The sequence below is a fragment of the Agrococcus sediminis genome, assembly GCF_007923295.1.
Taxonomy (GTDB): domain Bacteria; phylum Actinomycetota; class Actinomycetes; order Actinomycetales; family Microbacteriaceae; genus Agrococcus; species Agrococcus sediminis.
The window spans coordinates 262,091-316,729 of record NZ_VOIR01000014.1 but is presented as its reverse complement, the minus strand read 5'-3'; the positions used below and the strand labels follow the sequence as shown (position 1 = coordinate 316,729).

General features: G+C 74.1%; 54 protein-coding genes and 3 pseudogenes (2 of these 57 only partly in view). 19 read left to right on the top strand and 38 right to left on the bottom strand.

Annotation, left to right across the window (positions count from 1 at the left end; all coding sequences use genetic code 11):
• Positions 1–1,697, bottom strand: partial view of a hypothetical protein gene (locus FQ330_RS09095; RefSeq protein ID WP_146356899.1) — the 5' portion only. Its footprint begins 229 nt before the window's first position; only the first 1,697 of its 1,926 coding nucleotides appear in the window; the start codon lies at positions 1,695–1,697; the stop codon falls past the left edge of the window.
• Positions 1,698–1,884: 187 nt separating this feature from the next.
• Here FQ330_RS09095 and FQ330_RS09090 point away from each other — a divergent pair, with 187 nt between their 5' ends.
• Positions 1,885–2,952: an AI-2E family transporter gene (locus FQ330_RS09090; protein WP_146356897.1), complete on the top strand. Its 1,068-nt coding sequence runs from the start codon at positions 1,885–1,887 to the stop codon at positions 2,950–2,952.
• Between the two features lie 16 nt (positions 2,953–2,968).
• Here FQ330_RS09090 and FQ330_RS09085 read toward each other — a convergent pair whose 3' ends face one another.
• The 8 genes from FQ330_RS09085 to rpsB form a co-directional block, all read right to left on the bottom strand.
• Positions 2,969–3,253, bottom strand: a complete 285-nt coding sequence (locus tag FQ330_RS09085; protein ID WP_128188703.1) for a hypothetical protein — start codon at positions 3,251–3,253, stop codon at positions 2,969–2,971.
• Positions 3,253–3,906: an aggregation-promoting factor C-terminal-like domain-containing protein gene (locus FQ330_RS09080; RefSeq protein WP_225792782.1), complete on the bottom strand. Its 654-nt coding sequence runs from the start codon at positions 3,904–3,906 to the stop codon at positions 3,253–3,255. Before FQ330_RS09080 ends, FQ330_RS09085 begins: the two co-directional genes overlap by 1 nt.
• A 48-nt stretch (positions 3,907–3,954) precedes the next feature.
• The gene (locus tag FQ330_RS09075) at positions 3,955–4,503 is read right to left on the bottom strand and encodes a DivIVA domain-containing protein (RefSeq protein ID WP_128188705.1); all 549 of its coding nucleotides are present in this window, start codon (positions 4,501–4,503) and stop codon (positions 3,955–3,957) included.
• 31 nt (positions 4,504–4,534) lie between these two features.
• Complete coding sequence (locus tag FQ330_RS09070; RefSeq protein WP_225792781.1) at positions 4,535–5,464, bottom strand: phosphatidate cytidylyltransferase; 930 nt, start codon at positions 5,462–5,464, stop codon at positions 4,535–4,537.
• Positions 5,465–5,486: 22 nt separating this feature from the next.
• On the bottom strand, positions 5,487–6,041 hold the full coding sequence (gene frr, locus FQ330_RS09065) for a ribosome recycling factor (RefSeq protein ID WP_128188706.1): 555 nt from the start codon (positions 6,039–6,041) through the stop codon (positions 5,487–5,489).
• A 42-nt stretch (positions 6,042–6,083) separates the two neighbouring features.
• Positions 6,084–6,797 carry a UMP kinase gene (gene pyrH, locus FQ330_RS09060; RefSeq protein WP_128188707.1) on the bottom strand — a complete coding sequence of 238 codons (714 nt, stop codon included), beginning with the start codon at positions 6,795–6,797 and terminating at the stop codon, positions 6,084–6,086.
• A gap of 122 nt (positions 6,798–6,919) precedes the next feature.
• Complete coding sequence (gene tsf / locus FQ330_RS09055; protein WP_146356893.1) at positions 6,920–7,747, bottom strand: translation elongation factor Ts; 828 nt, start codon at positions 7,745–7,747, stop codon at positions 6,920–6,922.
• 10 nt (positions 7,748–7,757) lie between these two features.
• A complete protein-coding gene (rpsB, locus tag FQ330_RS09050) occupies positions 7,758–8,687 on the bottom strand; it encodes a 30S ribosomal protein S2 (protein WP_146356891.1) in 930 nt (309 codons plus the stop codon).
• Between the two features lie 157 nt (positions 8,688–8,844).
• Between rpsB and FQ330_RS09045 the strand changes: the two are divergent.
• Positions 8,845–9,282, top strand: a pseudogene (locus FQ330_RS09045) (peptidoglycan DD-metalloendopeptidase family protein); the annotation flags it as partial.
• Between the two features lie 145 nt (positions 9,283–9,427).
• Here FQ330_RS09045 and FQ330_RS09040 read toward each other — a convergent pair.
• From FQ330_RS09040 to FQ330_RS09015, 6 genes are all read right to left on the bottom strand, one after another.
• A complete protein-coding gene (locus FQ330_RS09040) occupies positions 9,428–10,330 on the bottom strand; it encodes a tyrosine recombinase XerC (protein ID WP_146356889.1) in 903 nt (300 codons plus the stop codon).
• Positions 10,331–11,224: a metallophosphoesterase gene (locus tag FQ330_RS09035; RefSeq protein ID WP_225792780.1), complete on the bottom strand. Its 894-nt coding sequence runs from the start codon at positions 11,222–11,224 to the stop codon at positions 10,331–10,333. It lies immediately after the preceding gene.
• 68 nt (positions 11,225–11,292) lie between these two features.
• The gene (gene dprA, locus FQ330_RS09030; RefSeq protein WP_146356885.1) at positions 11,293–12,513 is read right to left on the bottom strand and encodes a DNA-processing protein DprA; all 1,221 of its coding nucleotides are present in this window, start codon (positions 12,511–12,513) and stop codon (positions 11,293–11,295) included.
• Positions 12,510–14,021 (bottom strand): YifB family Mg chelatase-like AAA ATPase, encoded by a 1,512-nt coding sequence (locus tag FQ330_RS09025; RefSeq protein ID WP_146356883.1) that lies wholly within the window; start codon positions 14,019–14,021, stop codon positions 12,510–12,512. The genes dprA and FQ330_RS09025 overlap by 4 nt, the downstream gene beginning before the upstream one ends.
• Positions 14,018–14,371: a YraN family protein gene (locus tag FQ330_RS09020; protein ID WP_146356881.1), complete on the bottom strand. Its 354-nt coding sequence runs from the start codon at positions 14,369–14,371 to the stop codon at positions 14,018–14,020. Before FQ330_RS09020 ends, FQ330_RS09025 begins: the two co-directional genes overlap by 4 nt.
• Before the next feature lie 91 nt (positions 14,372–14,462).
• Positions 14,463–14,786, bottom strand: a complete 324-nt coding sequence (locus FQ330_RS09015) for a DUF2469 domain-containing protein (RefSeq protein WP_123698192.1) — start codon at positions 14,784–14,786, stop codon at positions 14,463–14,465.
• A 125-nt stretch (positions 14,787–14,911) separates the two neighbouring features.
• On the opposite strand from FQ330_RS09015, the gene FQ330_RS09010 reads away from it, so the two are divergent.
• Positions 14,912–16,735 carry a vWA domain-containing protein gene (locus tag FQ330_RS09010; protein WP_146356879.1) on the top strand — a complete coding sequence of 608 codons (1,824 nt, stop codon included), beginning with the start codon at positions 14,912–14,914 and terminating at the stop codon, positions 16,733–16,735.
• 51 nt (positions 16,736–16,786) lie between these two features.
• Here the strand turns inward: FQ330_RS09010 and FQ330_RS09005 are convergent, their stop codons facing one another.
• The 8 genes from FQ330_RS09005 to rpsP all read right to left on the bottom strand — a co-directional run bounded on the left by FQ330_RS09005 (position 16,787) and on the right by rpsP (position 21,676).
• The gene (locus FQ330_RS09005; RefSeq protein ID WP_192575893.1) at positions 16,787–17,413 is read right to left on the bottom strand and encodes a ribonuclease HII; all 627 of its coding nucleotides are present in this window, start codon (positions 17,411–17,413) and stop codon (positions 16,787–16,789) included.
• Positions 17,413–18,186, bottom strand: a complete 774-nt coding sequence (gene lepB, locus FQ330_RS09000) for a signal peptidase I (RefSeq protein ID WP_146356877.1) — start codon at positions 18,184–18,186, stop codon at positions 17,413–17,415. The genes FQ330_RS09005 and lepB overlap by 1 nt, the downstream gene beginning before the upstream one ends.
• A 134-nt stretch (positions 18,187–18,320) precedes the next feature.
• Positions 18,321–18,671: a 50S ribosomal protein L19 gene (gene rplS / locus FQ330_RS08995; RefSeq protein ID WP_128188717.1), complete on the bottom strand. Its 351-nt coding sequence runs from the start codon at positions 18,669–18,671 to the stop codon at positions 18,321–18,323.
• A gap of 169 nt (positions 18,672–18,840) precedes the next feature.
• Positions 18,841–19,482 (bottom strand): hypothetical protein, encoded by a 642-nt coding sequence (locus FQ330_RS08990; RefSeq protein ID WP_128188718.1) that lies wholly within the window; start codon positions 19,480–19,482, stop codon positions 18,841–18,843.
• Between the two features lie 10 nt (positions 19,483–19,492).
• Positions 19,493–20,257 (bottom strand): tRNA (guanosine(37)-N1)-methyltransferase TrmD, encoded by a 765-nt coding sequence (trmD, locus tag FQ330_RS08985; RefSeq protein ID WP_146356875.1) that lies wholly within the window; start codon positions 20,255–20,257, stop codon positions 19,493–19,495.
• A gap of 3 nt (positions 20,258–20,260) precedes the next feature.
• On the bottom strand, positions 20,261–20,983 hold the full coding sequence (rimM, locus tag FQ330_RS08980; protein WP_225792779.1) for a ribosome maturation factor RimM: 723 nt from the start codon (positions 20,981–20,983) through the stop codon (positions 20,261–20,263).
• Between the two features lie 7 nt (positions 20,984–20,990).
• Positions 20,991–21,227 carry an RNA-binding protein gene (locus tag FQ330_RS08975; RefSeq protein WP_128188720.1) on the bottom strand — a complete coding sequence of 79 codons (237 nt, stop codon included), beginning with the start codon at positions 21,225–21,227 and terminating at the stop codon, positions 20,991–20,993.
• 2 nt (positions 21,228–21,229) lie between these two features.
• Entirely contained in the window at positions 21,230–21,676 is a 447-nt protein-coding gene (gene rpsP, locus FQ330_RS08970) for a 30S ribosomal protein S16 (protein WP_128188721.1), read from the bottom strand.
• Positions 21,677–21,861: 185 nt separating this feature from the next.
• Here rpsP and FQ330_RS08965 point away from each other — a divergent pair, with 185 nt between their 5' ends.
• Positions 21,862–22,956 (top strand): glutamate--cysteine ligase 2, encoded by a 1,095-nt coding sequence (locus tag FQ330_RS08965; protein ID WP_164877046.1) that lies wholly within the window; start codon positions 21,862–21,864, stop codon positions 22,954–22,956.
• Here FQ330_RS08965 and FQ330_RS08960 read toward each other — a convergent pair.
• Entirely contained in the window at positions 22,953–23,762 is an 810-nt protein-coding gene (locus FQ330_RS08960) for an LLM class F420-dependent oxidoreductase (RefSeq protein WP_146356871.1), read from the bottom strand. The two genes, FQ330_RS08965 and FQ330_RS08960, sit on opposite strands and share 4 nt — an antisense overlap.
• Before the next feature lie 38 nt (positions 23,763–23,800).
• Between FQ330_RS08960 and FQ330_RS08955 the strand changes: the two genes are divergently transcribed.
• Entirely contained in the window at positions 23,801–24,904 is a 1,104-nt protein-coding gene (locus tag FQ330_RS08955) for a GNAT family N-acetyltransferase (RefSeq protein WP_146356869.1), read from the top strand.
• Here FQ330_RS08955 and FQ330_RS08950 read toward each other — a convergent pair.
• Entirely contained in the window at positions 24,901–25,566 is a 666-nt protein-coding gene (locus tag FQ330_RS08950; RefSeq protein ID WP_146356867.1) for an NAD(P)H-binding protein, read from the bottom strand. The genes FQ330_RS08955 and FQ330_RS08950 overlap by 4 nt on opposite strands.
• 38 nt (positions 25,567–25,604) lie before the next feature.
• Positions 25,605–27,146, bottom strand: coding sequence for a signal recognition particle protein (gene ffh / locus FQ330_RS08945; RefSeq protein ID WP_146356865.1), 1,542 nt, complete (start codon positions 27,144–27,146; stop codon positions 25,605–25,607).
• An 85-nt stretch (positions 27,147–27,231) separates the two neighbouring features.
• On the opposite strand from ffh, the gene FQ330_RS08940 reads away from it, so the two are divergent.
• Positions 27,232–28,395 carry an AMP-binding protein gene (locus FQ330_RS08940; RefSeq protein WP_164877047.1) on the top strand — a complete coding sequence of 388 codons (1,164 nt, stop codon included), beginning with the start codon at positions 27,232–27,234 and terminating at the stop codon, positions 28,393–28,395.
• A 4-nt stretch (positions 28,396–28,399) separates the two neighbouring features.
• Here FQ330_RS08940 and ftsY read toward each other — a convergent pair whose 3' ends face one another.
• Positions 28,400–29,269, bottom strand: coding sequence for a signal recognition particle-docking protein FtsY (gene ftsY / locus FQ330_RS08935; RefSeq protein ID WP_128188728.1), 870 nt, complete (start codon positions 29,267–29,269; stop codon positions 28,400–28,402).
• Between the two features lie 206 nt (positions 29,270–29,475).
• Here ftsY and FQ330_RS08930 point away from each other — a divergent pair.
• Positions 29,476–30,399 (top strand): annotated as a pseudogene (locus FQ330_RS08930) (TerC family protein); the annotation flags it as partial.
• Between the two features lie 337 nt (positions 30,400–30,736).
• Positions 30,737–31,561 carry a DNA glycosylase family protein gene (locus FQ330_RS08925; RefSeq protein ID WP_146356863.1) on the top strand — a complete coding sequence of 275 codons (825 nt, stop codon included), beginning with the start codon at positions 30,737–30,739 and terminating at the stop codon, positions 31,559–31,561.
• 290 nt (positions 31,562–31,851) lie between these two features.
• Here the strand turns inward: FQ330_RS08925 and FQ330_RS08920 are convergent, their stop codons facing one another.
• Positions 31,852–32,967 carry a class I SAM-dependent methyltransferase gene (locus FQ330_RS08920; RefSeq protein WP_225792778.1) on the bottom strand — a complete coding sequence of 372 codons (1,116 nt, stop codon included), beginning with the start codon at positions 32,965–32,967 and terminating at the stop codon, positions 31,852–31,854.
• An 85-nt stretch (positions 32,968–33,052) separates the two neighbouring features.
• On the opposite strand from FQ330_RS08920, the gene FQ330_RS08915 reads away from it, so the two are divergent.
• Positions 33,053–33,721 (top strand): hypothetical protein, encoded by a 669-nt coding sequence (locus tag FQ330_RS08915; protein WP_146356861.1) that lies wholly within the window; start codon positions 33,053–33,055, stop codon positions 33,719–33,721.
• Between the two features lie 357 nt (positions 33,722–34,078).
• The gene (locus FQ330_RS08910; RefSeq protein ID WP_146356859.1) at positions 34,079–34,375 is read left to right on the top strand and encodes a GIY-YIG nuclease family protein; all 297 of its coding nucleotides are present in this window, start codon (positions 34,079–34,081) and stop codon (positions 34,373–34,375) included.
• 170 nt (positions 34,376–34,545) lie between these two features.
• Here the strand turns inward: FQ330_RS08910 and smc are convergent, their stop codons facing one another.
• Complete coding sequence (gene smc, locus FQ330_RS08905; protein WP_146356857.1) at positions 34,546–38,028, bottom strand: chromosome segregation protein SMC; 3,483 nt, start codon at positions 38,026–38,028, stop codon at positions 34,546–34,548.
• Positions 38,029–38,151: 123 nt separating this feature from the next.
• On the opposite strand from smc, the gene FQ330_RS13320 reads away from it, so the two are divergent.
• The 3 genes from FQ330_RS13320 to FQ330_RS08895 are packed head-to-tail and all read left to right on the top strand — an operon-like array spanning position 38,152 to position 41,761.
• On the top strand, positions 38,152–39,231 hold the full coding sequence (locus FQ330_RS13320; RefSeq protein ID WP_192575892.1) for a GNAT family N-acetyltransferase: 1,080 nt from the start codon (positions 38,152–38,154) through the stop codon (positions 39,229–39,231).
• A complete protein-coding gene (locus tag FQ330_RS13315) occupies positions 39,228–40,361 on the top strand; it encodes a GNAT family N-acetyltransferase (RefSeq protein WP_192575891.1) in 1,134 nt (377 codons plus the stop codon). Before FQ330_RS13320 ends, FQ330_RS13315 begins: the two co-directional genes overlap by 4 nt.
• Complete coding sequence (locus FQ330_RS08895) at positions 40,358–41,761, top strand: aldehyde dehydrogenase family protein (RefSeq protein WP_146356852.1); 1,404 nt, start codon at positions 40,358–40,360, stop codon at positions 41,759–41,761. Before FQ330_RS13315 ends, FQ330_RS08895 begins: the two co-directional genes overlap by 4 nt.
• A gap of 12 nt (positions 41,762–41,773) precedes the next feature.
• On the opposite strand, the gene FQ330_RS08890 is transcribed toward FQ330_RS08895, so the two are convergent.
• Genes FQ330_RS08890 through FQ330_RS08870 form a run of 5 tightly spaced genes read right to left on the bottom strand, consistent with a single transcriptional unit; the run spans position 41,774 to position 44,890 of the window.
• Positions 41,774–42,406, bottom strand: a complete 633-nt coding sequence (locus FQ330_RS08890) for a DUF2461 domain-containing protein (protein WP_146356850.1) — start codon at positions 42,404–42,406, stop codon at positions 41,774–41,776.
• A 37-nt stretch (positions 42,407–42,443) separates the two neighbouring features.
• Entirely contained in the window at positions 42,444–43,376 is a 933-nt protein-coding gene (gene mutM / locus FQ330_RS08885) for a bifunctional DNA-formamidopyrimidine glycosylase/DNA-(apurinic or apyrimidinic site) lyase (RefSeq protein WP_146356848.1), read from the bottom strand.
• 1 nt (position 43,377) lies between these two features.
• Complete coding sequence (gene rnc, locus FQ330_RS08880) at positions 43,378–44,100, bottom strand: ribonuclease III (protein WP_128190242.1); 723 nt, start codon at positions 44,098–44,100, stop codon at positions 43,378–43,380.
• 22 nt (positions 44,101–44,122) lie between these two features.
• Positions 44,123–44,326, bottom strand: a complete 204-nt coding sequence (gene rpmF / locus FQ330_RS08875; protein WP_128190241.1) for a 50S ribosomal protein L32 — start codon at positions 44,324–44,326, stop codon at positions 44,123–44,125.
• A 3-nt stretch (positions 44,327–44,329) separates the two neighbouring features.
• On the bottom strand, positions 44,330–44,890 hold the full coding sequence (locus FQ330_RS08870; protein WP_146356846.1) for a YceD family protein: 561 nt from the start codon (positions 44,888–44,890) through the stop codon (positions 44,330–44,332).
• A gap of 504 nt (positions 44,891–45,394) precedes the next feature.
• Between FQ330_RS08870 and FQ330_RS08865 the strand changes: the two genes are divergently transcribed.
• Positions 45,395–46,903, top strand: a complete 1,509-nt coding sequence (locus FQ330_RS08865; protein ID WP_146356844.1) for an HNH endonuclease signature motif containing protein — start codon at positions 45,395–45,397, stop codon at positions 46,901–46,903.
• 37 nt (positions 46,904–46,940) lie between these two features.
• On the opposite strand, the gene FQ330_RS08860 is transcribed toward FQ330_RS08865, so the two are convergent.
• The gene (locus FQ330_RS08860) at positions 46,941–47,729 is read right to left on the bottom strand and encodes a ZIP family metal transporter (RefSeq protein WP_146356842.1); all 789 of its coding nucleotides are present in this window, start codon (positions 47,727–47,729) and stop codon (positions 46,941–46,943) included.
• Between the two features lie 85 nt (positions 47,730–47,814).
• Between FQ330_RS08860 and FQ330_RS08855 the strand changes: the two genes are divergently transcribed.
• From FQ330_RS08855 to FQ330_RS13640, 3 genes are read left to right on the top strand one after another with little or no spacing between them, the layout of a single operon-like run.
• A complete protein-coding gene (locus FQ330_RS08855) occupies positions 47,815–49,257 on the top strand; it encodes an MFS transporter (protein ID WP_225792777.1) in 1,443 nt (480 codons plus the stop codon).
• A gap of 40 nt (positions 49,258–49,297) precedes the next feature.
• Positions 49,298–49,528 carry a hypothetical protein gene (locus tag FQ330_RS08850; protein WP_225792776.1) on the top strand — a complete coding sequence of 77 codons (231 nt, stop codon included), beginning with the start codon at positions 49,298–49,300 and terminating at the stop codon, positions 49,526–49,528.
• Complete coding sequence (locus FQ330_RS13640) at positions 49,519–49,647, top strand: hypothetical protein (protein ID WP_263970122.1); 129 nt, start codon at positions 49,519–49,521, stop codon at positions 49,645–49,647. Before FQ330_RS08850 ends, FQ330_RS13640 begins: the two co-directional genes overlap by 10 nt.
• A gap of 31 nt (positions 49,648–49,678) precedes the next feature.
• Here FQ330_RS13640 and FQ330_RS08845 read toward each other — a convergent pair whose 3' ends face one another.
• A complete protein-coding gene (locus FQ330_RS08845) occupies positions 49,679–50,452 on the bottom strand; it encodes an SDR family NAD(P)-dependent oxidoreductase (protein ID WP_192575890.1) in 774 nt (257 codons plus the stop codon).
• A gap of 170 nt (positions 50,453–50,622) precedes the next feature.
• On the opposite strand from FQ330_RS08845, the gene FQ330_RS08840 reads away from it, so the two are divergent.
• Both FQ330_RS08840 and metX read left to right on the top strand, forming a co-directional pair.
• Complete coding sequence (locus tag FQ330_RS08840; RefSeq protein WP_146356838.1) at positions 50,623–51,942, top strand: bifunctional o-acetylhomoserine/o-acetylserine sulfhydrylase; 1,320 nt, start codon at positions 50,623–50,625, stop codon at positions 51,940–51,942.
• Between the two features lie 22 nt (positions 51,943–51,964).
• A complete protein-coding gene (metX, locus tag FQ330_RS08835; RefSeq protein ID WP_146356836.1) occupies positions 51,965–53,191 on the top strand; it encodes a homoserine O-acetyltransferase MetX in 1,227 nt (408 codons plus the stop codon).
• Between the two features lie 294 nt (positions 53,192–53,485).
• On the opposite strand, the pseudogene FQ330_RS13570 reads toward metX, so the two are convergent.
• Together FQ330_RS13570 and FQ330_RS08825 are read right to left on the bottom strand one after the other, a co-directional pair.
• Positions 53,486–54,196: pseudogene (locus FQ330_RS13570) on the bottom strand (glycosyltransferase 87 family protein); the annotation flags it as partial.
• Positions 54,197–54,363: 167 nt separating this feature from the next.
• A protein-coding gene (locus FQ330_RS08825) for a hemolysin family protein (protein WP_128189667.1) crosses the window boundary here: on the bottom strand, positions 54,364–54,639 show its 3' end. It continues 768 nt past the right edge of the window; only the last 276 of its 1,044 coding nucleotides appear in the window; the start codon falls outside the window, past its right edge; it ends in the stop codon at positions 54,364–54,366.

Here is a 54,639-nt window from a genome sequence, read left to right as displayed (position 1 = left end):
GTCGCGAGCAGCGCACCGCCCTCGTTCGTGACGAGCATGAGCGGCGCCTGCTCGTCGTCGGAGGCGCCCCACTCGAGCAGCGACAGCTCGAACTCCGGGCGCTGCACGAGCTCGTCCTTCGCGGCGCGGCCGACGGCCTCGCGCAGCGCGTCGCCCTCCTCCTGGAACCAGGAGGCGTACTCCGACTCGTCGCCGCGCAGCAGCACGCTCGCGTAGCCCGAGGTGATCTCGTCGGGACGGTGCAGCAGCAGCGGCGTGTCGCCCGGCAGGCTCGCGGCTCCGATGGTCGGGCTCGCCACCGCCGGCAGCTGCACGCCCGAGGCGAGCGTCATCTGGTAGACGAGGCGGTAGTCGGCGCGCGCGTCGGTCTGCTGGAAGACGAGGGTCGACTGCGCCTGCGCGCCGTCCTCCCAGCCCACGACGGCCATCACCGTGCGCGGCCAGACCTCGGTCTGCTGCGGCAGCAGCAGCTCGACGTCGCCGTCGGGGATGCCCTGGAGCGCCGGGAGCTCGCCGTTCTGCGAGCGCACCTCGTAGTTCGTGCGGCGCGCGTCGAGCGCAGGGCCCGCCAGGCGATCGGCGGCTCGCTCGATGTCGAGCGCCTCGTCGGCCTCGGCCACCGCCTCGCGGGTCGACTCGAGCACGCGCGTGAACTGCGACTCGGTGAGCGCGACCGGGGGCAGCGTCTCCTCGAGGCTCGTCGGCTGCGGCGCCGCGTCGCTCGTCGCCGCCGGCTCGGCGCTCGGCCAGTACTGGGGGCCGCAGCCCGTGAGCCCGACCACGGCGATCACGGGCAGTGCGACGAGGCCCAGGCGGCGACGGCGCGGCGCGGCGACGGCGCGCTCGGCACGGCCGCGGTCCCGCTCGGCGTCGTCGGGGGCGGATGCGGTGCCCTCGTCGGTCGAGGCGGGCGCGCTGCCGTCGGTGCCGTCGACGGGCGTGCCGTCCGAGACGTCCGCCGGCGAGGCATCCGAGCCCTCGGCGTCAGCCGGCTCGAGCGCGGGGCGCGCCTCGCCCGCGGCGACGGCGCCCTGCGGCCGCGGCAGCCCCTCGCGCGCCTCGCGGCGCAGCGCCCGGCGCTCGGCGCGCGAGAGCTCGCGGTGCGAGCGGCGCTGCGGCCCGCGGCTGCGGCGGTGGCGGCGCAGCGCCAGCAGGAACAGCAGCAGCGCGAGCGCGAGCAGCACGAGCCCCGCGGTGAGCAGCGGCCCGAACAGCGGCGTCTTCGCGTCGAACGGCCACTCCACCCGCACATCAGCCGGCGCGGCCTGGCCGGGCTCGCCGGCGATGAGCAGCGAGTAGCCGACCGGCAGGTCGATCGGGATCCGCACCTCGCCCTCGCCGAGGTGCTCCTCGATCCAGAGGTCGCCGCCCGCGAGCTCCGGCAGCGGCTCCTCGTTCCCGGCCTGCTCCTCGAGCACCATCGTCTGCGTGTCGTCGATGCTCGCGACGGAGTGGGCCGCGTCGCCGACCCAGCCGAGCACGTCGTGATCGCGTCCGACCACGGCGTTGATCGGGCCATCCGCCGTGATGGTCACCGTCTGGCGGCCGTCGTGCGCGTTCATCGTCTCGCCCGAGATGAGCAGCAGCTGCGAGTCCGGGGACTCCTCGAGCTGGGAGACGATCGTGTCCGGCGGGGCCCAGACGGTGCGCTGGCCGATCGCGAGTCCGAGCAGCACGAGCGAGAGCACGAGGCTCACGGCCGCGAGGATGTATCGCACGGGTCAGAGGTCCTTTCACGCTCGCCGAGGGATCCGGCACGCCGCCCGGAGGGGACGACCATGAGCGGGCAAGCCTCCAGGGTACCGAGACAGGGGCCGCTGTGCCAAGCCCCCGCGGCCGCGCGCCTGGCGGCCGCCTCCTCGGCGCCGCCATAGGATCCGCAGTGTGAAGATTCGGAACGGCTTCCTGCTGGGACTCGTGGGCGGCCTGGGCGTGCTGCTCGCCATCGCCATCGGCGCCTCGGTGCAGCAGATCAGCACCGTGCTCGTGTGGGCGTTCGCGGGCATCTTCCTCGCGCTCGGCGTCGAGCCGGTCATCCAGTTCCTCATCCGCCGCAAGGTGCCGCGCTGGGCCGCGGTGCTGCTCATCTTCCTCGTCATCGTCGCAGGCCTCACCGGCGCCACGTGGCTGATCGTGCCGACGATCGTGGCGCAGTTCGCGGTGCTCGTGCAGTCGATCGTCGCCGAGATCGAGGGCGGCGCGTTCGAGAGCGTGCTCGACTGGGTGCGCGAGACCTTCCCGCAGTTCGACGTCGACGGCTCGCTCGAGCAGCTCGGCGGCGCGCTCAGCGACTTCGACACCTGGTCGAGCCTCCCGCCGTGGGTGGCCGACATCGCGGCCGGCATCGTCGGCGGCGCCGTGCAGGTGCTCTTCGCGCTCGGCGGGTTGCTGATCGTGGTCGTGCTGATGCTCTACTTCACCGGCTCGCTGCCCTCGCTCAAGTCGGGCATGTACCGGCTCGTGCCCGCCTCGTCGCGGCCGAAGTTCATCGAGATCGCCGAGCAGATCATGAAGTCGGTCGGGCGCTTCGTGCTCGGCCAGGGCGCGCTCGGCGTGCTGAACGGCATCCTCTCGTTCATCGTGCTGTCGATCGTGGGCTCCGAGCTCGCCGGCGTCTACGCGTTCCTCGCGCTCATCGCCTCGACGATCCCGCTCGTCGGCACCATCTCGGCGTCGGTCATCATCTCGCTGCTCGTGCTGCTGCTCGACGGCCCCGAGACGGCGCTGCCGGTGGCGATCTGGTACCTGATCTACATGCAGCTCGAGGCCTACGTGATCAGCCCGCAGATCATGAACCGCGCGGTCAAGGTGCCCGGCGTGGTCGTCGTGCTCTCGGCGCTCATCGGCGGCACGCTGCTCGGCATCCTGGGCGCGCTCGTCGCGATCCCGGTCGCCGCGGCGATCCAGCTGATCCTCAAGGAGGTCGTCATCCCGAGGCAGGACCTGCGCTGACGCGAGCCCCGGGCTGCTAGGCGGCTCGCCAGCAGCCGGTGTGCCAGTGGCGGCGATCCTCGATCGCGCGGTCGCCGAAGATCGAGTCGGCCCGCCACACGACCACGTGCGCCGTGCCCTGCACGACCGTGCCGCCGCATCCGGGGCACACGTAGTCCTTGACGGCGCTCCGCGGTGCCATCGGCTGCACGTGCCACTCGGCGCCCGCGCGTCGCTCGACGCGGGCGGCGCCCTGCATCAGGCGGTCGACGTCGAGCGGCACGTACGGCTGCGCGCGGCGACTCGGCCGCCGCGAGGGCATCAGTACCAGCCGACCTGCTCGGAATGGCCCCAGGCACCGCACGGGGTGCCGTAGCGGCCCGCGATGTAGTCGAGGCCCCAGCTGATCTGCGTCACCGGGTTGGTCTGCCAGTCGCCGCCGTGCGTCGCCATCTTCGAGCCCGGGAGCGCCTGCGGGATGCCGTAGGCGCCGCTCGAGCTGTTCTGCGCGTACACGTTCCAGTTGGACTCGCGCTGCCACAGGCTGTAGAGGCACGAGTACTGCCCCTCGCCCCAGCCGCGGCTGAGCACCATCTGCCGCGCGATCTCCTGCGCGCTGCCCGGGTTGGGCGCGGCGACGGCGGGGATGCTGATGGATGCGGCCTGCTGGCCGGAGGAGGATGCCTCGGCAGCGGCTGCGGGCTCGGGCTCCGGTGTGGGGGTGGGCGTCGGCGTCGGCGTGTGCACGACGATCTCGTCGCGCACGAGCGACGCCTGCTCCCCGGTGATCTCGCCCAGGTCCTGCCCGGGCCGGTTCTCGCTCGGCAGGGAGGCCGGCTCGGCCATCACCTGCTGCGTCGGGTCGGCGGCGACCGAGACGAGCACGAAGCCCGCGGCGGCCAGCAGCGACAGGCCCGACAGCACGCCGCGGGTGCGCGTCGAGCGCGCGCCGGCGGAGGAGGATCGGGTGAACACGAGGACCGACCGTATCACGGAACGGTAACGACGCCCAGGCTCGGGCGGTCAGCGCACCGCCAGCATCAGGCTCACGACGGTGTCGAGCAGGTGGTCGACCTCGTCCTCGTCGTAGCCGCCGAACTGGGCGTCGAACTGGGCCGTGCGCACCTCGCGCGCGGTCATCTCGGGGCCGTCCGAGAGGTACTCGGCGATGCGCTGCGCGAAGCGGTCGACGTCGGTGACGCGGTAGCCGCGCGAGATGCGGCTGACGCGGCGGAAGCGCTCCCCCTCAGGGCGGCGCAGCTGCTCGAGCGTCTCCTGCGCGCGCTCCCGCACCCGGGCGTACCAGGCCTCCTCGCCGTGCTCGAGCACGCCGCGCTCGTGCTCGCGGCGGGCGAACGCCTCCTCGAGACGCTCGAGCGCTGCGTCGACGTGCGCGGGCGAGTAGCCGCCCTTCTGCATCGGGAAGCTCGTGCGGCGGATCGTGGCCGAGTCGATCGCGGTCGCGGCCCGGGCGTCGGTCGCGTACGCGCGCCGAGCATCCTCGAGGAAGTCCTCGACCTGCTCGATGTCGTAGCCGGGCTGGGACCTCCGGGCTCTCGGGAACGTGCTCATCGCATCCATGATGCCAGCGCGCGGCCGTGCGTCACGCGTGCACCACCTGGAACAGCGCCATCATCACGACGGCGCTCGGCAGGATGGAGTCGACGCGATCGAGGAAGCCGCCGTGCCCGGGCAGGAACGAGCCGATGTCCTTGATGCCGAGGTCGCGCTTGATGATCGACTCCGCGAGGTCGCCGACCGTGGCGGTCGCGACGAGCAGCGCCGCGAGGATGAAGCCGAACCACCACTCCTGCTGCAGCATCCACACCGACAGCGCGATGCCCGCGGCGGTCGCGAGCACCGCCCCGCCGAGCAGGCCCTCCCAGGTCTTGCCGGGGCTGATGCGCGGCGCGAGCTTGTGCTTGCCGAGCCAGACGCCGGCCGCGAGGGCCCCCGTGTCGATGACCGTCGTCATGATGATCATCGCGAGGGTCCACCACTGGCCGCCCTCCTGCGACGTCAGCAGCGCGGCGAAGGCGCCGAGCACCGCGACGTAGCCGATGCAGAGCGCCCCGCCGGTGATGTCGGCGAACACCGCGCCGCGGCCCGTGCGCGTCGTCGGCGACGCGAGCTCCACCAGGCGCACGACGGCCACGATGCCGATCGCGCCGAGCGTCGACCACCACAGGCCCGCAGCGCCGAAGTACCAGGTGATCGGCACGATCGCGCTGCCGAGGAGCACGAGCGGGATGCGCGGCACGTCGCGCCCCGCGAAGCGGAGCGCGCTCGCGAGCTCGTACAGCGCGAACCCGACCATGACGGTCGCGAAGAGCATGAAGAGCGTCTTCACCCACAGCAGGCTCGCGAGCAGCACGGCGCCCAGCACGACACCGATGGCGACCGCTGCCGCGAGGTCGCGACCGGTGCGCTTGTTCACCCGCGCGCGGGTCGCCTCGATCTGGTCCCTCGCCGCGTGGATCTGCGCCTGGATCTGGGCCTCGATCTCGGCGGCGCTCCGATGCTCGCGTCGCACGCGTCGCCTCCCGACTCCTCGGTCAGACCTCGAGGAGCTCGGACTCCTTCTTCTTCGCCGCCTCGTCGATGCCGTCGACGGCCTGCTTCGTCGCGAGCTCGAGCTCCTTCTCGGCGCGCGCGATCTCGTCGTCGCCGACCTCGCCCGAGAGCTTGTCGAGGTCGGTCATCGCCTGGCGGCGCACGTTGCGGATCGCGACGCGGGCCTGCTCGGCCTTGTCCTTGACGATCTTCACGTAGTCGCGGCGGCGCTCCTCGGTGAGCTCCGGCATCGTGATGCGGATGATGCTGCCGTCGTTCGACGGCGTGACGCCGAGGTGCGGCGCGTTCACGATCGCGCGCTCGATGTCCTTGAGCGCGCCCTTGTCGAACGGCGTGATGATGAGCACGCGCGCCTCGGGCTGCTGGAACGACGCGAGCTGCTGCAGCGGCGTCGGCGAGCCGTAGTAGTCGACGTTCACGCGCTGGAACAGCGCCGGGTTCGCGCGACCCGCGCTCACCGTCTGGAAGTCGTCCTTCGCGACCTCGATCGACTGGGCCATCTTCTCCTTGGCCGAAGCCAGAACGTCGCTGATCACAGGGTTCCTTCCGTCGCTGTCGATTCTATGGGCGGGCGCCGGTCAGGCGCGCACGAGCGTGCCGACCGGTTCGCCGAGGATGGCCTTGGTGAGCGCTCGCTCGCCGTCCATCCCGAACACCCGCATGGGCATCCGGTTGTCCATGCACAGGCTGAAGGCCGTCGAGTCGACGACCTTGAGGCCGCTGACGAGCGCGTCCTGGTAGGTGATCTCGTCGAAGCGGGTGGCGGTGGGGTCGTGCTTGGGGTCGGCGGAGTAGACGCCGTCGACGCCGTTCTTCGCGACCAGCACCTGGTCGGCGTCGATCTCGAGCGCGCGCTGCGCTGCGACCGTGTCGGTCGAGAAGTACGGCAGGCCGGCACCGGCGCCGAAGATCACGACCCGGCCCTTCTCGAGGTGGCGCTCGGCGCGGCGCGGGATGTACGGCTCGGCCACCTGCGTCATCTGGATGGCCGACTGCACGCGCGTCTCGGCGCCCGCCTGCTCGAGGAAGTCCTGCAGCGCGAGCGCGTTCATGACCGTGCCGAGCATGCCCATGTAGTCGGCGCGGCCGCGCTCCATGCCGCGCTGGCTGAGCTCTGCGCCGCGGAAGAAGTTGCCGCCGCCGACGACGATCGCGATCTCGACCGTCTCGGCCGCCTCGGCGATCTGCTTGGCAATGGAGGAGACCACGTCGGGGTTCACGCCGAGCGCGCCGCCGCCGAACGCCTCGCCCGACAGCTTCAGGAGGACTCTGCGGCGCGGCTGTGCTGGCATGGGCTCCTCCTGGGGGATCACGACCCGAGCGCGGGCCGTGCAGAAGCCTATCCTGTCGCGCACCGGCCGGGACGCGACGGAGGGCCGGGGTCTCCCCCGGCCCTCCGTCGTGCGCGTCGTGGCTACGCGCCGACCTTGAAGCGGGCGAAGCCGGTGACGGCGAGGCCTGCGGCCTCGAGCACCTTGGCGACGGTCTGCTTGCTGTCGCGTGCGTAGTCCTGGTCGAGCAGGACGATCTGCTTGAAGAAGCCGGTGAGGCGGCCCTCGATGATCTTCGGCAGGGCGCCCTCGGGCTTGCCCTCGCCGCGCGCGATCTCCGAGACGAGCTCGCGCTCCTTCTCGACCTGCTCGGCCGGCACCTCGTCGCGGGAGACGTAGGTGGGGTCGAACATGGCGATGTGCTGCGCGACCGCGCGGGCGGTCTCGGCGTCGTCGCCCGTGTAGGCGACCACGACGCCGACCTGCGGGGGCAGGTCCTTCGACGTGCGGTGCAGGTAGACCGCGTGCTCGGCGCCCTCGAGGCGGGCCACCTTGGTGAGCTCGATCTTCTCGCCGATGGTCGCGGCCTGCTCCTCGATGATCGACTGCACGGTGCCCGACTCGGCCGGCGCACCGAGCGCGGCGGCCAGGTCGGCGGCGCCCGACGCGGCGACGGCGGCGACGACGCGGTCGGCGAGCGCGATGAACTTCTCGTTCTTCGCGACGAAGTCCGTCTCGCAGCCGAGCGCGATCATCGTGACGGCGCCCTCGCCCTCGGCGACGGCGACGAGGCCCTCGCTCGTGGAGCGGTCGGCGCGCTTCGCGTTGCCCTTGGCGCCCTTCAGGCGCAGGATCTCGGTGGCCTTGTCGACGTCGCCGCCGGCCTCCTCGAGTGCCGCCTTGGTGTCGCTCATGCCGGTGCCGAGCTGCTCGCGCAGCATCTTGAGGTCGGCGATGCTGATGTTTGCCATGCGCTGGTCCTTACTTCGACTCGGACGCGGCGGCGTCCTCGGTGGTCTCGGCGGGAGCGGCGGCCTCGTCGGCTGCCGGTGCCTCGGCGGCGGGCTCCTCGGCGGGAGCCTGCTCTGCGGCGGGCTCCTCGGCGGGGGTCTGCTCGGCGGCGGGCTCCTCAGCGGCGGGGGCGGCCTGCTCGGGCGTCTGCTCGGCGAGCAGCTCGCGCTCCCACTCGGCCATCGGCTCGGCCTCGGCGTCGGCGCCGCCGCCGTGGCGCTGCATGAGGCCCTCGGCGGCCGCGTCGGCCACGATCTTCGTCAGCAGCGCGACGGAGCGGATCGCGTCGTCGTTGCCCGGGATCGGGTACTGCACGTCGTCCGGGTCGCAGTTCGTGTCGAGGATCGCGATGATCGGGATGCCGAGCTTCTTCGCCTCGTCGACTGCGAGGTGCTCCTTGTTGGTGTCGACGATCCACAGCGCGGAGGGCGTGCGCTGCAGGTTGCGGATGCCGCCGAGCGACTTCTGCAACTTCAGGAGCTCGCGCTTCTTGAGCAGCAGCTCCTTCTTGGTGTAGCCCTGCGTGGTGTCCTCGAAGTCGAGCTCCTCGAGCTCCTTCATGCGGCTCAGGCGCTTCGAGACCGTGTTGAAGTTGGTGAGGAGGCCACCGAGCCAGCGCTGGTTGACGTAGGGCTGGCCCACGCGCGTCGCCTGCTCGGCGATCGACTCCTGCGCCTGCTTCTTCGTGCCGACGAACAGCACGGTGCCGCCGTGCGAGACGGTCTCCTTGACGAAGTCGTACGCCTTGTCGATGTAGGCGAGCGACTGCTGCAGGTCGATGATGTAGATGCCGGAGCGCTCCGTGAAGATGAAGCGCTTCATCTTGGGGTTCCAGCGACGGGTCTGGTGCCCGAAGTGGACGCCGCTGTCGAGCAGCTGGCGAGTCGTGACGACGGCCATGGCCGCCTCCTTCTTCTGTTCTGGTTGCCGGCCCGACCGGTCGGTCGAGCCCCTGGCGCCCTGACGCACCGCCGCCAGCGGCGCGGGCACGGGGCTCGAGCTGCTGGACCGGGAGGAGGTGTCGTCGTGACGGGCACGCGAAGTCATCGCACACGCGATGCCCTCCCATGCTACATGCTCGGCGGACGCATCACGCGTGGGCGGTTCTCCACCGCGCGACCGCTCCCCCGCACGCGCGGCGGACGATCCTCGGCACCATGCCGGCATGCGCATCCTCGCCCTCCTCGTCGCCGCGGCGCTCGCGCCGTGGGCGTGGCCGGTCGAGCCGCACGAGGTCGTGCGCGCCTTCGACGCGCCGGCGAGCGCCTACGGGCCGGGCCACCGCGGCATCGACATCGCCGCGCCGGCCGGCTCGGCGGTGCTCGCGCCCGACGACGGCGTCGTCCGCTTCGCGGGTCCGGTCGCCGGCCGCCCCGTCGTGTCGATCGAGCACGCCAACGGGCTCGTGTCGAGCTTCGAGCCCGTCGAGCCCTCCGTTGCTGCGGGCGACGCCGTCGAGCGCGGCCAGCGGATCGGCGTGCTGCTGCCCGGCCACGCGGCGGGCGGGGCGCGGCTGCACCTCGGTGCGCGGCTGCACGGCGCCTACGTCGACCCGCTGCCGCTGCTGGGCGTCGAGCGGCCGGTGCTGCTGCCGATGCGCGCGGCCAAGCGGTCGGCCGGCCGGCCCGCGGGCGGAGCGATCAGGCCCGCGGGTGGGCGGTGCGGTAGGCGTCGGCGAGCCGCTCGAGCGACACGTGCGTGTAGATCTGCGTCGTCCCGAGGCTCGCGTGCCCGAGCAGCTCCTGCACCGCGCGGAGGTCGGCGCCGCCGTCGAGCAGGTGCGTCGCGGCGGTGTGGCGGAGGGTGTGCGGCCCGTGCGGGCCGGAGCCGGGTACCGCCTCGAGCAGTCCCGTGACGAGCTCGTGCACGCGGCGCTGGCCGAGGCGGCCGCCGCGCGCGCCGAGGAAGAGGGCCGGATGCGGCTTGGCCGGGTCGGCGAGCCGGTCGCGGCCGACGCGCATCCAGTCGAGCACCGCGTCGAGCGCGGGCCGCCCGAACGGCACGACCCGCTCCTTGGCGCCCTTGCCCGTCACGCGCACGGTGAGCCGCTCGAGGTCGACGTCGTCGACGTCGAGCCCGACGAGCTCGCTCACGCGCAGCGCGCTCGCGTAGAGCAGCTCGACGACGGCGAGGTCGCGGAGCGCGACGGGATCGCCCTCGGCGGCAGCGGCGGCGAGGCTCGAGAGCACGCCGTCCATCGCCTGTCGCGAGAGCACCCGGGGCAGGTGCTGGTCGCGCTTCGGCGTGCGCAGGCGGCCTGCGACGTCCTGCCCGCCGTGCGCCGCGACCCAGCGGCTGAGGCCGCGCGCGGCGGCACTGCGCCGCGCGATCGAGGCCTTGCCCATGCCGGCCTCGGTGCTCGCGTAGAGCCAGTCGCGGAGCGCCTCGATGTCGAGCGCCGCGGCGTCGTCGATGCCGGCTGCGGCGCAGTGCTCGGCGAGGCTGCGGAGGTCGCCGCGGTAGCCGCGGACGGTGTTCGGGGAGTAGCCCCGCTCGCGCTCGAGGTGCGCGAGGTAGCCGTCGATCGCGTCGTCGAGGCGCACTCAGTCCGGCTTCCTGCTGAACCGCTCCATCCGCTCGGCGGGGTCGAGCGCATGGACCTGCTCGGCGAGGTGCGCCGGGATCGTCTCGCGGCTCGGGTGCGGGAGCGCCGGGACGACCGAGTGGGCGATCGCGTCGGTGTAGACCTCGACGAGGTTGAAGGACTGGGCGGCGTCGATGCCGTGCATCGCGGGCGGCGGGCCGGCGAGGTCGTCGGCGTAGCTCGTGGCGCCGGCGAGGACGACGGGGATCTCGGCGAAGGTGCCGGAGCCGTCGACGTGCAGGTGGCCCGAGAGGATCGCGCGCACGTCGGCGCCGTCGAGCACCTCGGTGAGCCGCAGCTCGTCGCGGAACTCGAGCAGCCGCATGAGCCTGCTGCGGTACGGCAGCGACGGGTGGTGCATCACGAGCACCGAGCCGAGCGCGGGCGGATCGCCGAGCGCGGCGGCGAGCCACTCCGCCTGCCCCTCGTCGAAGCCGCCGTGGTGCCAGCCGGGCAGGCTCGTGTCGAGCGCGACGATGCGCAGCCCCGCCACCTCGGTCACCGAGTCGATCGGGTCGCGCGGCGCTCCCCGCATGCCGAGCGCCGCGCGCATCGCGGTGCGCTCGTCGTGGTTGCCGGCCGTCCAGACGATGGGCGCGCCCAGCGCGTCGGCGACGGGCTCGAGGATCTCGCGCGCGAGCGCGTACGCCTCGGGCTCGCCGAGGTCGGCGACGTCGCCGGAGACGACGATCGCGTGCGCGTCGGCCGCGGCGACCCGCAGTCGCTCGGCGGTCTGCCGCAGGTGCGCCTCGGTGTCGACGAGGCCGCCCAGCAGCGCGCCGCCGGCCAGCAGGTGGGTGTCGCTCAGGTGCGCGATCACCGCGGCCGGTTCGGGGTGGATGCCGTAGCTCACGGGCACAGGCTATCCAGCGGGCGCGCCGGCGTCGCCCAGCGCGCCGCGGCAGGAGGCGGGGCGCCCGCTCACCCGCTCCCCTGCGGCGCCGCCCGCACCCAGCCGCTCGCCCGCTCGAGGGCCCGCGCGCCGAGCTCGAGCAGCGCGAGCGACGCGACCACGTCGCCCCTCGCCATGCCCGTGCGCACCGCCAGCTCGTCGACGCCCCGCGGCGCGCGGGCGCTCAGGGCGTCGAGCACCCGCAGCTCGTCGCTCGTCAGCCCGCCGAGCGCGTGCTGCTCCTCCCCCGGGCCGTCGAGCAGCTCGACGACGTGCTCCGCGCGCTCGACCACTGCCGCGCCGTACTCGCGCAGCAGCCGGTGGCAGCCGGTGCTGGAGCCGGAGGTGACCGGGCCTGGCACCGCGCCGAGGGGCCTGCCGAGGGCCGCCGCGTGCCCCGCCGTGTTGATCGAGCCCGACCGCTGCCCGGCCTCGACGACGACCGTCGCGCTCGCGAGCGCCGCGATCAGCCGGTTGCGCGCGAGGAACCGCCAGCGGGTGGGCGGCACGCCGCTGGGCGCCTCGGCGATGACGCAACCGCTCGAGGCGACCCGCCGCAGCAGCTCGTCGTGCCCGGCCGGGTAGAAGCGGTCGAGCCCGCCGGCGAGCACCGCGACCGTCGTGCCTCCCGCCGCGAGCGCGGCCCGGTGCCCGGCGCCGTCGATGCCGTAGGCGCCGCCGGAGACGACCGCGAACCCGCGCGCGACGAGCCCGGAGGCGAGCTGTGCGGTGACGAGCTCGCCGTAGCCCGACGACGCGCGCGAGCCGACCAGCGCGGCCGAGCGCGCGCAGGCCGACAGGGCCGCCGGGTCGCCGCGCACCCAGACCGCGGCCGGCGCGTGCGGGCCGAGGTCATCGAGCCCGGCCGGCCAGTGCGCGTCGTCGCGCGTCACGAGCCGCTGGCCGAAGGCGGCGCCCTGCGAGAAGGCGGCGAGGATGCGCTCGGCGGCGAGGCGGGGCTGCCAGCGGCCGAGCGCGTCGGCCACCGCCCGCCGATCCTCGGCGTCGTCGAGCTCGCGACCCCAGTCGGCGGCCGAGGCGCCCTCCACCAGCAGCTGCAGCGCGCGCACGGCGCCGAGCCGCTCGCGCACGATGCCTGCGGCGCCGTCGCCCGGCTCGGGCAGCACCGTCCAGGCACCGGCGGCGAAGCGAGCGGCCACGGCCGCGTCATCGGGCTCGGCCGCGCCCGGCGGCAGCGTCGGGACGACCGCCTCGCGCAGCCGCGCAGGCTCGAGTCGGAACGGCGTCATGCCGGGATCCCCTTCCTGAGGGCGAGCGCTCGACCGATGTGGGCGCGCGTGGGCGCGTCGGCGCCGTCGAGGTCGGCCATCGTCCACGCGACGCGCACGGCGCGGTCCATGCCGCGCATCGTCAGCGCGCCCCGCTCGACCGCGACGACCAGCGGCTCGAGCAGGCTCGCGTCGAGCGGGAGGCTGCGGCGCAGCCACGGGCCCGGCACGTGGCCCATCGCCGTCCAGCCGGTGCCGGCCAGCCTGCGCGCAGCGCGGGCGCGGGCCTCGGCGACCCGCGCCGACGCATCCGCCGTCGTCCGCCGGTCGCCGTCGAGACCGGGCGCGACGCGGTCGACGCGCACGTGGAGGTCGACGCGGTCGAGCAGCGGACCGGAGAGCCGGCCGAAGTAGCGCCGCCGCTGCTGCGGCGCGCACGTGCAGTCGCCGGTGCCGAAGAGCCCGCACGGGCACGGGTTGGCGGCGAGCAGCAGCTGGAAGCGCGCGGGGAAGGCGGCGACGCCCGCCGCGCGGTGGATCGTGATGGTGCCCGACTCGAGCGGCTGGCGCAGCATGTCGAGCACGGTGCGCGGGAACTCGGGCGCCTCGTCGAGGAAGAGCACGCCGTGCGTGGCGCGGGCCGCGGCGCCGGGCCGGATCGTGCCCGAGCCGCCGCCGATGAGCGCTGCCGCGGTCGCCGAGTGGTGCGGCTGCTCGAACGGCGGCACGACGTCGAGCGTCGCGGGCGGGGGCTCGCCCGCGAGCGAGCGCAGCGACGCGACCTCGAGCGCCTGCTCGGGCTCGAGCGGCGGCAGGATGCCCGGCAGCCGCATCGCCAGCATCGTCTTGCCCGCGCCGGGCGGCCCCACCATCATCAGGTGGTGCGCGCCGGCGGCAGCGACCTCGAGCGCGGCGACGGCGTCGCGGTTGCCGACGACGTCGGCGAGGTCGAGCGCCGCCGCCTCCCGCTGCGGCGCGGGCGCCGCCGTGACGGGCTCGACGGGCTCCGGGTCGAGCTCGGCGCCGAGCAGCGCCGCCGCGTGGGCGAGGCTGGGCGCACCCAGCACGCGCAGGCCCGCCACGAGCGACGCCTCGTCGACGGACGCCGTGGGCACGACGACGCGGGTCATGCCCGCCTCGGCCGCGGCGCGGGCGAGCGGCAGCGTGCCCGCGACCGGCCGCAGGCGGCCGTCGAGCCCCAGCTCGCCCAGCAGCGCCGTCTCGCCGTCGTCGGGCGGCACCACCCCGGAGGTGCGCAGCACCGCGACGGCCATCGCCAGGTCGAAGTGGGTGCCCGCTTTCGGCAGCGACGCGGGCGTGAGGTTGATCACGGTCTTGCCCTGCGGGGCGCTGAGCCCCATGCGGGCGATGGCGCTCCAGGTGCGGTGCTGCGCCTGCTGCACCGCGCGGTCGGGCAGCCCGACGATGTGCACGCGCGGCAGCCCCGCCGAGGCGTGCACCTCGATCTGCACGCCGACGCCCGCGAGCCCCTGCAGCGCGACGCACGCGGCGCGGCCGAAGCCGCTCACTCGATGCCCCGCAGGTGCTCGACCCGCCACGTGCCCGAGCGCGGCGCGATGACGCCCACGGCATCCATGCGGATCGGGCCGCGATGCCCGGTGGCCGAGAGCCACAGCCCCGCGAGCGTGCGCAGCCGCCGCACCTTGTCGGGCGTGATCGCCTCGAACGGGTGCCCGAAGCCGAGCCCGCGGCGGGTCTTCACCTCGACGAAGACGAGCGTCTCGCCGTCGACGGCGACGATGTCGAGCTCGCCGTGCGGGCAGCGCCATCGGCGGTCGATGATGCGCATGCCCGCCCGCTCGAGGTGCACGCTCGCGGCCGCCTCGCCGTCGAGGCCCAGCTGATCCTTCGCTCGCATGCGGGCATGGAAGCGGATGCGCGGCGGCACGCGGGCGGGAGCGGTGCCCGCCTGTGGAGAACGGCCGCCGTCGCCCTGCGGCCGTCGCCGGTCACTCCTCGATCGCGAGGTCCTTCGGCAGCTCCAGGTCGCGCGAGGCGAGCTCCTCGACGTTGACGTCCTTGAACGTCAGCACCCGCGCCGACTTGATGAAGCGGTCGGAGCGGTAGATGTCCCACACCCACACGTCGGTGAGCTCGAGCTCGAAGTAGAAGTCGGTGCCGGCGTCGTGCCGGGTGACCTTCACGTCGTTCGCGAGGTAGAAGCGGCGCTCGGTCTCGACCACGTGCTTGAACATGCCGACGACGTCTCGATACTCCTTGAAGAGGGCCAGCTCGACCTCGCGGTCGTAGTCCTCGATGTCCTCGGGTTCCATGCCGCCATCGTATGTCCACCCGACCCAGGGCGACCGCTTCGCAGATGCTGAGGCGCGCTGCGCACCGCGGACAGCCCGGAGGTCGTAGATTCTGAACCGGAAACTTTGCACGGAACGGAGCTGCCATGCGGCGGATCGTCCTGACGCTCGCGCTCAGCGGCGCGCTCGCGCTCGCCGCGGGCGCGCTCCAGCCCGCCCCCGCGACCGCCACGTCGCCGTCGACCGGCGACGGCGGGCTCATGATCGTCGTCGACTCCTCGGGCTCGATGGCCGAGCCCACCACCGACGGCACCTCGCGCATGGACGCGGCGCAGTCGGCCCTCGGCGTCGTGATCGGCGAGCTGCCCGACCCCAACCGCGTGGGCCTGCGCGTCTTCGGCGCGACCGAGCTCGGGAGCGCCGCCTCCTGCAGCGACTCGCAGCTGCTCGTGCCCATCGGCACCGACAACCGCGACGCGCTCCGCGCATCCGTCGACGCCCTCTCCCCCGCCGGCGAGACGCCGATCGGGCACGCGCTGCAGCAGGCCGGCGCCGACCTCGGCGACGACGGCCAGCGCGCGATCCTGCTCGTCTCGGACGGCATCGCCAACTGCGAGCCCGACCCCTGCGTCGTCGCGGCCGAGCTGACGGCGAACGACATCGCGATGCGCATCGACGTCATCGGCTTCGACGTCGACGACGCGGCGCGCGAGCAGCTGCAGTGCGTCGCCGACCGCGGCCGGGGCGACTACCTCGACGTGTCGGAGGCCTCGAGCCTGCAGCACGCGCTCGAGCGGCTCTCGACGCGCGCGTTCCGCCCCTTCGACGTCGTCGGCGAGCCCATCGACGGGGTGGCCGAGGCAGAGGGTGCGCCTGCGCTCGTGCCCGGCACGCAGTACGTCGACGAGCTCGGCGGCGACGTCGCCTCGCTGCACTACCTCGTCGAGCGCACCCGGCCCGGGTCGGTCATCCACGTCGGGCTCGCCGGCCGGCTGCCGCACGAGGGCAGCCTCGAGGTCGACGCGTCGCTCAGCACCCTCGCGGGCGAGCCGTGCGACACGACCGACATCATCGCGCTCGGCGACGACCGCTTCTCGGTCTTCACCGGCCGGCTCTCGGCCGCCGAGGGCTCGCCGCAGCACCCGTGCGCGACCGCCGAGCAGCTGCTGCTGCGGCTCGAGGTGGTGACGCCGCCCGACTCGCCGGTGCCCTTCGAGCTGCGCATCGCCGAGCACGCGTGGCCGAGCGACGCCGCGCAGCTGCCGCCGCCGATCGACGCGGAGCGCGGCTGGGAGCTCTCGATCCCCGCCGACGGCGCGGCGGGCGCCGCCGTGGGCGGCTCGAGCCTCAACGACGCGCCGCTCGTCGAGCCCGGCTCCTACACGACCGAGATGCTGCCGAGCGAGTTCCAGTTCTTCCGGGTGCAGGCCGACTGGGGCCAGTCGGTGCGCGTGCACGCGAGCCTCGACCCGGCGCTTCCGGCGCCCGCGAACGCGTGGGGCATCCTGCAGGTGCTCGACCCCGTGGGGGCGGATGTCGCGGCGCTGCTCGCGACCACGGCCGACGGCACGCGCTGGTCGCAGGCGATGCCCGAGGCGGGCGACGCGGTCGCCGCGACCACCGCGCCCGTGCGCTTCGACGCGAACCCGGGCCTCGTGCGGCGCGCGGTGCTGTCGGGCGAGCACATCGTCGCAGTCGGCTTCGGCGCCGACGCGGGCACGACCCCCTCGCGCCTCATCGTCACCATCGAGGTGGTGGGCGAGTCCCAGGGCGCGCCCGACCTCTCGGGCACCGCGCCGCCGCCGACCGACGGCGAGCAGGCGGCGGGCGAGGCGGTGCAGCCCGGGCAGACGGCCGTGCCGTGGGCGCTCATCGGCGTGCTCGTCGCGATCGGCGCCGTGCTCATCGCGATCATCGCGCTCGTCGTGTGGCTGTGGCAGCGGCGCTCCCGCCGCTCCTTCGACGTCTGAGCCCGGCGCGCGGCGGCGCGGTGCGCCGCTGCGCCGGCGGTCGCGGATGCGTCAGTGCAGCCAGGTGCGCCGGTGCAGCGCGCTCGGCCCGAGCTCAGCGATCGCGCTGAGGTGGGCCGCGGAGCCGTAGCCCTTGTTCGAGTGCCAGCCGTAGCCGGGGTGCACGCCATCGGCCTCCACCATGCGCCCGTCGCGCTCGACCTTCGCGACGAGCGCGGCGCCCGAGACGGAGGCGCAGTCGCGGTCGGCCTTGGCGCGCAGGATCGTGCGCACGGGGGCGCGCAGCGCCGGCGCGAGCCAGTCGTGCGTGCCATCGAGGAGGATCGCGGCGCGCGGCACGTCGATGCCGGCCTCGTGGAGCCCGACGAGCGCGCGGCGGCCGGCGAGGCCGAGCGCCACCTGGATGCCGAGCCGGTCGATCTCCTCGTTCGTCGCGTGCCCGACGGCGCTCACCCCCCACGAGCGCACGAGCGGCGCCGTCGCCGTGCGCCGCAGCACGGTCATCGTCTTCGAGTCGCGCAGGTGCTCGGGCGTCGGCCCGCAGTCGGCGCCGAGCGCGAGCGCGCCGACGCTGACCGGCCCGGCGAGCGCGCCGCGGCCGACCTCGTCCATCCCGATGACGAGGGACGCATCCGCCCACAGCTCCCGCTCGAGCTCGAGCGTCGGGACCGCAGGCATCAGCCCGGGACGACGAGCGGCAGCTCGCGGGCGACCGCCGCGCCCTGCGGCTCGACGCCGACGAAGGACGAGTCGTAGCTGTCGAGCCACGTCCAGCGCTCGACGGGCCACGAGATGAGCACGGCGCGGCCGACGACGGAGGCGATGGGCACGAAGCCGCCGCCCGGGGCGTCCATGTGCGCGCGGGAGTCGCCCGAGTGGTTGCGGTTGTCGCCGAGCACCCACAGGTGGCCCTCGGGCACCGTCACGTCGAACGACATCGAGCTCGCGGGCTGGCCGGCGAGGTCGAGGTGGAGGTAGGGCTCGTCGATGGGCACGCCGTTGACCGTGAGCTGCCCGAACTCGTTGCAGCACTGCACGCGGTCGCCGGGCAGGCCGATGACGCGCTTGATGAGGTAGCCGTGGTCGTCCTCCGGCGCGAGGCCGACGAAGGTCAGGAACCAGTCGATCGCGCCGACGAGGCCCGTCTCCTCCTCCTGCTCCGGCTCGGGCAGCCAGCCGCCCGGATCCTCGAACACGACGACCTCGCCGCGGTCGATCGCGAAGACCGTCGGCGTCAGGAGGCTCACGATGATGCGGTCGTCGACCTGCAGGGTGTCGTTCATCGACTCGGACGGGATCCAGAACGGCCGGATCAGGAACGTCTTCACGAGGAACGAGATCAGCAGCGCGACCAGGAAGATGACGGCCAGGTCGCGCAGGAACAGCAGGAAGCCGCGCCCGGATCCGCCGTCGCCCCGGCCCGTCTCGCCGGTCTCGACCGTCTCCGTCATCCCCGCCCTTTCGCCCTCGGCAAGTCTAGGTGCGAGCGCGTGCCCGCCCCGCGCCGCGCGCGCCGCCGTCGATCACGATTCGGCCACGAGCACGACGAACGGGGCCGGCATGCCGCCGGCCCCGTTCGCGTCGATCAGGAGTGGTCGCGCTTCTCGCGGATCTTGGCGGCCTTGCCGCGCAGGCCGCGCAGGTAGTAGAGCTTCGCGCGGCGGACGTCGCCGCGGCTGACGAGCTCGATCCGGTCGATGACCGGGGAGTGCACGGGGAAGGTGCGCTCGACGCCGACCTGGAACGACACCTTGCGGACCGTGAAGGTCTCGCGGACGCCGTGGCCCGAGCGGCCGATGACGACGCCCTGGAAGATCTGGACGCGCGAGCGCGAGCCCTCGATGATGTTGACGTGGACCTTGACGTTGTCGCCGGGGCGGAAGTCGGGGACGTCGGTGCGGAGGCTGGCTGCGTCGACCTTGTCGAGGATGTGCATGGCGGTATCGCTCTCTGCAGCCGCCACAGGTCGGCCGCGTTCTGGGTTCGGGGTGGGGTGCCGGTGTGCTCTCCCCTGTGGCAGAGGCCGCTCGAGAGCGGGAGCAGTGCATGGCACCAACGGGCCATTCTGCCACACGCGGATGCCCGGCGCGAACCCGAGCGCGGCGTCAGCGCCGGTCGTCGTCCTCGATGCGGATGACGCGGCCCGCCTGCGGGCCGTCGATGCGCTCGAAGGCGGCGTCCTCCTGGCGGGCGCGCTGCTCGATGACGGGCGCCTGCAGGTCGGCGACGACGCGCTCGACGCGGGCGCGCGTCTCGCGGCCGAGCTCGAGCACCTGGAGCCACGCGAGCACCGCGCCGCCGATGATGGTCGCCATCACGGCGATGGCGGTGAACGACTGGGATGCGGTGAGCCAGCCGTCGCCGAGCCAGGCGGTGAGCGCGCTGCCGGTGCGGCCGCCGGCGGTGTCGACCACCGTGAGGCCCATGAGCGCGATGACGAGCAGCCAGGGGCCGATGAGGCGCACGTCGCGCCACGTGACGGCGCGCGGCCGGCGCACCTCCTTGCGCGCGACGGTGAGCCCCACGACGAGGCCGATGAGCAGCGCGAGGCCCGGGCCGAGGAAGGCCTGCAGCAGCAGCGCGTCGCCGAGCGGCGCACCGGCGAGCCCGCGGCCGAACATGATCCACGCGGGCAGCGCGATGATCGAGGCCACCATCGTCCAGAAGAAGGCGCGCAGCGGCCAGGGGCGGTCGGCACCGTTCGCTGCCGGGCGCCGGCTGCCGGGGGTGCTCGCGCTCGTGGCCATGCCCCCGAGGCTACCGATCGGCGGCAGGGCGCGCCCGGGTGTTCGCTGAGGGCTGGCCGCCCTCCCCCGCCTCGTCGGCGGGCAGCAGGTCGGGGCGCACGCGGCGCGTGCGCTCGAGCGCCTGCTCGTGGCGCCAGGCGGCGATCGCCGCGTGGTTGCCGCTGCGCAGCACCTCCGGCACCTCGAGCCCGCGCCAGGTCTGCGGCTTCGTGTACGACGGGTGCTCGAGCAGGCCCGCCTCGTGGCTCTCCTCGACGAGCGACTCCGGATTGCCGACGACGCCCGGCACGAGCCGGCCGATCGCCTCGATCATCGCCATCACCGCGACCTCGCCGCCGTTGAGCACGTAGTCGCCGAGGCTGACCTCGAGCACGCGCGCGCGGCCCGCGACGTGCTCGGCGACGCGCGCGTCGATGCCCTCGTAGCGGCCGCACGCGAAGACGATGCGCGGCTCGGCGGCGAGCTGCCGGGCGAGCGCCTGGGTGAAGGGCACGCCCGCGGGCGTCGGGAACACGACCAGCGCATCCGACCCCGCGCCGTCGTCCGACGGGCCGAGGAGCGCGTCGAAGGCCTCGCCCCACGGCTCGGGCCGCATGACCATGCCGGCGCCGCCGCCGTAGGGGGTGTCGTCGACGGTGCGGTGCCGGTCGTGGGTCCACTGCCGCAGGTCGTGCACGCCCAGCTCGAGCAGCCCGTCGCGGCGGGCCCGTCCGAGCAGCGAGACGTCGAGCACCCCGAAGAACTCCGGGAAGATCGTGATGATGTCGAGGCGCACGGCTCAGCCCCGCGCGGGCGGGTCGCCGGCGCCGTCGGCGGATGCCTCGGGCTCGGCGGGCACGTCGGCCACCATCGCGTCGGCGAGGGCAGCGTCGGCCGCGGCACCCGTCGCTGCGACGGGCGCCGCGTCGTCGTCCGCCGCGGCGTCGCCGCCGGACGTCGCCGGCGCGTTGGGCTCGTCGTCGGCGGCCTCGAGCTCCTCGAAGAGCCCGGGCGGCGGCGTGACGGTGATGCGGCCCGCGCGGAGGTCGACCTCGGGCACGATCGCCTTCACGAACGGCACCATGACCTCCTCGCCGCGGTGCTCGACGATCAGCATGTCCTGCGCGGGCAGCGGGTCGACGCGGATGACGCGGCCGATGCGCTCGCCGTCGCGCCAGACGTCGAGGCCGGCGAGCTGGTGCACGTACCAGGCGTCGGGCTCGGCGGGCAGCTCGGTGGCGTCCTGCTCGACCCACAGCACGGCCTTGATGAGCGACTCGGCCTCGGTGCGGTCGGTGACGCCGGCGAAGAACGCGACGGGGCTGCCGTTGTAGACGCGCAGCTCGAGCAGCTCGATCGACTTGCCGTGCCACTTCGACGACGTCGGCACCTGCAGCGCGAAGCGCGCGCCGGGCACGAAGCGGCGCTCGGGCTCGTCGGTGTAGAGCTCGACCTTGATCGCGCCCTTCAGCCCGTGGGCCCTGGCGAGCCGGCCGACGCGCAGCTGCGTGCGCGCGGGCACGGCGGGCCTAGCGATCGGTGTCCACCACGTCCACGCGGACGCGGCGTCCTCCGGGGAGCGCACCGATGACGGTGCGCAGGGCGCCGGCGGTGCGACCGCCGCGCCCGATGACGCGGCCGAGGTCCTCGGGGTGCACGCGCACCTCGAGGACCTCGCCGCGCTGCGAGTCGCGCGCGCCGACGCGCACCTCGTCCGGGCGATCGACGATCCCCTTCACGAGGTGCTCGAGAGCATCGCGCAGCATGCTCAGGACTCGGTCTTCTCGGCCTCGTCGGCGGCCGGGGCGGCCTCCTCGGCGTCGGTCGACTCGGTCGCGGCCGGGGCGGGCGCCTCGGCGGGCTTCTCGGCCTTGGGCTTCAGCACCGGCTTCTTGGCCTCGTCGGCGACGAACGCCTTCTTGCCCTCGGGCTGCTTGACCTGATTCTCGGTCGAGCCCTCGCCCGAGAACTTGCCCCAGTCGCCGGTGAGCTTCAGCAGCGCGGCGACCTGCTCGGTCGGCTGCGCGCCGACGCCGAGCCAGTACTGCGCGCGCTCGCTGTCGATCTCGATGAGCGACGGGTGCTCGGTCGGGTGGTACTTGCCGATCTCCTCGATGACGCGGCCGTCGCGCTTGGTGCGCGAGTCGGCCACGACGACGCGGTAGTAGGGCGCGCGGATCTTGCCGAAGCGCTTCAGACGGATCTTGACTGCCACAGTTCTCCTGCTTTGTGTTCTCGTGGTTGCACCGCGGCCTGCGCACGTGGGTGATGCGCGACCCGCAAAGCTCGGTGAGCGGCGCGCGCCGGAGTAGAGGGTCGGGGCGCGTGCTCGACCCCCCATTCTGGCACACCCTGGCACGACCCGCGCGACATCCGGCCGCGCGGCCCTACCCTCGAGCCATGGAGTTCGCACCGTCCGCCCGCTCGACGCTCGGCGTCGAGTGGGAGCTGGCCGTCGTCGACCCGGCGACGGGCGAGATGGTGCCGCGGGCCGAGGAGCTGCTGCGGGCGATCGGCGACCGCCGCTTCGACCACGAGTTCCTCACGAGCATGATCGAGCTCATCACGGGCGTGCACGACACCACCGACGACGCGGTCGACGAGCTGCGGCGGATGCGCGACACGGCCGTCGAGGCGGCCGGACGGATCGGCGCGGCCCTCGTGGGCACCGGCACACACCCGACGAGCCAGTGGCGCGACCAGCGCCAGGGCGACGACCCGCGCTACCGGCGCGTGATCGAGAAGGCCGGCGACTGGGGCCGCCGCCTCGTCATCTTCGGCGTGCACAACCACGTCGGCGTCGAGCAGCGCGACAAGGTCGTGCCGCTGCTGCGCACGATGCTCGACCGGCTGCCGCTCATCCTCGCGCTCTCGGCCTCGAGCCCCTTCTGGCAGGGCGCCGACACCGGCTACGCCTCGCACCGCACGATGCTGTTCCAGCAGCTGCCGACGGGCGGGCTGCCGCCGATGCTCGAGGACTGGGCGGAGTACGAGCGCACCCTCGCCGACATGCTGCGCGCGGGCGTGATCGACGACCTCGCCGAGCTGCGCTGGGACGTGCGGCCGTCGCCGACGCTCGGCACGCTCGAGGTGCGCATCGCCGACGGCGCGCCGTCGATCGACGACCTCGCCGCGGTGACCGCGCTCACGCACTGCCTCGTCGAGGAGGCGTCGCGGGCGCTCGACGCCGGGCACGAGCCGGCCCACCTGCCCTCGTGGCTCGTGCGCGAGAACAAGCTGCGCTCGGCCCGCGACGGGCTCGACGCGACCGCGATCGTCGACGCCGACGGCACGCTGCAGCCGGTGCGCGACGCGCTCGGCGACGCGGTCGAGCGGCTCGCGCCGATCGCCGCCGACCTCGGCGCGACGCGCTCGCTCGCCGCGGTCACGCGCGTCGTCGAGCGCGGCGGCTCGGCCGCGCTGCAGCGCGCCGCCTTCGCGCGCGGCGGGCACCGCGCGGTGCTCGACGAGCTGCTCGAGCAGCTGCGGGCCTAGGCGTTCTTCCGGTCGCGCCACTCGAGGAAGGCCGGCACGCGGTCGAGGGCGTAGCCGTCGGGCGTGTCGTCGCCCGAGAGCGGGATCGTTAGCATCCGCGTGCCCGCCGCGTGCAGCGCGTCGAGGCGCTCGAAGCCGACGCCCCCGACGCCGTCGCGCACGCTCGCGCCGTTCGACACCTCGATCTCGTCGACGTCGCGCCCGAGCGCGTCGCACTGCTCTCGCAGCACGTCGAGCTTGTGCGGCAGCTCGTCGGGGCCGACGAAGGAGTGCCAGATGTCGGCGTGCCGGGCGACGAGCGGCAGCGTCTTCCGCTCCCCCTTGCCGCCGATGAGGATGGGCATCGCGCCGACCGGCGGCGGGTTGAGCCGCTCCCAGCGGGCACGGATGCGCGGGAGCGCCGCCGCGAGGGCGTCGAGCCGCGACCCGACCGAGCCGAAGTCGTAGCCGTACTCCAGGTAGTCGCGCTCGAACCATCCGGAGCCGATGCCGAAGACGAACCGGCCGCGCGAGATGTGGTCGATCGTGCGCGCGACATCGGCGAGCAGATCGGGGTTGCGGTACGAGTTGCAGAACACCAGCGGGCCGATCTGCACGCGCTCGGTCGCGACGGCCCACGCCGCGAGCTGCGCCGTCGCCTCGAAGTGCGCGCCGTCGGCGTCGCCCGAGAGCGGGAAGAAGTGGTCCCAGCCGAAGACGGCGTCGACGCCCATCTCCTCGAGCCGCCGCGCGGCGTCGATCGTGGCCTGCATGGTCGTGTGCTGCGGCGCGAGCTGCACGCCGATGCGAGTGGGTCGGTGGGTCATGACTCGACCCTAGGGCCACCGCCTCATAGCCTTGTCCGGTGACCGCCGACCTCGCCCCGATCGCCGAGCGCGCCGCCGCGCCCGACACCCTGCCGCCGCTCACCGCCGGAGGCCTCACGTGGCGCCCGGCGACCGTCGACGACGCACCGGCGCTCACCGCGCTGCTCGGCGCCGTCGGCGAGGCCGACCGCGAGCCGTACCGCGAGTCGCTCGACGAGGTGCGCGACGGCCTCGCCGCACCCTGGAAGCGGCTCGAGACCGACTCGATCCTGGGCTTCGACCCCGACGGCCGCCTCGTCGCATCCGGCTTCGCCGAGACCCGGCCCGGCGACGCGCGCACCGTGCGTGCCTTCGTCTTCGGCAACGTGCACCCCGAGCGCCGCGGCGAGGGCATCGGCGCGCAGCTGCAGGCATGGCTCGTCGCCCGCGCCCGGCAGCTGCTCGCCGCCTCCGGCAAGGAGCTGCCGGCGCGCATCGCGACGTTCGCCGAGGACGACGCGCCCGAGTCGAAGCTGCGCCTGCACGAGGCCGGCGGCTTCGAGCCGCGCCGGTGGTTCGCCGACCTCAAGCGCCCGCTCGGCGCCGAGCACCCCATCCCGGAGGTCGAGCTCGCCGGCTCGCTGCGCCTCGTGCCGTGGAGCACCGAGCTCGACGAGCCCACCAGGCTCGCGCACAACGACGCGTTCCGCGACCACTGGGGCAGCGAGCCGACCACTCCCGAGCAGTGGACGAGCGGCCGCACCGAGTTCGCCCCGGGCTGGTCGTGGCTCGTCGTCGACGACGCGCCCGACACCGCGGCGCTCCTCGCCGACCCCTCGACCGACGACGACACCCGCGCGGCCCTCGAGGCGGGCGCGCCGCTCGTCGTCGGGTACCAGCTCGCGAGCCGCTACGAGGGCGACTTCGCCCTGCGCGGCTACCGCTTCGGCTACACCGACCTGCTCGGCGTGCGCCGCGCCTACCGCGGCCGCCGCGTCGCGCTCGCGCTGCTGTCGGCCGGGATGCGCTCGTTCGCGGCCGACGGCATGGAGGCGGCCGTGCTCGACGTCGACACCGCGAGCCCCACGGGTGCCGACGGGCTGTACGCGAGCCTCGGCTACGCGAAGGTCTCCGGCTCGCACATGGCGTCGATCGAGCTCTAGCCCATGTTGGGCAGCGACCCGAGCGCCTCCGCGACGGGCGTGCCCCCGCGGTTCGCCCGGAGCGTCAGCCCGCGCACCGCGGGGTGCGCGACGACCTCGGCGATCATCCGCGCGACGGTGGCGCGCGGGATCTCGCCCGGCTGCACCGACCCGGCCGGCGCATCGAGCTCGATGCCGGTCTCGTCGTCCATCGTCAGTGTCGACGGCGCCAGGATCACCCAGTCGGCGCCGGAGTCGCGGATCGCCTCGTCGACGATGGACTTCGCCTCGGCGTAGGCGAAGAACGGGTCGTCCCGGGCGATGCCGTGGTCGCGGCTCGCGCCGAAGTACGACACCATCACGAGCCGCGCGCCCGACCGCGTCACGGCATCCAGCACCCGCAGCGCCGCGTCCTGGTCGACGGCGCGCGTGCGCTCGGGCGAGCCGCCGCCGGCGCCGGCCGACCAGACGACGACGTCGAAGCCCTTCAGCAGCTCGTCGACGCCCGCCTGCTCGAGCCGCTCGAGGTCGCGCACGATCGGCTCGGCGCCGGACTCGGCGACCTCGGCCGCGTGGTCGGGGTTGCGCATGGCGCCGTGGACGGTGTGCCCGGCGTCGCTGAGCATGCGCTGGGCGAGGAGGGCGACCCTGCCGTGGGCGCCGAGGACGAGGATGCGTGCCATGCGCCCACCGTACGCGCCGCGGGCGCGCGCCGCCTGGGTCAGCGGTTGCCGAGCATGCGCTGCAGCGCCTCCTGGTCGGTGTCGGAGAGCTGGCCGAACGCGCCGTCGGGCTTCGGCGCGCCGAACGCGCTGCCCTGCGGCTGCGCGGCGGGCGCGTCTGTGCGCTTCGCGGGGTTGCCGGAGCGCTTCAGCTGCTTGCCCTGCGGCTTGCCGCCCTTCTTGGGCGGGCGCATGCCGGGCGGCATCGGTCCCATGCCGGGCATGTTCGGCACGCCGCCCTTCGCGACGGTCTTCATCATCTTGGCGGCCTGCTCGAAGCGCGCGATGAGCTGGTTCACGTCGGTGACGGTGACGCCCGCGCCGCGCGCGATGCGCAGCCGGCGCGAGCCGTTGAGGATCTTCGACTGCTTGCGCTCCTGCGGGGTCATCGACTGGATGATGGCCTCGGTGCGCACGAGCTCGCGCTCGTCGAACGAGTCGATCGCCTCGCGCATGCCCTTCGCGCCCGGGAGCATGCCGAGCATCTGCTTGAAGTTGCCGGCCTTGCGCAGCTGCTGCATCTGCTTGAGGAAGTCCTCGAGCGTGAAGCCGTCGGTGGCGATCGCCTCGGCGAGGCGGTGCGCCTCCTCCTCGTCGAACGCCTTCTGCGCCTGCTCGATGAGGGTGAGGATGTCGCCCAGGTCGAGGATGCGGCTCGCCATGCGGTCGGGGTGGAACGGCTCGAAGTCGTCGAGCGTCTCGCCCGTGGAGGCGAAGAGGATCGGCTTGCCGGTGAGGCCGCGGATCGAGAGCGCCGCGCCGCCTCGGGCGTCGCCGTCGAGCTTCGTGAGCACGACGCCGGTGAAGTCGACGCCCTCCTGGAAGGCCTTCGCGGTCGCGACCGCGTCCTGGCCGATCATCGCGTCGATGACGAACAGCACCTCGTCGGGCTGCACGGCCTTCCGGATGTCTGCGGCCTGGCGCATCATGTCGGCGTCGACGCCGAGGCGGCCGGCCGTGTCGACGATGACGATGTCGTGCTGGCGGCGACGCGCCTCGGCGACGCCGTCGCGCGCGACGCGCACGGGGTCGCCGACGCCGTTGCCGGGCTCCGGGGCGAAGACGGGCACGCCCGCCTGGCCGCCGACCACCTGCAGCTGCGTGACGGCGTTCGGGCGCTGGAGGTCGCTCGCGACGAGCAGCGGCGTGTGCCCCTGCCCCGCGAGATGCTTGGCGAGCTTGCCCGCGAGGGTCGTCTTGCCCGCGCCCTGGAGGCCGGCGAGCATGATCACGGTCGGCGGCGTCTTCGCCAGCTCGAGCCGACGGCTCTCGCCGCCGAGGATCGTGACGAGCTCGTCGTTGACGATCTTCACGACCTGCTGCGCGGGGTTGAGCGCCTCCGACACCTCCGCGCCGAGCGCGCGCTCGCGCACCGCGGCGGTGAAGGACTTGACGACCTCGAGCGCCACGTCGGCGTCGAGCAGGGCGCGACGGATCTCGCGCACCGTCCCGTCGACGTCCGCGGCGGAGAGCTTGCCCTTCGTGCGGAGCTTGGCGAGGGTCTCGGTGAGGCGGGTGGAGAGGGAACCGAACGCAGCCATGGTGGGCCCGAGTCTACCGCCGCGCCGCGCCGACCTCGGGCGCGGCCGCCTGGCATGCTGGATGCGTCACCACGAGGAGGACGGGATGCGCCTGAGAGGCATGCCGCCGACGCACGCGAGGTCGCTGTGGCGCAGCGTGCGGCGCCACGGCTTCACGATCACCGCGCTGGCTCGGCACGCCGCGCGGGTGCACGGCGACCGGCTGGGGCTGGTGGTCGACGGCTGGAGCGCCACGTTCGGCGAGCTCTGGCGGGCCGCCGAGGGCGCAGCCGCCGTGCTGTACCTCGATCCGCTCGAGCGCCGCCCGCGGCCCGTCGTGGTCGCCGTCGCGGGACCGGCGATGCCCGTCGCGCTCCTCGGTGCGGCTCGGCTCGGCCTCGACGTCATGCCGATCAGCCCCGGCTCCCTCGAGGAGCTGCGCCCGGCGATCCCCCGCGACGCACTGCTCGTGCACGACGGCGACGCGCCCGAGTGGCACCGGGGGCCGACGGTCACGGGCGCGCAGATCCTCGAGTGGTCGGCGGCCGACGGCTCGGGGCTCGGGCGCACGCGCCGCCGCGCGCGCATCGCGCTGCCGTCGCGGTCGCTCGCGGGCACCGTGACGACCCACGTGCAGGGGGCGATGGGCGTGCAGGGCCTGCGCCAGCTCGCCGGCATCCACGACCGGCTGGGCGTCGAGGGCACCGACGTGATGCTCGCGTGCGCTCCCCTCCACCGCGGCAAGGGGCTGCAGCTGCTCGGCATGGCGCTGCTCACCGGCGCGACGCTCGTGAGCGCCGCCCACACGCCGCCGGCCGACCGCATCCGCATCATCCGCGACCGCTTCGTCTCGGTCGTCTCGGCGTCGCCCGGGCAGCTCACGGGCATCCTCGACGAGCTCGAGCGCACCGGCGAGGCGCCGCCGCGGCTGCGGCGCATCCTCGTCGCCGGGCAGGACCTCGACGCCGACCTCGTGCGCCGCCTCCACGCCGTGTGGGGGCCGATCGTGCTCACCGCCTACGGGTCGGTGCAGACCGGCACGGTCGCGCTCGCGACGCCGGAGGTGCTCTCGTCGCACCCGGGCACCGCGGGCCGGCGCCTCCCGGGCAGCGACTTCGGCATCGTCGGGCACGCGGGGCGCGGCGACGCGACGGGGCTGCTGTGGGTGCGGGGCGCGCACGCGACCGTCATCACGGAGGACCAGGCGCGCATCGAGGACGGCATGCTGACGATCGTGGGGCCGCTCACGCGGCCGGACACGGCGGACTGAAGGCTCAACCGACCAGCTGCTCGACGAACACGTGCGGCGTGAAGCCCGTCAGGTCGTCGATGCCCTCGCCCTGCCCGATGAGCTTGATGGGGATGCCGGTGCGCTCCTGCACGGCGAGGATGAAGCCGCCCTTGGCCGAGCCGTCGAGCTTCGTGATGACGAGGCCCGTGATGCCGGCGTGCTCGATGAAGGCCTGCGCCTGGCTCACGCCGTTCTGGCCGGTGGTCGCGTCGAGCACGAGCAGCACCTCCGAGATGGGCGATTGCTTCTCGATGACGCGCTTGATCTTGCCGAGCTCGTCCATGAGCCCGCCCTTGGTGTGCAGGCGGCCCGCGGTGTCGACGATGCACATCGCGTGGCCGTGCGCCTTCGCGGCCTCGACCGTCTGGAAGGCGACGGATGCCGGGTCCTGGCCCTCGCGCTCGGGGCGCACGATCGCGCTGCCGGCGCGCTGCGCCCACGTGGCGAGCTGCTCGACCGCGGCGGCGCGGAAGGTGTCCGCGGCGCCGACGACGACCGACTGGCCGTTGCGGACGAGGAAGCGGGCGAGCTTGCCGATCGTGGTGGTCTTGCCGACGCCGTTGACGCCCACCACGAGGATGACCGCCGGCCGCTCCTGCAGCGACAGCGTCGGGTCGTACGCGGCGAACCGCTCCTCGAGCCGCTCCCGCAGCATGCGCCGGAGGTCCTGCGGGTCGTCGACCATGAGGCGCTCGACGTCGGCGCGCAGCGCGGCGACGAGCTGCTCGGTGATGTCGGGGCCGAAGTCGGCGGTGATGAGGGCCGTCTCGAGGTCGTCCCAGGTCTCCTCCGTGATGGTCTCGCGCTGGAACATGCCCCGCAGGGCGCCGGAGAGAGACCACTTCGCTGCCATGGCTCCATGCTAGGCGGCGGGCCGGGTAGACTCGTCCCCTGGCGAAGGGGAGTATCCCGTCACGCCGCGATCGTCATCACGGAGCCCTCGGGCTCCCGGTCGCGGAGGCGCAGCAGCTTGCGCGGGAGAGACGTTCGCGTCCGTTCGCGCACCCCACTCGAGAGGCGTTCCGCTTGACTCCGTACCAGATCTTCGAGATCGCCTCCATGGCGATCCTCGTCGCCATCCTCATCTTCGACCTGCTGATCGTCGTGAAGCGGCCGCACGTGCCCTCCATGAAGGAGGCGACGACCTGGGTCGGCGTCTACGTCGGCCTCGCGCTCGTGTTCGCCGGCGTGCTGTGGGTGATGGGCGACGGCGTCAAGGCCGGCGAGTTCGTCACCGGCTGGCTGCTCGAGTACTCGCTCTCGATCGACAACCTCTTCGTCTTCATCATCATCCTGAGCCGCTTCACGGTGCCGAAGGAGATGCAGCAGCGCGTGCTCATGATCGGCATCATGATCGCGATCGTGCTGCGCGGCATCTTCATCCTCGTCGGCGTGCAGATCATCGAGTCGTTCTCGTGGGTGTTCTACATCTTCGGCGCCTACCTGGTCTACGTCGCCTGGAAGCAGGCCTTCGGCGACGAGGACGAGTCGGGCGAGAAGGACAACCTCATCGTGCGGCTGCTGAAGCGCCGCGTGAACTTCACCGACCAGTGGAACGGCGGCAAGACGTCGATGCAGATCGACGGCGTGAAGTACTTCACCCCGTTCCTGATGGTGATCATCGCGCTCGGCACGACCGACCTGCTGTTCGCGATCGACTCGATCCCGGCGATCTTCTCGGTGACGACCGACCCGTTCCTGGTCTTCGCCTGCAACATCTTCGCCCTCATGGGCCTGCGCCAGCTCTACTTCCTGCTCGGCGGCCTGCTCGACCGCCTGGTCTACCTGCACTACGGCATCGCGGCGATCCTCGCCTTCATCGGCGTGAAGCTCGTCTTCCACGCCATGGAGGTCAACGAGCTGCCGTTCCTCAACAACGGCGAGCCGATCGAGTGGGTGCCCCACATCGAGACCTGGCACTCGCTCATCGTCATCCTCGCGTCGATGGTCATCGCGACCGTCGCATCGCTCGTGCGGATGCGCGTGGCGGCCAAGGAGACCGGCGACGCGTCGCTGCACCTCGGCCTCTCCGAGGCCGAGCTCGGCGCCGACGGGCACTACCACATCGTCGACGCCACGGGCACGACGTTCTACCGCCCGCTGCGCGTCGAGTCGACGCACACCGGCGGCCTCAAGGTCGTCGACGCGAAGGGCAAGGAGGCGCCCGCCGCCGACTTCCACGAGGACGTGCTCCGCGAGGCGGCGCACGAGGACATGGAGCCGGAGGCCATCGACGAGGTGCGCCGGCGCCTCGCGGAGGGCCACATCCTCGGCGAGCGCGAGCTCGACGAGCGCGACGACCGCAACGTCTGAACCGACCGTGACCGGAGCGCCCGGCATCCTCGCGTGGCTCGCGCCGCGCGCGGTGCCGGGCGTCGAGGTCGTGGCGCCCGACGGCTACCGCCGCGCGCTCCCCGGCCCGCGGGTGGCGCGCGCCGAGGTCGCCGACGGGGTCGCGCGCACAGACGATCCCGACCTCGCGCGCGTGTTCGACCTGGGCGCCGACGGCACAGGCGGGGCGGATGCGCGACGGGCGGCCGATGAGCGGCTCGCGTGGGCCGCGGCGCGGCACGGCGTCCCGGCGCTGGCGGCCGCGATCGCGGCGGCCCCCGCGCTGGCGCAGCCCGGCTGCGCGGACGCGCACGAGATGCTCGTGCGCGCGATCGTCGGCCAGCAGATCACCGTCGCGGCGGCGACGCTGCAGCTGGGGCTGCTGGCGGCGCTCGGCGACCCGCTGCCGCCGGCGCTCGCCGAGGAGGGGGTCGACCGCTGCTTCCCGACGATGGCGCAGGTGGCGGCGGGGGCCGGCGTGCTGCGCGGCCCGGCCGCGAAGACGGCCGCCGTGCGACGGGCCGCCGAGGCGGTCGCGAGCGGCGCGATCGACGTCTCCCCCGCATCCGACCTCGACGCCATGCGGCGGCAGCTGCTGGGGCTCAAGGGCATCGGCCCGTGGACGGTCGGGTACCTGTCGCTGCGGCTGGGCGACCCGGATGTGCTGCTGCTCGGCGACGTGGCCGTGCGGAAGGGCGCCGGGCGGCTCGGGGTCGCCGACCTGCCCGCGCTCGCGGCCGACTGCGCCGGCCACCGGTCGGCGCTCATGCTGCGCTGCTGGGCGGCCAGCACCAAACCTTCGACCGCAGGTTGAACCCACTTCCACGGGGCCACTTGCGCCGCGGGTCGGCCGGGCGCATGATGATCCCACCTTCTTCGGAAGGGGATCCTCTTCGGAGGATCGGAGGCCCCGAGCACTCATACTGCTCGGGGCCTCCGCCTGTTCGGGGACGCCCCACCAGCCCCCGGAAGCACGAAGCCCGGCCACCTCATACGTGGCCGGGTTCCTGTGCATCCATCCGAGCAGACGTGCGCGTCCGCGCGGTGGAGCGCGGTCGGCGTGTCGGTGACGGGCGGGTGAACGCGCGGTGGACCGGGCCGGGGTCAGGTGCGCCGCGTGGCCGTGACGGTGAACTTCGGGTCGCGGTGCACCTGCCGCGTCGGGCCGATGCGGTCGAGCTGCTGCCGGTAGCCGAGGTGGCTGTTCCAGACGCACCACAGCTCGCCGCCCGGCGCGAGGGCGCGGCCGGCGTCGCCGATGAGGCGCTCGGCCGCGCCCGTGTGCACCGCGGCGCCGATGTGGAACGGCGGGTTGAGCAGGATGAGCGGCGCCGAGGCGTCGGGCACGCCCTCGAGCCCGTCTGCCCGGCGCGCGCCGACGCGGTCGGCGACGCCGTTCGCCTCGGCGGTCGCGCGCGTCGAGGCGATCGCCGCCTCGGAGGCGTCGAGCGCGAGCACCTGCACGTGCGGGCGGAGCAGCGCGAGCGCGACGCCGAGCACCCCCGTGCCGCACGCGAGGTCGATCGCGTGGGACGCATCCGGCATCGCGTCGAGGTGCGCGAGCAGCGCGCGGGCGCCGATGTCGATGCCGGTGCCCGCGAACGCCGCGCCGTGCGCGACCACGGCGAGCGGCAGACCGTCGAGGTCGTGCCGCCTGGTGCGGGGCCACGAGATGCCGGGACGCGTCGGGTCCTCGGCATGCAGCACGCGCGACTTGCGGCGGCCGAGCGACGCGTGCACGCTGCGGAAGCTGCGGCCCAGCAGCGCGTTCATGCCCATCGTCATGTGCTTGACGCGGCCGCCGGCGACGACCCGCACCCGCTCGTCGGCGTGGGTGGCGACGAGCTCGGCGATCTCGTCGAGCGCGTCGAGCGAGCGCGGCAGCTGCAGGAGCACGAGCCGGGCGCCCTCGACGAGGGATGCGTCGAGGCCGTGGTGCGCGAAGCCGGCGATGCCGAGCTCGGCCGCGTTGGCGTCGAGCGCGCGCTCGCCCACGATCGAGTCCTGGTGCACGCGCACGCGCTCGGCGCCCGCCTGCAGCGCGCCGAGCGTGAGCGCCCCGTGGCGGTCGCCGATCACGACGACGTCCGCGGGCAGCCGGCCGCCGCGCATCGCCTCGTCGAGGATGAGGGCGTCGGATGCGTCGTGGGCCTGCAGCGTCGGATCCTCCACGTCGGGCCTGCGGCGCAGGCGGGCGAAGAGGGCGTCGCGGTCGGTCACGTCGTCGATCCTCCCAGGTCGCGGACGCGCGAATCGCGCCGAACGTTGGGATGTGGTTCGGGCACCCTAGACCTACCGTGATGCCATGAGAAGCATCGTGCTGGCCGGCTGCGTCGCCGCCGCTGTCGTCTTCGCCGTCGCGGGCTGCGCGGCGAACCCCGGGGCGAGCCCCGGCACCGAGCCCACCGCATCCGACTCCCCCACCGCGCCCGCGCCGCCGGTCGTGACGGGCGAGGAGGCGCAGGCCCGCCTCGCCGCCCTGCCCATGCCGAGCGCCGTCGAGCCGCGCATCGCGATCGGCACCGTGCTCGAGGGCGCCGACGGCACGCCGATGCTGTGCCTCGGCGCCGTCGCGGAGTCGGCACCGCCCCAGTGCGCCGGGCCGGCGCTCGCCGGCTGGGACTGGGCGGCGGTCGAGCACCAGGAGACGTCGGGCGTGCGATGGGTGCAGGGCGTCGCGATGCAGGCGACCTACGACGCCGAGTCGCAGACGGTCACGCAGGTCGGCGAGCTGCTCGACCTCGCCGCCATCACGCTGCCGGCGATCGAGCACCCGACGGGCGACCTCGACGAGGCGACGATCGCCGCGGTGCAGGAGGACCTCATGACGCTCGACCGGCAGGATGTGCTGGGGCACTTCGGGCTGGACGGGATCGTCGTGCTGCAGGTGCTCTACGACGACGGCTCGATGCAGGCCGCCGTCGACGCCATCTACGGCGAGGGCGTCGTCTCCCTGGAGTCGGCCCTCCGCTGACCCCGCTGCCCCTGGTCGAGCCCCACCTCCCGCTGGTCGAGCCCCACCTCCCGCTGGTCGAGCCGCCGGCCGCAGGCCGGCGAGTCGAGACCACCTCAGCCGGTCGAGCCGCCAGCTCCACTCCACCTCCGCTGGTCGAGCCGCCGGCTCCACTCCACCTCCGCTGGTCGAGCCGCCGGCCGCAGGCCGGCGAATCGAGACCACCCGCCGCGCCTCACCTCCCGCTGGTCGAGCCGCCGGCCGCAGGCCGGCGAGTCGAGACCATCGGTCGCGCTGCTACCGGCGCGCCGACTCACCCTCCACAGGCACCCGCACCGCCCGCACCGCCCCACGCATCCACCTGCCAGCCTCAAGCGCATGGGATGGGTGTACATGCTCCGCTGCCGCGACGGCAGCTACTACGTCGGCAGCACGCGCGATCTCGATGAGCGCCTCGATCTCCACCGGCGCGTTCTCGGGGCGCAGTACACCCGGCACCGCCCGCCGGTGGAGCTGGTCTGGTGCGAGGGCCTCGAGAGCATCGCCGACGCGTTCGCGATGGAGAAGCGGATCCAGGGCTGGAGCAGGGCGAAGCGGGAAGCGCTGATCCGCGGCGACTTCGCTGAGATCTCGCGGCTCGCGCACGTGCGGGGCGGGCGGAGGGCGCGGGAGTGAGCGGGCGATCGCCCGGGTGATCTCCCCCGGCGAGTGGTCTCGACTCGTCGGCCTGCGGCCGACGGCTCGACCAGCGGAGGGGGGCATCCGCTGCGGTGGTCTCGACTCGTCGGCCTTCGGCCGACGGCTCGACCAGCGGAGGGGAGGCTCGACCAGCGGGGGCGAGGGGGCTACGCGTCGACGGGCTCGCGCTCGCGCGTCGTGCGCTGCCCGACGACCGCCGAGACGCCGTCCTGCCGCATCGAGACGCCGTAGAGCGCATCCGCGATCTCCATCGTGCGCTTCTGGTGCGTGATGATGATCAGCTGCGAGCTCTCGCGCAGCTGCTCGAAGACCGTCAGCAGGCGCCCCAGGTTGGCGTCGTCGAGCGCCGCCTCGACCTCGTCCATGATGTAGAACGGGCTCGGCCGCGCCTTGAAGATCGCCACCATGAGCGCCACGGCCGCGAGCGACCGCTCGCCGCCCGAGAGCAGCGAGATGCGGTCGATCTTCTTGCCGGCGGGCCGCACCGTCACCTCGACGCCGGTGTTCAGCAGGTCCTCGGGGTCGGTGAGCGCGAGCGCGCCGGAGCCGCCAGGGAACAGGATCGGGAAGACCTCGGTGAACGCCGCCTTCGTATCCTCGAAGGCCGCCGCGAAGATCGCCTCCATCGTCACGTCGAGGTCGGCGATGATCTGCTCGAGGTCCTTGCGGGTCTTCGCGAGGTCGGAGAGCTGCTCGGTGAGGAACGTGTGGCGCTGCTCGAGCGCCGCGAACTCCTCGAGCGCGAGCGGGTTGACGCGGCCGAGCCGTGCGAGCTTGCGCTCGGCGTCCTGCAGCCGCGCCTGCTCGGCCTTGCGGTCCCAGCCCTCCTCGGGCGCGTGCTCGGCGACGAGCACGGCCTCCTCGAGCCCCAGCTCGCTGCCGGCGCGCTCGAGCAGGTTCGACAGGTGCAGCCGCTGCTCGTACGTCTCCATCTCGGCGACGTGCACGTGCTCGGTGAGCTCCTGCAGCCGCTCGCGCAGCACTGCCTCGTCGCGCCGCAGCCGCCCGAGCTCCTCGTTGCGGTCGCGTCGGGCGGCCTCGCGCTCGGCGAGCACCGCGCGCGCCTCCTGCACCGAGCGCTCGGCCACGCCGAGCACCGGCGGGATCGCCGCGAGCACGCGCGACGCCTGCTCCCGCTGCCGCTCGCGCAGCACCGCGCGTCGCGCGGTCTCCTCGGCGCGGGCGCGCTGCGCCTCGACGTCGCGCTCGAGCGCGGCGGCGCGCGCGAGCTCGGCCCGCACGCGCTCGCGCGCCGTCTCGAGCTCGACGCGCAGGTCGGTCTCGGCGCCCCGCGCCGCCTCGAGCTCGGCGAGCAGCCCGTCACGGGCGGATGCGTCGAGCATCGGTCGGGGCTTGTCCTGGAAGCGCTCGAGGGCGAGCTCGGCCGCCTCGACGGCCCGCCGGGCCTCGTCGATGCCGCCGCGCGCCTCCGCGAGCGCCGCGGCCGCGCGGTCGTGCTCGCCGGTCGCGGCCTCCAGGCGCGCGCGAGCCCGGCTGCGCTGCTCGCCCCGCGCCGCCGACGCCGCATCGTGGGCGCGGAGCGTCTCGAGCGCCTCGGCCGCCGCGCGCTTCGCCTGCTGGTGGGCCTGGCGGGCGTCCTCGAGCGCGCCCGCCTCGCGCTCGATCGCGGCCCGGAGCTCGTCGAGCCGCTCGATGGCTGCGTCGCGCTCGGCGAGCAGCTCGAGCCGCGACTGCGCGTCGTCGGAGCCGCCGCGCATGAGGTACTCGCTCACGTAGTCGCCGCGCCGCGTGACGATCGTCACCGGCGCGCCGAGCTCGAGCGCCGCGATGCGGGGCCCGGCGTCGCGCGCGGCCTCGATCGTGTCGACCACGAACGTGAAGGCGAGCACGCCGAGCACGCCGGCCGGCGCATCCACCACCGTCGGCGCGTGCACGGCGCCCTCGACCTCGGGCACGTCGGGGCGCATCGGCACGGCGTCGCCGACGACCGCCTCGATGCGGCCGAGGCCCGCGTCGTGCGCGTGCTCGATCGCCGCGGCCGCGGCATCGCGCGTCTCGGCGAGCACGGCCTCGCCGAGCGTGCCGAGCGCCGCCGCGATGGCGGCCTCGAAGCCCTTGCGCACTTTCACGCGCTCGGCGACGAGCCCGGTGACGCCGGCGATGCCGGCGTCGAGCAGGCCGGCGGATGCGTTGCCCGTCTCGAGCGCGGACGTCAGGGCCGACGTGCGGGCGGCGAGGGCGTCGCGCTCGCGCTCGACCGCGTGCAGCGCATCGCGCCGCTCGTCGAGCGCCGCCGAGAGCGCGGCCTGCGCCTCGTCGGCGTCGCGGTAGGCGCCCGCGAGCGACTCCGCGTCGCCCGCCTCCTGCTCGTCGCCGAGCGCGCCCGCGGCCTCGGTCGCCTCGGCGAGCCGCTGCCGGGCGTTCGCGAGCGCGGTCTCGCGCCGCGCGACCTCCGCCTCCCGGGCGGCGAGCGTCGACTGCGCGACCTCGACCTTCGAGCGGTGCCCCGCGGCCTCCAGGTCGTGCTTCGACACGAGCGCCGCCTGCGCGGCGATCTCCTCGTCGAGCGAGTCGAGCTCGGCGCGGGCGAGGGCGGTCGCGGCCGCCGCCTTGCCCAGCCGGCCCTCCGCATCCGCCACCCGGTCGCCGAGCGCGGCGGCCTCGTCGCGCGCGGCCTGCACCATGTCGGGCGTCACGAGCGGTGCGGCGTCGCCGAGGTCGGGCGCCTCCTCGAGCAGCGCGAGGCGCTGGCCGGCGAGCGCGTGCAGCGACTGCAGGCGCGACAGCTCGCGCTCGAGGCCGTGCGCGACGGTGCGGGCGCGGTCGACGTCGTCGCCGACCATCGACTCCTCGATCCGGCCGGCGCGCAGCCGCGCCTGCTCGAGCTGCTCCTGCAGCACGATGCGCTCGGACTTCCGCTCCGACTCGGAGCGGGCGGCCGACTCGAGCTGGGCGCGCAGGCCCAGCACCTCGTCGGCGATGAGCCGGGCGCGCGCGTCGCGCACCGTCGCCTGGATGGTCGCCGCCTCCTTGGCGATCTCGGCCTGCTGGCCGAGCGGCTTCAGCTGCCGCCGGATCTCGCCCGCGAGGTCCTGCAGGCGGGTGAGGTTGGCCTGCATTGCGTCGAGCTTGCGGAGGGTCTTCTCCTTGCGGCGACGGTGCTTGAGGATGCCGGCGGCCTCCTCGATGTAGCCGCGGCGGTCGGCCGGCGTCGCCTGCAGCACGTTGTCGAGCTGGCCCTGCCCGACGATGACGTGCATCTCGCGGCCGAGGCCGGAGTCGCTCAGCAGCTCCTGCACGTCGAGCAGCCGGCACGACTCGCCGTTGATCGCGTACTCGCTGCCGCCGTTGCGGAACAGGGTGCGCGAGATCTGCACCTCGGCGTACTCGATCGGCAGCGCGCCGTCGGCGTTGTCGATCACGAGCTCGACGTGCGCGCGGCCCAGCGGGCCCGAGGTCGCGGTGCCGGCGAAGATGACGTCCTCCATCTTGCCGCCGCGGAGCGTCTTCGCCCCCTGCTCGCCCATCACCCACGCGAGCGCGTCGACGACGTTGGACTTGCCGGAGCCGTTGGGGCCGACGACGCACGTGACGCCCGGCTCGAACTGGAAGGTCGTGGGGCGCGCGAACGACTTGAAGCCCTTGACGGTGAGGGTCTTGAGGTGCATGCGGCTCCCGGGTCGTGCTCAGGCCACCGTAGCCGCGCGGCGGCCCGTTGCGCGCCAGGCGCGCGCGCGGCTAGTCTGCAAGGCTGCCCGCCGGCACGGTGCCGGTGCGAGCGGCGGAACCCCATGCAGATCGACATCCGCCCCTTCCCGCTGCCCGCGAGCCCCGACGAGCCCGGCGAGGCCGGCGACGCGCTTCGTCGCTCGCACGAGTTCAACGAGCGCAGCCTCGCCCTGCGCTACACCGAGGGCGTCTATGTGAACACGCTCGTCGAGCACCTCGCGTCGCTGCGGCCCACCCACGACGGCCGCGTCGACCGCCTGCTGGCCTGGGACGGCGACGACCTCGTCGGGGTCCTCACGATGTACGCACGGCTGCTCGACTCGGTCGACATGACCGAGGTGACCGTCGAGCCCGAGCCCCGGCTGCCGCTCGACGCGCAGCGCGAGGTGGCGGAGGCGCTCGTCGCCCGCGCGCACGAGGAGGCGGCCCGCGACGGCCGCACGACGATCGTGGTGTCGGCGATCGGCGCGGCGACCGGCCCCGTGACGGCCAGGACCGGCTTCGGCGCCGGCGACCCGGCGGAGCCCGGCACCGCGCCGCTCGTCGCGCGCGGCTACGAGCTCGAGCAGGTCTACCGCGTCTCGGTCGCCGAGCTCGCGGCGCTGCCCGACCTCGACGAGCGGCACGCGGCGGCGCTCGCACGGGCGAGCGCGTACGAGCTCGTGCGCTGGCAGGGCGAGACGCCTGCCGAGCACCGCGAGAGCATGCGCGCGCTGCACGAGCGCATGTCGATCGACGCCCCGGTCGCCGGGCTCGCCCTGGAGCCCGAGACGTGGGACGACGAGCGGCTCGCGGCGTTCGAGCGGTCGAAGCAGGAGGGCGGCCGCACGCTGCTGACCGTCGCCGCCCGCGAGCGCGCGACGGGCGAGCTCGCCGGCTTCACCACGCTCATCCTGCCCACGAGCGGCGCGACCGCCCGGCAGCACGACACGCTCGTCACGACGCCGCACCGCGGCCACGGCCTCGGCATGCTCATGAAGCTCGACAACCTGCTGCGGCTGCGCGAGCTGCGGCCCGACCTCGTGCGGGTCGTGACCTGGAACGCCGAGGAGAACCGTCCGATGCTCGCCGTGAACGAGGCATCCGGGTTCCTGCCCGTCGCCTACGAGGCGCAGTGGCAGTGGAAGGAGCCGCAGCCGTGACCGGCCACCGCGAGCTCGAGTGGATCGAGCTGCAGCGCCCCGCCGACGACTTCGACGAGCCGGCGCTCGCGCTCGTCGCGCGCTACGCCGACACCGCCAACCGCGTGACGCAGCACTTCTGGGGCGACGAGGCGTTCGACACGACCGTCGACGAGCTGGTCGCGAAGCTGCGCCACGACGAGGACTCGGTCTCGCGCCGGTTCCTCATCGTCGAGGACGGCGTCGACGTGGCCCGCTGCGTCGCCGCGATCGGCCGCGAGGAGGGCGCGCGAGCCGCCTACCTCTCGGCGTGGGTCGTGCCCGAGGCGCGCGGCCGCGGCATCGGTCGGTCGCTCATGGAGCGCCTCGAGCGGGTCGGGGCCGAGCTCGGCGCAACGAGCCTGCAGGTGTGGGTCGACCACCGGCCGCCCGCCGAGGGCGACGCGGGGCTCGCGCCCGAGAGCGGGCACGGCGCGATCGCGGCCGACGCGCCCGCCCACCTGCTCACCTCCCTCGGCTACCGCCTCGAGCAGGTCGAGCGCATCTCCGAGCTCGACGTCGAGCGGGCCCAGCACGAGCTCGAACGGCACAGGGCGGATGCGTCGGCGCGCGCGGGCGAGGCCTACGAGGTGCGCTCGTGGGAGGGCGCGACGCCGCCCGAGCTGCGCGACGCGATGGCTGCCCTGCACGCCCGCATGGCGACCGACGCCCCGGCCGCGGGCCTCGACGTCGACGAGGAGACGTGGAATGCAGCCCGGCTGCAGCGCTACGAGGCCGAGATGGCCGAGGCCGGCCAGACGCCGCTGCAGGCGGCCGCGCTCCACCGCGCGACGGGCGAGGCGGTCGCGTTCACGATCCTGGTGCTGCCGGAGCCCGGCAAGCCGGCCTTCCAGGAGGACACGCTCGTGCACGCCGACCACCGCGGGCACCGCCTCGGCATGCTCGTGAAGGCCGAGAACCTGCTGCAGCTCGGCCGCCGCCACCCCGACCGCACCCGCGTCATCACCTGGAACGCCGAGGAGAACCGGCCCATGCTCGCCGTCAACGAGGCGCTCGGGTTCGCGCCGATCGGCGTCGAGGGCGGCTGGCAGCGGCGGCTGCGCGCCGGCGACGAGGAGGGCACAGCCGCGCCTGGCACGATGAGCGCATGACCGACGCCGCCCCGAAGGCCCAGCCCGACGCATCCACGACCGGCATCGCCGCCGAGCTGCGCAAGGCGGTCGTGGGGGGCCTGACCCGCCCGCGCGCGTACCGCGAGCAGCAGCTCGACGCGCTCAGGCGGATGCTCGTGCAGCACGTGAGCGCGTGGGAGTCGGCGCTGCGCGACGACCTCGGCAAGAGCGCGATCGAGGCGCACCTGAGCGAGATCGGCTTCACGATCGCCGAGGCGCGCCACGCGCGCCGGAGCCTGCGCCGGTGGATGGCCGCGACGCCCGTGCCCGTGCCGGTCGCGCTGCAGCCGGCGAGCGCCCGGATCGTGCCCGAGCCGCTCGGCGCGACGCTCGTCATCGCGCCGTGGAACTACCCGCTGCAGCTCGCGCTCGGCCCCGTCATCGGCGCGATCGCCGCCGGCAACGCCGTCGTCATCAAGCCCAGCGAGCTCGCCCCGGCGACGTCGCGGCTGCTCGCGACGCTCGTGCCGCAGTACCTCGACCCGCGCTCGGTGCGCGTCGTCGAGGGCGGCGTGCCCGAGACGACGGCGCTGCTCGAGCAGCGCTGGGACCTCATCTTCTACACCGGCAACGGCCGCGTCGCACGGATCGTCGCGGCCGCCGCGGCGAAGCACCTGACGCCCACGGTGCTCGAGCTCGGCGGCAAGAGCCCCGTCTACGTGCACCGCTCCGCCGACATCCCGGCGGCGGCCCGCCGGATCGCCTGGAGCAAGTGGCTGAACGCCGGCCAGACGTGCGTCGCGCCCGACCACATCCGCGTCGACCGCGAGGTCGAGGCCGAGCTCGTCGAGGAGCTGCGCCGCGCGACCGCCGAGCAGCTCGGCGACGCGCGCACCTCGCCCGACTACGCGCGCATCATCAGCGCCGCCCACGCCGAGCGCCTGCAGGGGATGCTGGCCGACGGCACCGTCGTCACCGGCGGCGAGGTCGACGCCGAGGCCCGCTACGTCGCGCCGACGATCCTCACCGACGTCGACGAGTCGGGGGCGGCGATGCAGGAGGAGATCTTCGGCCCGATCCTGCCCGTGCTCCCCGTCGACGGCGTCGACGGCTTCCTCGAGACGATGCGCGGCGCCGACAAGCCGCTCGCGCTGTACGTCTTCGCCCGCGACGCCGACGTGGTGCGGCGCGTCGAGCGCGAGACCTCGTCGGGCGCGGTCGGAGTCAACGTCGCGCTCGCCCAGTACGGCGCGCGCACGATCCCCTTCGGCGGCGTCGGCGAGAGCGGCTCGGGCGCGTACCACGGGCGGCACTCGTTCGAGGCGTTCAGCCACCGCAAGCCCGTGTTCTCGAAGCCGACAGCGGTCGACACGCTGCGGATGGTCTACCCGCCGTTCACGCCCTGGCGCGAGCGGATCACGCGCCGGCTGATGGGCTGACGCGCCGCCGCCTCAGCGCTTGGGCGCGATGTGCGCGGCGGCCCAGCCGACGAGCGGCTGCAGGTCGTCGACCGTGTCGAAGAGGGCGTCGAGCAGCCCCGGTCCCGAGGCGTCCGCCGGCGACAGCTGCCGCCTGGCCGTGAGCCACTTGCGGCGCAGCAGCGCGATGCGCGGGTGCGCCGGGTCGACGCCGCGCGGCGCGGTCTTCAGCTGCTCGCCGCCGAGGTCGTACCCGGCCTGCTCGAGGTCGGCGACGATGCGCTCGAGCTCGGTGCCGTGCGCCGCCGCCTCGACGGCCGCGCGGTAGGCCTTCGTGAAGGTCGCGTCGCCGAAGAAGCCTCCGCCGAGCGAGACGCCCGAGGCGTCGAGGTTGACGAACCAGCCGATGCCGGGCGCGCGCTGCGCGAAGAGCCCCTGCCGCGTCTTGTACGGCGTCTTGTCGTGGCTGAAGCGCACGTCGCGGTACGGCCGGTAGATCTTGACGGCGCTCGCGATGGGCTCGAGCTCCTCGGCGAGCGCCTCGAACGGCGCACGCACGGCCGCGTCGTAGCGGGGCTTGTTGTCCTGCCACCACGGCTTCTCGTTGTGCGCCTCGAGCTCGCGGTAGAAGGCGAACGCGTCGGGGGTGAATCCTTCGAAGGCCATCCCTCGAGCCTACGCGCGGCCGCCGCTGCCGGCGCCGTCAGGCGCCGACGCCGCGCGGCCTGCGCTGGCAGCGCGGGCAGCGCGTCGACGAGCGGTTGGCCCACGGCTCGCGCACCATCGTCGCCCCGCAGCGCGGGCACGGCAGGCCGCCGCGGCCGTAGGCGTTCAGGCGGTGCTCGAAGTAGCCGGCCTGGCCGTTGACGTTCACGTACTGCGCGTCGAACGACGTGCCGCCTTCGGCGAGCGCCTGCTCGAGCACGTCGCGCACGTCGGCCAGCAGCGCGAGCGCCCGCGCCTGCGTCAGCCGCTCCCCCGGCGTCGCGTAGTGCAGTCGGCTGCGCCACAGCGCCTCGTCGGCGTAGATGTTGCCGATGCCCGACACGAGCGTCTGGTCGAGCAGCGCCGCCTTCACGCCCTGCCTGCGGCGGCGGAGGCGCCGGGCGACCGCGGATGCGTCGAAGGCGGGGTCGACCGGATCGAGCGCGATGTGCCCGGCCTGGTCGGGCACGCCGTCGACGAGCGGGCGCACGGCGAGGCCACCGAAGATGCGCTGGTCGGCGAAGCGCACCTCGAGCGCGCCGCGACCGGCCGCGTGCAGCGACGGCTGGTCGAGGAGCAGGCGGATGCGCGTGTGGCGGTCGGCGGGTGCGCCGACCTCCCGCACGAGCAGCTGGCCGGACATCCCCAGGTGCGCGAGGAGCGCATCCGTCATGCCCGGCTCCCGGCCGCCGTCGGGCCCGTCGGCCGGGCCGTCGGCAGGGGCGCCGAGCAGCGGCACCCACAGGAACTTGCCGCGCCGCGCGGGGGCGCCGAGCGTGCGGCCGACGAGGGCCGCCTCGAAGGCGGCGGCGTCGCCGGGGTGGCGCGCGATCGAGCGGCTGTCGAGCACCTCGACGCCCTCGACCCGGGCGCCGGTGACGGCGGGCGCGAGGCCCGCGCGCACGACCTCGACCTCGGGCAGCTCCGGCACGTCAGGCGCCCGGGGCGGCCGCAGCCGCCTCGGCGGTGAGGCGGCCGTGCGCGGCCAGGGCTGCCGCCATCTCGGCGACCTTCTTGCTCGTGCCCGTGCCCTCGGCGACGACCTCGCCGTCGATGCGCACCCGCGCGGCGAACGTGCGGGCGTGATCGGGCCCGGTCGCCTCGAGCTCGTAGGCGGGCGCGCCCATGCCGAGCGCGGCCGCGACCTCCTGCAGCGCCGTCTTCGGGTCGAGCGCGGCGCCCGTGCGGCCGGGGTCGTCGAGCAGCGGGCCGACCAGGCGCAGCACGAGGTCGGCGGATGCGCGGTGGCCGGCGCTCAGGAACGCGGCGCCGAAGAGCGCCTCCATGGTGTCGGCGAGGATCGACGCCTTGCCGGCGCCGCCGGACGCGGCCTCGCCCTTGCCGAGCAGGATGTGCTCGCCGAGCCCGATCGCGCGCGCAACCTCGGCGAGCGCGACGGTCGACACGACGCCGGCGCGGCGCTTCGCGAGCTCGCCCTCGGTCGAGTCGGGGAAGCGGCGGTACAGCTCGATCGTGATCGCCTGGCCGAGGATCGAGTCGCCGAGGAACTCGAGGCGCTCGTTGTGCGGCACACCCCCGTGCTCGTACGCCCACGAGCGGTGCGTGAGCGCCAACGACAGCAGCTCGGGGTCGATGTCGACCCCGAGCTGCTCGAGCAGTCGGCGCTGGCCCGCGGGAACCGCGTGGTCCGTCATGCGACGAAGGATCCGCGAGGGATCAGACGTCGGCGACCCTGCGGCCCTTGTACTCCATGTACAGCGGCGTGCCGGCCGAGTCCTCGACGACCTTCGCGCGGTGCGGGAGGCTGTAGACGGTCTTGCCGCCCTCGACGGTCTTGACCAGCTTGGGCGCCTCGGCCTTCCACTGCGAACGGCGCGCACGGGTGTTCGACCGCGACATCTTCCTCTTGGGAACAGCCATTGCTCACTCCTTCTTCGACGCCTGGGCGTCATCATCCGACGGTTCGTCGGCTACGTCTTGTGCGAATCCCTGGAGTGCTGCCCATCGCGGATCGATGGTCTCCTCCGGCACGAGATCGGTGCCCGGCTCGAGCCGCTCCCCTGTCTCAGGATCGAGCCCTGAGCAGTCCGGTCGGTCGACCGGCTGGAACGGCAGCGCCAGCACGACCGCGTCCCTGACTACCGGAAGGAGGTCGACAGTTTCGTCGACCACGAGATAGTCGGATTCCGACGCACCATCATACGCGAAGAGCTCGAGGAAGTCGACATCGACGTCCAGGTCGAACTCCACGAGGCAGCGCGCGCAGGTCGCGAGGGCCGTGACGGAGGCCGTGCCCGTGGCGAGGATGCCCTCGTGGACGCTCTCGAGGCGCACGTCGAGGTCGATCGGCTGGTCGGGCAGCACCGCGGCGAGGCCCTCGCCGACCTTCTCCCCGAAAGGGGCGGTCTCCTCGACCTCGCGCATCCGGCCCGGCTTGTGCACGATGTCGCGCACGCTGAGCGCGAACGGGTGGGGGGTGGCCATGCCTCCAGTCTACGGGCGGCGCGGAGGTGCTCCCGCCGCGCCGCCTCGCAGCTCGGGGCCGCCGCTCCCGCTCCCGCTCCCCACCCCGCTGGTCGAGCCGCCGCGCCGTCGCTCCCGCTCCGCCGGTCGAGCCGCGCGGCCGCCGCTCCCCTCCCGCGGGTCGAGCCGCGCGGCCGCCGCTCCCGCTCCGCTGGTCGAGCCGCGCGGCCGCCGCTCCCCTCCCGCTGGTCGAGCCGCGGCGCCGCCGCAGGCGGCTCCGCGAGTCGAGACCACTCCGCGACGTGCTCGCCCGCTCCCCATCCCGCTTGGTCCGCGACGTGCCCGCTTGCTCCCCTTCCCGCTTGGTCGAGGAGCGCGCGGGCGCAGCCCGCTCGCGTCACGAGACCACGTGCGGTTAGAGACGGAGTGGTCTCGAGACGGCCGGCTCCGCCGCCCTCCTCGACCAGCGGGGTCGGGCGGGGGCCAGGCGGAAGCGATGTCAGTGCCCCGTGGTTCCATGCCTGCATGGACGGCGACTGGGGCCTCGACGCGGAGGACTACATCGCGTCGATCCGCGCCGGCGCGATCGACCCGTATGGCCGCAGCGCGGCCGAGCTCGAGGACGAGCTCGCCGCGTTCGACCGGGACTGGGGCGAGCGGCTCGCGGCGCTCACGCCCGACGAGCTGGAGGCGGTCGTCGAGGGGCGCATGCAGGTCCCGCCGTTGCCCGGCCCGGCCGAGTCCGAGCGCGCGGCGTGGCTGCGCCGCGAGGAGCAGTTCACCGGCCAGATCAAGGCGCTGCAGGCGCAGCGGGCGCGCCTCGAGGCGCGCGAGCGGGAGCTGCTCGCCGGCCGCTTCCAGCGCGTCCGCGACGAGGGCGGCGAAGTCGTGACGGCGCTCAAGGAGGCCGCATCGATCCTCGCCGCCGAGCTGCGCCAGTCCGACCGCGGCATCGAGCAGCGGATGGCCACCGCGTGGCAGATCGTCACCGAGCTGCCCGCCGCGCACGAAGCCCACAAGACCGGCCGCATCAGCGCCGGCCACCTGCGGGTCATCGAGCAGGCCACCCACCCGCTGCGCATCGACGTGGACGCCGACCCCGCCGAGCGCGCCCGCGTCGAGCGGGAGCTCGTCGCGATCGCCGAGACGACCACGCCGTCGCGCCTGCGGTCGCGGTCGAAGCGGGTCGTCGACCGGGTGCTCACGCAGCCGCTGCAGCAGCGGCACCGGGTGGCGATGGAGCGGCGCGACGTGTGGATGGTCGACGCCGGCGACGGGATGGTCGACATCGGCGCCCGCGTGCCCGCGGTCGTCGGCGCCGGCATCTTCGACCGGCTGACGCAAGCCGCCCGATCGAAGCCGAAGGACGACCCGCGCACCTGGGACCAGTTCCGCGCCGACGCGCTCTGCGAGCTGCTCCTGACCGGCCAGACCCCCGACGACCTGCACGCGACCAACGCGCTGACGGCCACCATCGCGATCACCATCCCGGCGACCGAGCTGCTGCGCGACACCGACGACGCGGACGAGCCGCAGCTGCGGTTCCCGGCGCTGCTCGACGGCCGCGTGCTGGTCGACCCCGCCACGGTGCGCACGCTCGCCGCCGACACCGCCACCTGGGAGCGGCTCTTCACCCATCCGGTGACGGGACTGCCCGTCACAGTCGACACCTACACGCCCAACCGCGCCCAGCGCCGCTGGCTCCGCGCACGCGACGGCCGCTGCCGCTGGCCCGGCTGCGACAACCCCGTCAACCGAGCCGACCTCGACCACACGCTCGACCACGCATCGGGCGGACCGACGAGCATCGAGAACCTGGCGCACCTGTGCAGGCGCCACCACGTGATGAAGCACTCGACCCGGTGGGGCGTCCGGCAGCTGCCCGACGGCGTGCTCGAGTGGACGACACCGGTCGGCGCCGTCCTCCGCGACGAACCCGAACCGCAGGGGCCGGTCTTCGCCGAGCGCGACCCCATCTGGGGACTTCCCGTCACCGCCTGCACCGCACCACCCGGCGTCCCGCCACCCTTCTGAGCCTCGTGGGTTGCGCGGGCGCGGCAGCCCCGGCAGATCAGGCGAGCGACAGCACGAACGACAGCACGAAGCCCGCTGCCGTGCTCATAGCGACGGCTGGCCCTCCGTGCTCGTAGGCCTCCGGCATCAGCGTGTCGGCCAGGGATGCGATGACCGCGCCCGCCGCGAAGGCGAGCGGCAGCGAGATGGTCTGCTCGTCGACCACCGCGAGGGGGCCGGCGCCGAGCACCACCCCGCCCACGAGCAGCAGCGCACAGACCGACCACAGCCCCAGGATCTTGCCCCTCGACAACCCCTGCGCGCGCATCGACGACGCACCGACGAGCGCTTCCGGCAGGTTCGAGACGAAGATGGCGGCGAGCAGCGCGAGCCCCCCGGAGCCCTCGCTCAGAGAGACGCCCATCGCGACGTTCTCCGGCACGCCGTCGAGCGTGACCGCAGCGAGCAGCGCCAGCCCCGCCGCACCCCGCGTCGTCGCCTTCGTCGCCGGGCGATCGGACGCCGCCGCGTCCGTGTCGAGCTTCGCGCTCCCCGGGTGCTCGTCCGCCGCCTTCCCCTTGCCCGGCTGCGCGGCCCGATCGAGCAGCGCACTCAGCAGCGTGAAGACGAGCGCGCCGACGAACAGGCCGATCGCCGCGCGCCAGATGCCGCCCTTCTCGAAGGCGTCCTCGAAGAGCTCGAACGCGAGCGCCGTGATCAGCGCGCCCGCCGCGAACGAGAGCAGCACGGCGAGCAGCCGCTTCGGCAGCTCGAACCGCACGCCGATCAGCGCGCCGATGAGCAGCGCGCTCGAGGCGATGGCGCCGAACAGCAGAGACTGCCCCATGCGGTCAGGGTACGACCGAGGCGGCTGGCGTGGGGGACGGATCCCGTCGCGGCTCGAGCGCGGGTGTCGGTGCCATGATGCTCACGTGTCAGCGACCCGCGCCGTTCCCCTCGCGCTCATCGGCTGGCTCGTGTGCGTCGAGCTCACGAGCGGCGTCCTGCAGGGCTGGTACGTCACCCTCACCCCAGACATCGCCCGCCACCTGTCGGTCACCGATGCCGACGTCAACTGGTTCGAGGCCGGGCAGCTGCTGCTGTCGGCGCTCATGGTGCCCGTGCTCGCCAAGCTCGGCGACATGCACGGCCACAAGCGCATGCTGCTGCTCTCGACCGTCATCACCGCCGCCGCGAGCTGGTGGATGGCGTTCTCGGGCGACTTCTGGAGCTACCTCATCGCCTTCTCGCTCCAGGGCGCCTACTCCGTGTGGCTGCCGCTCGAGGTCGCCCTCATCTTCGACCGCGGCCGTCGCACCGGCGCCGCCGCCTCGACCACCCGCCGTGCCGCGGGCCTGCTCGTCATCGCGCTGCAGGCGGGCGCGATCCTCGGCGCCCTCGGCTCCGCGATCGCGCTCGGCGCCTTCGGCGAGGCGATGAGCCCGACGCTCATGGTGCCGGCGGCCATGGTGACGCTGACGTTCTTCGCGATCCTCTGGGGCGTGCCGGAGTCCGAGCCGCTCCCGGGCCGCAGCCTCGACGCCGGCGGCTTCGTGCTGCTCGCGCTCTCGCTCCTCACCATCACCTCCGGCCTCACGTTCCTCAAGATCGGTGGGGCGGATGCGTGGTGGGGCTGGGCGGTCATGCTCGTCGGCGTGGCGCTGCTGCTGCCGTTCGGCCGCTGGGTGCTCGGCCGCGACGACCCGGCGATCGACCTGCGCGTCATGCGCCGGCCCGAGATGTGGCCCGTGCAGCTCACCGCAGGGCTCGTCGGCGTCAGCCTGCTCGGCGCGCAGACGCCGCTCGCCACCTACGCCGGCACCGACCCGTCGCTCGGCTACGGCCTCGGGCTCGACGCCTCCGGCCGCTCGATCCTCATCGGCGTCTACCTGCTCTCGCTCATCGTCGGCGCAGGCCTCCTCGCGGCGCTGTCGGCGCGCATCCGCCCCCGCCTGCTGCTGGTCGTGGCGGCCGCGCTCGTGGGCATCGGCTACCTGCTGCTCGTGCCCTTCCACCGCGAGGTGTGGCAGGTCTTCGCCTGCATGGCGATCGCCGGCGTCGGCTCCGGCGCGCTCGTCGGCGCGCTGCCGGCGGCCGCGGCGGCGGCAGCGCCGCGCGGGCAGACCGGCGTCGCGGCGGCCATGACGAACACCACGAAGACGATCGGCGGCTCGTTCGCGTCGTCGGTCTTCGCGATCGTGCTCGCAGTCGGCGCGATCGGCACGGCCGCGAGCCTCGGCGGCTACATCGTCGTCTGGATCGTGTGCGGCGTCACCGCGCTCGTCGCAGCCGCGGGACTCGTCGCCGTGCCGCGCCTCGCCTTCGCCGACCCCGATCCCGAGCCGGAGATCGCGCCCGCCGCATCCACCCGGTGACACCTGAGACCCCGACGCCCCGACGACCTGAGGAGGACCCATGCCCCTCTACGCAGTGCTGATCTACGCCGACGACTCCGCCCACGCGCTCGACGCGACCGCGGCCGACCTCGGCGAGCCCGACGGGCACGGCGACGAGCTCGCCGCATCCGGCGCCATGCGCGCGGCCTACGCCTTCACGCCGCGGGCGCTCGCCAAGTCGATCCGCCCCGACGGCGTCGCCGACGGCCCGTTCCTCGACGCACCCAAGCGGTCGCCGGCGTGTACGTGATCGAGGCGGCCGACGAGGCTGCCGCGCTCGCGATCGCCGGCACCAACCCCGTCATCCGCGGCAGCGGCGGCGTCGAGGTGCGCCTCGTGCACAGCGGCGGCACCATCCCGCAGCCGTAGCCGCGGCCCCCGCACCGCGAGGGGCGTTCGCTCATGCCTTCGCCTGCAGCGGCCCCTTGTGCACCATCCACGGGTGCGTCTGCGCGACGGGCTTGATGATCGTCTCGTCGACCGACACGTGCCCGGGCAGGGCGAGGATGTCGGTCATCACCTTGGCGACGTCGTCGGCCGAGAGCGGGTCCTGCACGTCCTTGTAGACGGCGTCGGCCTTCGCCCGGTCGCCGCCGAAGCGCACGAGGCTGAACTCCTCGGTCCACACCATCCCGGGCGCGACCTCCATCACCCGGATCGGCTCGCCGTGCAGCTCGAGCCGCAGCACGTCGACGAGCTGCTTCTCTGCCGACTTCGCGGCGTTGTAGCCGGAGCCGTTCTGGTACGCGACGGTCGCCGCGATCGACGTGACGACCATGATCTCGGCGTAGCCGCCATCGGCCGTCGACGCGCGCAGCAGCGGCAGCACCGCGTCGATGACGCGCTTCGTGCCGATGACGTTCGCCTCGAACATCCACCGCCAGTCCTCGATCGTCGTCTCGCCGAGCGGCGCGGCGCCCTTCGCCCCGCCCGCGACCTGCACGAGCCCGGTGGGGCGGAACGCGGCAGCCGCGTGGGCGAGCCGCTCGATGTCGGCCTCGTCGGTCAGGTCGGCCGAGAGCACCTCGCAGCCGGTCTCCGCACGGAGCGCCTCGAGCCGCTCCGCCCGGCGCGCGACGGCGAGCACCGTCCAGCCGCGCGCGACCGACTGCCGCACCACCGCCTCCCCGATGCCGCTCGACGCCCCCGTGATGATCAGCCGCTTCTCGCTCATGCCGCCATGCAAGCATCCGACGACCGCCCCGCGCCACTCGGCGGGCCCTGCCGCGCAGCCGGTGCCCGCGCCCGAGTGTTACGCCGCGCGTCGCACCCTCCTGGCGCGCAGCGCCCGGACGGCGCACGCTGGAGCACGACCTGAGCCCCAGCCCACCCGAGGAGACCGCCATGAGCGACTGGAAGTTCGAGACCCTGCAGGTGCACGCGGGCGCGCAGCCCGACCCCACCACCAAGGCGCGCATCACGCCCGTCTACCGCACCACCTCCTACGTGTTCGACAACGCCGACCACGCCGCGCGCCTCTTCGGCCTCGCCGAGTTCGGCAACATCTACTCGCGCATCATGAACCCGACCAACGAGGTCGTCGAGCAGCGCATCGCCGCGCTCGAAGGGGGCAGCGCCGCCCTCCTCCTCGCCTCGGGCCAGGCCGCGACCACCTACGCGATCCTCAACATCGCGAACGCCGGCGACCACATCGTCTCGTCGTCGTCGATCTACGGCGGCACCTACAACCTCTTCCACTTCACGCTGCGGAAGCTCGGCGTCGAGGTGACCTTCGTCGAGGACCAGGACGACCTCGACGAGTGGCGCCGCGCCATCCGCCCCAACACGAAGGCGCTGTTCGCCGAGACGATCGGCAACCCGCGCATCAACCTGCTCGACATCGCGGGCGTCTCGAGCGTCGCCCACGACGCCGGGGTGCCGCTCATCGTCGACAACACGATCGCGACGCCGTACCTCATCCGCCCGCTCGAGCACGGCGCCGACATCGTCGTGCACTCGGCGACGAAGTTCCTCGGCGGCCACGGCTCCGTCGTCGCCGGCGCCATCGTCGACGGCGGGCGCTTCGCGTGGTCGGCGTCGGACAAGTTCCCGGGCCTCACGACGCCCGACGAGTCGTACCACGGCGTCACCTTCACCGAGGCGCTCGGGGACGCGATCGCCTACATCATCAAGGCGCGCGTGACGCTGCTGCGCGACGTCGGCGCATCCTCCTCCCCCGACACCGCGTGGCAGCTGCTGCAGGGCATCGAGACGCTCTCGCTGCGCCTCGACCGCCACGTCGCGAACGCCACCGCCGTCGCGCAGTTCCTGCAGGCGCACCCGCAGGTGACGCAGGTGCACTACGCGGGCCTCCCGTCGAGCCCGTGGCACGAGCGCGGCCAGCAGATCGCGCCGCGCGGCACCGGCGCGGTGCTGTCGTTCGAGCTCGCCGGCGGCGTCGAGGCGGGCAAGGCGCTCGTCGAGTCGCTCGAGCTCTTCAGCCACCTGGCGAACATCGGCGACGTGCGCTCGCTCGTCATCCACCCGGCCTCGACGACCCACGCGCAGCTGACGCCCGAGCAGCAGCTCACCGCCGGCGTTACGCCGGGCCTCGTGCGCCTCTCGGTCGGCATCGAGCACGTCGACGACCTCATCGCCGACCTCGGCCGCGGCCTCGAGGCGGCCGCCGCGAAGGCGGCGGAGCTCGACGCGGCCGCGGCCTGAGACCGGGCGGAGGCGGGCACCCGTGGACTGGCAGCTGAGCGACGACGCCCAGCCCGCCGCCAGGGTGCCCGCCTCCCGGCTCGCCGACCCCGCATCCACCCACGCCGCCGCGACCGACGCGCGCCCCGTGCCGGTCACGGGCGCCTGGCGGCCCGGCGACGACCCCGGCGACCGGCGCTTCGCCCGCATCGGCGACCTCGCGGTCGAGGCGGGCGGCACGGTGACGGATGCGGTGCTCGCCTACGAGACGTGGGGTCGCCTCGACGAGCGGCGCGGCAACGCCGTGCTCGTGCTCCACGCGCTCACGGGCGACAGCCACGTCCGCGGCCCCGCGGGACCCGGGCACGCGACCGCCGGCTGGTGGGAGGACGTCGTCGGCCCGGGGCTCGCGATCGACACCGACCGGTTCTTCGTCGTCGCCCCGAACATGCTGGGCGGCTGCCAGGGCTCCACCGGGCCCGCATCCCTCGACCACGACGGCGTCGAGTGGGGCTCCCGCTTCCCGCGCGTGACGATCCGCGACCAGGTGGAGGCGCAGCGCCGCCTCGCCGACGCGCTCGGCATCGAGCGCTGGCACGCGGTCGTCGGCGGCTCGATGGGCGGCATGCACGCGCTCGAGTGGGCGATCGAGCACCCCGAGCGCGTCGGCAGCGCGGCGCTGCTCGCCTCGAACGCGGCGACGAGCGCCGACCAGATCGCCCAGAACACGCTGCAGATCGAGGCCGTCACGACCGACCCGGGCTGGCTCGGCGGCGACTTCTACGACCTGCCCGGCCACGCGGGCCCCGCGCGCGGGCTCGCCCTCGCGCGCCGCATGGCCATGCTCGGCTACCGCTCGCCGCACGAGCTCAACGAGCGCTTCCGGCGCGAGTGGCAGTCGAGCGTCGACCCGCTCCACGGCGGCCGCTTCCAGGTCGAGTCGTACCTCGACGTGCACGGCAACCGCTTCACGCGCCGCTTCGACGCGGGCTCCTACGTGCGGCTCGTCGACGCGATGAGCACGCACGACGTCGGGCGCGGGCGCGGCGGCGTCGAGGCTGCGCTCGAGCGCGTCACCTCACTGGCGCTCGTCGTCGGCATCACGAGCGACCGGCTCTTCCCGGTCGCCGATCAGCAGCGGCTCGCGGCCGGGCTCCCGACGAGCGTCTCGGGCCCCGAGCCCGTCGTGCTCGAGAGCGGCTTCGGCCACGACGCCTTCCTCATCGAGTCCCGCCGCGTGGGCGACCTGCTCACGACGCTCCTCGGCTGAGACGGCGAACGGCCCGCGCCGCGCGGCCCGCAGCAGCATCCACACCGCGCCGACGAGGATGCCGACGTGCACGAGGTTCCGCACCGTGAGCAGCAGCACGGCGGCCGGATGCGCGACCACGAGCCAGTCGTAGGTCCAGGGGAACTGCACCTGGGTGAGCACCGCGACGAGCGCGATCGCCCCGACGCCCCGCCAGTGCCGGCGCGCGCCCGCCTCGGCGAGCAGCAGCGCGGGCACGACGAGCCACAGCACGAACTGCGGCGAGCCGACCTTGTTCGTGACGATGAGCGCCGCGACCATCGCCACCGCGAGCCACACGATCGCCTCGCGCCCGTGCGAGCGCCGCACCGCGATCGCGCCGACCGCGCACAGCAGCACCACGACGGCCACGAGCACGGGCGTCGCCAGCGCCGAGACCGTGCGCACGCCGTCGCCGCCCACCTGGAACGTCCAGATCTGGCGGTCGAAGAACACGAGCGCCTCGTCGACCGTCGCGGCCCACATGTACGGGGTCGCCGCGATCGCCTCGATCTGCAGCCCGCGGTCCTCCTGCTGCGTCAGGAACGACAGCGAGTGCTCCGACCCCAGCAGCAGCGCGACGCCCAGCACCGCCGCCGACACGAGCGCGCCCGCGGCGAGCACGCGCATCCGCTCCCGCCGCGCGATGAGCATCGCGAGGTAGAGCACGCCGGGCCACACCTTCATCCACGCCGCGACGGTGAACGCCGCCGCCGCGATGCCCGGACGGCCCCCGCGCAGCACCGCGAGGCCGATGATGCAGACCGCGACCGCGACCGTGTCGATGCGGCCGAGCGCGACGGGCCCGAGCGCGAGCTGCAGCCCGAGCCACGTCCACGCCATCGTGCGCCCGCGCGGCACGTCGAGCAGCATGCGCAGCGCGACCGCGTCGAGGGCCGTCACCATGAGCATCCACACGAGCGGCAGCGCATCCGGGCCCAGCACGTCGGCCACGAGGATCGGCGCCCACGCCAGCAGCGGGTACACCCACGGCACGTCGACCCCGAGCCACTCCCCCTGCTCGCCGCGCTCCACCCACGACGGGTAGACGTAGAGCACGTCGCCGTAGGCGTCCGAGACGCTCGGGATGGAGAGGATCGCGAGGAGCGCGTGCACGCCCCCGAACGCGAGCCACAGCCACGCCCGGTCGCGCGTCAGAAGAGCCTCCTCGTGGCGTCGCGGACCTCGCCGACGAGCTCCTCGATGATGTCCTCGAGGAACAGCAGGCCGGTCGTCGCGCCCTCCGCGTCGAACGACCGCGCGATGTGCGCGCCCGTCGAGCGCATGATCGCGAGCGCGTCCTCGACGTCGGACTCCTCGTAGATCGAGGCGAGCTGGCGGATGCGCTTGGCCGGCACGGGCTCGTCGGCCTGCACGTCGTCGGCGCCCAGCACGTCCTTGATGTGCACGTAGCCCGTCGGGTGGCCCTC

What these genes read in the sequence shown, in the direction of transcription:
- FQ330_RS09085 (WP_128188703.1), bottom strand. Translation starts at nt 3,253, where the DNA reads ATGCCCTCGCGGCGGCCGAGTCGCCGCGCGCAGCCGTACGTGCCGCTC.
- FQ330_RS09075 (WP_128188705.1), bottom strand. Translation starts at nt 4,503, where the DNA reads ATGAGCACGTTCCCGAGAGCCCGGAGGTCCCAGCCCGGCTACGACATC.
- pyrH (WP_128188707.1), bottom strand. Translation starts at nt 6,797, where the DNA reads ATGCCAGCACAGCCGCGCCGCAGAGTCCTCCTGAAGCTGTCGGGCGAG.
- tsf (WP_146356893.1), bottom strand. Translation starts at nt 7,747, where the DNA reads ATGGCAAACATCAGCATCGCCGACCTCAAGATGCTGCGCGAGCAGCTC.
- rpsB (WP_146356891.1), bottom strand. Translation starts at nt 8,687, where the DNA reads ATGGCCGTCGTCACGACTCGCCAGCTGCTCGACAGCGGCGTCCACTTC.
- dprA (WP_146356885.1), bottom strand. Translation starts at nt 12,513, where the DNA reads ATGACGCCGTTCCGACTCGAGCCTGCGCGGCTGCGCGAGGCGGTCGTC.
- FQ330_RS09020 (WP_146356881.1), bottom strand. Translation starts at nt 14,371, where the DNA reads ATGCGAGCGAAGGATCAGCTGGGCCTCGACGGCGAGGCGGCCGCGAGC.
- FQ330_RS09015 (WP_123698192.1), bottom strand. Translation starts at nt 14,786, where the DNA reads ATGGAACCCGAGGACATCGAGGACTACGACCGCGAGGTCGAGCTGGCC.
- FQ330_RS09010 (WP_146356879.1), top strand. Translation starts at nt 14,912, where the DNA reads ATGCGGCGGATCGTCCTGACGCTCGCGCTCAGCGGCGCGCTCGCGCTC.
- FQ330_RS09005 (WP_192575893.1), bottom strand. Translation starts at nt 17,413, where the DNA reads ATGCCTGCGGTCCCGACGCTCGAGCTCGAGCGGGAGCTGTGGGCGGAT.
- lepB (WP_146356877.1), bottom strand. Translation starts at nt 18,186, where the DNA reads ATGACGGAGACGGTCGAGACCGGCGAGACGGGCCGGGGCGACGGCGGA.
- rplS (WP_128188717.1), bottom strand. Translation starts at nt 18,671, where the DNA reads ATGCACATCCTCGACAAGGTCGACGCAGCCAGCCTCCGCACCGACGTC.
- FQ330_RS08990 (WP_128188718.1), bottom strand. Translation starts at nt 19,482, where the DNA reads ATGGCCACGAGCGCGAGCACCCCCGGCAGCCGGCGCCCGGCAGCGAAC.
- FQ330_RS08975 (WP_128188720.1), bottom strand. Translation starts at nt 21,227, where the DNA reads ATGCTGCGCGATGCTCTCGAGCACCTCGTGAAGGGGATCGTCGATCGC.
- FQ330_RS08965 (WP_164877046.1), top strand. Translation starts at nt 21,862, where the DNA reads ATGGAGTTCGCACCGTCCGCCCGCTCGACGCTCGGCGTCGAGTGGGAG.
- FQ330_RS08960 (WP_146356871.1), bottom strand. Translation starts at nt 23,762, where the DNA reads ATGACCCACCGACCCACTCGCATCGGCGTGCAGCTCGCGCCGCAGCAC.
- FQ330_RS08950 (WP_146356867.1), bottom strand. Translation starts at nt 25,566, where the DNA reads ATGGCACGCATCCTCGTCCTCGGCGCCCACGGCAGGGTCGCCCTCCTC.
- ffh (WP_146356865.1), bottom strand. Translation starts at nt 27,146, where the DNA reads ATGGCTGCGTTCGGTTCCCTCTCCACCCGCCTCACCGAGACCCTCGCC.
- FQ330_RS08940 (WP_164877047.1), top strand. Translation starts at nt 27,232, where the DNA reads ATGCGCCTGAGAGGCATGCCGCCGACGCACGCGAGGTCGCTGTGGCGC.
- ftsY (WP_128188728.1), bottom strand. Translation starts at nt 29,269, where the DNA reads ATGGCAGCGAAGTGGTCTCTCTCCGGCGCCCTGCGGGGCATGTTCCAG.
- FQ330_RS08915 (WP_146356861.1), top strand. Translation starts at nt 33,053, where the DNA reads ATGAGAAGCATCGTGCTGGCCGGCTGCGTCGCCGCCGCTGTCGTCTTC.
- FQ330_RS08910 (WP_146356859.1), top strand. Translation starts at nt 34,079, where the DNA reads ATGGGATGGGTGTACATGCTCCGCTGCCGCGACGGCAGCTACTACGTC.
- smc (WP_146356857.1), bottom strand. Translation starts at nt 38,028, where the DNA reads ATGCACCTCAAGACCCTCACCGTCAAGGGCTTCAAGTCGTTCGCGCGC.
- FQ330_RS13320 (WP_192575892.1), top strand. Translation starts at nt 38,152, where the DNA reads ATGCAGATCGACATCCGCCCCTTCCCGCTGCCCGCGAGCCCCGACGAG.
- FQ330_RS08895 (WP_146356852.1), top strand. Translation starts at nt 40,358, where the DNA reads ATGACCGACGCCGCCCCGAAGGCCCAGCCCGACGCATCCACGACCGGC.
- FQ330_RS08890 (WP_146356850.1), bottom strand. Translation starts at nt 42,406, where the DNA reads ATGGCCTTCGAAGGATTCACCCCCGACGCGTTCGCCTTCTACCGCGAG.
- rnc (WP_128190242.1), bottom strand. Translation starts at nt 44,100, where the DNA reads ATGACGGACCACGCGGTTCCCGCGGGCCAGCGCCGACTGCTCGAGCAG.
- rpmF (WP_128190241.1), bottom strand. Translation starts at nt 44,326, where the DNA reads ATGGCTGTTCCCAAGAGGAAGATGTCGCGGTCGAACACCCGTGCGCGC.
- FQ330_RS08870 (WP_146356846.1), bottom strand. Translation starts at nt 44,890, where the DNA reads ATGGCCACCCCCCACCCGTTCGCGCTCAGCGTGCGCGACATCGTGCAC.
- FQ330_RS08865 (WP_146356844.1), top strand. Translation starts at nt 45,395, where the DNA reads ATGGACGGCGACTGGGGCCTCGACGCGGAGGACTACATCGCGTCGATC.
- FQ330_RS08860 (WP_146356842.1), bottom strand. Translation starts at nt 47,729, where the DNA reads ATGGGGCAGTCTCTGCTGTTCGGCGCCATCGCCTCGAGCGCGCTGCTC.
- FQ330_RS08850 (WP_225792776.1), top strand. Translation starts at nt 49,298, where the DNA reads ATGCCCCTCTACGCAGTGCTGATCTACGCCGACGACTCCGCCCACGCG.
- FQ330_RS08845 (WP_192575890.1), bottom strand. Translation starts at nt 50,452, where the DNA reads ATGAGCGAGAAGCGGCTGATCATCACGGGGGCGTCGAGCGGCATCGGG.
- FQ330_RS08840 (WP_146356838.1), top strand. Translation starts at nt 50,623, where the DNA reads ATGAGCGACTGGAAGTTCGAGACCCTGCAGGTGCACGCGGGCGCGCAG.